Origin of the sequence: Pseudomonas sp. AL03 (assembly GCF_029960815.1) — a bacterium.
In the GTDB taxonomy this organism is placed as follows: Bacteria; Pseudomonadota; Gammaproteobacteria; order Pseudomonadales; family Pseudomonadaceae; genus Aquipseudomonas.
This window is the reverse complement of record NZ_JASBRE010000008.1, coordinates 115,344-171,360: the sequence shown is the minus strand read 5'-3', so window position 1 is coordinate 171,360 and position 56,017 is coordinate 115,344. Positions and strand designations below refer to the sequence as shown.

The following is a 56,017-nucleotide window of genomic DNA, read 5'->3' as shown; positions in this document are numbered from 1 at the left end:
CCGAGCTTGCGCCCGGTGTTCTTCAGCGCCTTCATGATCCTTGCGCACATCGCGATCAAGAGCTTCGATCTGGTGGCGGCGATGACGGCGGGCGGTCCCGGTTACTCGTCCGACTTGCCGGCAATGTTCATGTATTCCTTCACCTTCAGCCGTGGCCAGATGGGCATTGGTTCGGCCAGCGCCATGATGATGCTTGGCGCGATCCTGGCGATTCTGGTGCCGTACCTGTACTCCGAATTGCGAGGAAAACGCCATGAGTAATCAACTTGGCAAACCGGCCTTGAGCTTCAGCCGCATCGCCATCTACGCCACCTTGCTGCTGGCCGCCGCGATCTACCTGATCCCGTTGGTGGTGATGCTGCTGACCAGTTTCAAATCCCCGGAAGACATCCGCACCGGCAACCTGCTGAGCTGGCCGCAAGTGATTGACGGCATTGGCTGGATCAAGGCCTGGGACAGCGTGGGCAGCTACTTCTGGAACTCGGTGAAAATCACCGTGCCGGCGGTTCTGATCTCCACCTTCATCGGTGCAATGAATGGCTACGTGCTGTCGATGTGGCGCTTCCGCGGTTCGCAACTGTTCTTCGGCCTGCTGCTGTTCGGCTGCTTCCTGCCGTTCCAGACCGTGCTGCTGCCAGCCTCGTTTACCCTCGGCAAGATCGGCCTGGCGAACACCACCACCGGTCTGGTGCTGGTGCACGTGGTCTACGGCCTGGCGTTCACCACGCTGTTCTTCCGCAACTACTACGTGAGCATTCCGGATGCGCTGGTCAAGGCTGCACGGCTTGATGGCGCAGGCTTCTTCACGATTTTCTGGAAGATCCTGCTACCGATGTCGATCCCGATCGTGATGGTCTGCCTGATCTGGCAGTTCACGCAAATCTGGAATGACTTCCTGTTCGGCGTGGTCTTCGCCAGTGGCGATGCCCAGCCAATTACCGTGGCCCTGAACAACCTGGTCAACACCAGCACCGGGGCCAAGGAATACAACGTAGATATGGCCGCCGCGATGATCGCCGGGCTGCCGACACTGCTGGTCTACATATTCGCTGGCAAGTATTTCCTGCGTGGGCTGACGTCCGGCGCGGTCAAGGGGTAGAACATGGCAACTCTCGAATTACGCAACGTCAACAAAACCTACGGCGCCGGTTTGCCGGACACCCTGAAAAACATCGAACTGAAGATCGATGACGGTGAGTTCCTGATCCTCGTCGGCCCGTCGGGCTGCGGCAAATCCACTTTGATGAACTGCATCGCCGGTCTGGAAAACATCAGCGGCGGCGCCATCCTGGTGGACGACGCTGACATCAGCGGCATGAGTCCGAAAGATCGCGACATTGCCATGGTGTTCCAGTCCTATGCGCTGTACCCGACCATGAGCGTGCGGGACAACATCGCGTTCGGCCTGAAGATTCGCAAAATGCCGGCCGCCGAAATCGACGAAGAAGTCGCTCGCGTCGCCAAGCTGTTGCAGATCGAACATCTGCTCAGCCGCAAACCCGGCCAGCTCTCCGGTGGTCAGCAACAGCGCGTGGCGATGGGTCGTGCTCTGGCGCGACGGCCGAAGATTTACCTGTTCGACGAGCCGCTGTCCAACCTCGACGCCAAGCTGCGCGTCGAGATGCGCACCGAAATGAAACTGATGCATCAGCGCCTGAAAACCACCACGGTTTACGTGACTCACGACCAGATCGAAGCCATGACCCTGGGCGACAAGGTTGCGGTGATGAAGGACGGAATCATTCAGCAATTTGGCACGCCGAAAGACATCTACAACAACCCGGCCAACCTGTTCGTGGCGAGCTTCATCGGTTCGCCGCCGATGAACTTCATCCCGCTGCGTTTGCAGCGCAAGGACGGTCGTCTGGTGGCGCTGCTCGACAGCGGACAGGCGCGCTGCGAATTGTCTTTGGGCATGCAAGACGCCGGTCTTGAAGACCGCGAAGTGATCCTCGGCATGCGCCCGGAGCAGATCGTGCTGGCGGGCAACGAGCCGAACGGTTTGCCGACCATTCGCGCCGAAGTCCAGGTCACCGAGCCGACCGGTCCCGACACCCTGGTGTTCGTCAATCTCAACGACACCAAAGTCTGCTGCCGTCTGGCGCCGGACGTCGCGCCGGCCGTGGGCGAGACCCTGACCCTGCAATTCGACCCATCGAAAGTGCTGCTGTTCGATGCCAAGACCGGTGAACGCCTGGGGGTGGCCGGTCAGTCTGAAACCAAGGCCCACAGTGCCAATGTCGCCCAATTCAAAGGCCGCTGAAGAGCAAGTGTGGGAGCGAGCAAGCTCGCTCTCACTGGGGATGTAAACCGCGTTATATAAAAACAGTTAATAACAATAAAACGAGGATGTAGGGATGAAGAAGAACAACAACGCTCAGCTTATCTGCCAGTTGTCAGCCATTGCGGCAATGATGCTGGCCGGTAGTGTGCACGCAGCTGACGCGTTCAGCGCCGATTCCGAATGGATGACCGGTGATTGGGGCGGCGAGCGGACCAGGCTGATCGAGCAGGGTATCGACATCAAGATGGACTATGTCGGTGAAGTGGGCGCCAACCTCCACGGCGGCTACAACAACGACAAGACGGCGCGTTACGCTGACCAGTTTGGCCTGGGCGTGGCACTGGACCTGCAAAAATTGTGGGGCTGGGATAACACCCAGGCCAAGATCCAGTTCACCAACCGTAACGGTCAGAACATCTCCAATGACCGTGTCGGCGACCCGCGTGCCGGCACCTTGAGTTCCTCCCAGGAAGTCTACGGCCGTGGCCATATGGTCCGTCTGACCCAGTTGTGGATCAAGCACCAGTTCCTCGACGGAAAACTGGACGTCAAAGCCGGTTACTTCGGCGAAGGCGAAGACTTCAACACCTTCCCATGCGAGTTCCAGAACCTGGCATTCTGCGGCTCCCAAGTGGGTAACTGGGCGACCAACATCTGGTACAACTGGCCAGTCAGCCAGGCCGCTGTCCGCGTGAAGTACAACATCTCGCCTGAGTTCTACGCGCAGATCGGCGCGTACAACCAGAACCCGTCGCAACTGGAGCACGGTAACGGCTTCAAGCTCAGCGGCAGTGGTACCAAAGGCACCGTCTTGCCGGTCGAACTGGTCTGGTTGCCTAACCCTAACAACCTGCCGGGCGAATACCGTGTCGGTTACTACAAAAGTACGGCCAAGGCCGATGACGTTCGTAAAGACGACAACGGCAATGATGCGGCAACCAGCGGCAACGCCTATCGCAGCCACAGCAGCAAGTCCGGTTACTGGTTCGTGGCGCAGCAACAGTTGACCGACCACAACGGTGACAAGAGCCGTGGTCTGAACATTGCAGCCAACGCCACGTTCCACGACAAGGACACCAATGTTGTCGACAACTATCAGTCGCTGATGTTTGTGTACAAGGGCCCGTTCGATGCACGTCCAAAAGATGACATGGGTATCGGTTTCGCCCGTATTCATGTCAACGATGACGTGAAGAAAAACGCCGAGTTGGTCAACGCCTCCAATGGTGTCACCGACTACGAGGATCCGCTGTTCTCGCCACTGCGTACCACCGAGTACAACTACGAGATCAACTACGGCTTCCACGTTACCAACTGGCTGACTGTGCGTCCTAACCTGCAATACATCACTCACCCGGGCGGTGTGGATGAAGTCGACAACGCGCTGGTCGCCGGCCTGAAAATTCAGTCGGTGTTCTAACGCTGTTGCGATAAGCTCCTCTCTATGTGCGCATTTTTGCGGACAGCCTTGGCTGTCCGCTTTTTTTTGGGGCGGCGCACCCCGGGTGATTTTCAGGACCGTGGCACATGCATGAGCATCCGCTACAACGCTTCTTCAAATCCTTGCGCGAACGTCCGGTGTTTGCGTGGGAGCGCTATCAGAAGCGCGACGTGCTGGTGATCGACCATCCGCTGTGTCACGCGGTGTTCAGTCGGCAGGGTGCGCAGTTGTTGCACTTTCAGCCAAAGGGCCAGAAACCCTGGCTCTGGTGCGCGGCGAAGTGGCCGCAGGTCGGTGCGATTCGTGGCGGCGTTCCGGTGTGCTGGCCGTGGTATGGCCGTCATCCGAGCGAAAACGCCTGGCCTTCCCATGGTTGGGCACGGCTGATCGACTGGAAGCTTCTGGACAGCAGCACTGATGACGATGGCGTGCGCCTGCACTGGCAACTTCAGTTGTGCGACTGGCAAGTGGACTTGCATGCGCACTTGGGTGAACGCATGGATCTACGCCTGAGTACCGAGCATCAGGACAGCCTGCCGTGCCAATTGAGTCAGGCGTTGCACGCGTATTGGCGTATTGGCGACGTCGGCGAGGTAGCGCTGTCTGGACTCGATGGAGCGCAAGGTTACGACCAGTTGAACCGTCAGATTTGTCATCAGGAAGGCGAGTTGCGGGTAGAGGGTGGCTGCCAGCGAGTGTTCCAGCATGACGGCGAATTACAGCTCAAGGACCATGCCTGGCGGCGGGAGTTGTGCATCGATACCGGTGACGATGCGGACACGGTGGTCTGGCATCCGGGCTCGCGGCCGTTGTTGGGGGTGAGCTGGAATGAGATGTCGGAGTTTGTGTGTGTGGAGGCGGCGAGCGGTGGGACGGACAGCCTGAGTTTGGCGCCGGGGGAGAGGGCGCATTTGAGTTTGCAGGCTCGGGTTGGGGCGTGATGATCGTTCCCACGCTCTGCGTGAGAATGCAGCCCGTGACGCTCCGCGTCACTGGACGCGGAGCGTCCCTAGAGGCATTACCACGCGGAGCGTGGGAACGATCGGCGTGGGGTCAGTTGAACTCATCCCCAATCGGATACCGACTGGCATTCAAGCTTTCCTTGATCTTGCGCAAATGCGGCTGGAAATCCACGCCCCGACGCAAGGTCATGCCGGTCGCCAGCACATCCAGCACCGTCAGCTGAATGATCCGCGACGTCATCGGCATATAAATGTCGGTGTCTTCCGGCAGCGGAATGTTCAGGCTCAAGGTGCTGGCCTTGGCCAGTGGTGAACCCTCGGCCGTCAGACCCAGCACCGAAGCACCGTTCTCCCGGGCGATACGCGCCACTTCCACCAGTTCGCGGGTACGGCCGGTGTAGGAAATGATCACGAACAACTCGCCGGTATGTGCCACCGACGCAATCATGCGCTGCATCAGCACATCGGCATGGGCGGTGACGGCCAAATTGAAGCGGAAGAACTTGTGCTGAGCGTCCAGGGCCACCGGGGCCGAGGCGCCGAGGCCGAAGAAGTGGATCTGCCGGGCCTGGATCAACAGGTCGACGGCGCGGCTGATCAGGTTCGGGTCAAGCGCCTGCAACGCACTGTCCAACGAGGCGATGGCGCTGCCGAAAATCTTTTTGGTATACGCTTCCGGATTGTCGTCGGCCTCAACCGCCCGGCTGACATACGCCGCGCCGCTGGCCAGGCTCTGGGCCAACTGAAGCTTGAGCTCCGGGTAGCCGCTGACACCGAACGAACGGCAGAAACGGTTGACCGTCGGCTCGCTGACCTTTGAGGCCTGGGCGAGGGCGGCGATGCTGAATCGGGTGGCCTGCTGTGGGTTGAGCAGGATCACCTCGGCGACTTTGCGTTCTGCCTTGTTCAGGTCTTCAAGGCGATTCTGGATCTGTTCCAGTAAATTTCGCACGCGGTCCATATGGTTTCCTTGGTTCACCTACGAAAAGGAGCTCTGCTATGCAAATAAGCGTTCGGCTATGCAAATTGGGCCTTTGATGCGGTCCCAAACGGTGGCCTATCCTACTGATGGCTCCGACCGTCCACCACTCGGAATCTGTATTTTGCGAAAATGTTGTGGTTATTACTACATTTTCCCTTGAGTGATGCCTTGAAAAAAGGTATTTGTAGCTTAACTTGATAAAAGAACAAACATCATGCCTTCGATTACGGTTGAACCGTGCACCTTTGCCTTGTTCGGCGCCCTCGGCGATCTGGCCCTGCGCAAGCTGTTTCCTGCCCTTTATCAACTCGATGGCGCAGGCCTCTTGCACGAGGACACGCGAATTATTGCGCTGGCCCGTGAGCCTGGCAGCGAGCAGCAGCATTTGGCATTCATCGCCTCCGAGCTGCGCCGCTACGTCGTCGCCAAAGAGCTGGACGAAGCCGTGGTCGAACGCTTTCTGGCCCGCCTGAGTTACCTGCACGTCGACTTCCTCAAGGCTGACGATTACGTCGCCCTGGCCGAAATGGCTGGCAGCGCCCAGCGAATGATTGCCTACTTCGCGACACCGGCCGCCGTTTACGGCGCGATCTGCGAGAACCTGTCGAAGGTCGGTTTGACCGAAAACACCCGCGTGGTGCTGGAAAAACCCATTGGTTCGGACCTGGAATCCTCGCGCAAGGTTAACGACGCCGTGGCGCAGTTCTTCCCGGAGAACCGCACCTACCGCATCGACCACTACCTGGGCAAAGAAACCGTCCAGAACCTGATCGCCCTGCGTTTCGCCAACAGCCTGTTCGAAACCCAGTGGAACCAGAATTATATATCCCACGTGGAAATCACCGTGGCCGAGAAGGTCGGGATCGAAGGTCGCTGGGGTTACTTCGACAAGGCCGGTCAGCTGCGGGACATGATCCAGAATCACCTCCTGCAACTGCTCTGCCTGATCGCCATGGACCCGCCGGCCGACCTGTCCGCCGACAGCATCCGTGACGAGAAAGTCAAAGTGCTCAAGGCGCTGGCGCCGATCAGCCCGGAAGGCCTGACCACTCAGGTCGTGCGCGGTCAGTACATCGCTGGTTATAGCGAAGGCAAATCGGTGCCGGGCTATTTGGAGGAACCTAACTCCAACACCCAGAGCGACACCGAAACCTTCGTTGCGCTGCGTGCCGATATCCGCAACTGGCGTTGGGCCGGCGTGCCGTTTTACCTGCGTACCGGCAAGCGCATGCCGCAGAAGCTGTCGCAGATCGTCATCCACTTCAAGGAACCGTCCCACTACATCTTCGCTCCCGAGCAGCGCCTGCAAATCAGCAACAAGCTGATTATCCGCCTGCAACCGGACGAAGGCATTTCCTTGCGCGTGATGACCAAAGAACAAGGCCTGGACAAGGGCATGCAGCTGCGCAGCGGTCCGTTGCAGCTGAATTTTTCCGACACTTATCGCAGCGCACGGATTCCCGATGCCTACGAGCGGTTGTTGCTGGAAGTGATGCGCGGCAATCAGAACCTGTTTGTCCGTAAAGATGAAATCGAAGCCGCGTGGAAGTGGTGTGACCAGTTGATCGCCGGGTGGAAAAAATCCGGTGATGCGCCCAAGCCGTACGCGGCCGGGTCCTGGGGACCGATGAGCTCCATTGCACTGATCACGCGGGATGGGAGGTCGTGGTATGGCGATATCTAATTTGCAACTGCCTCAGGGCGTCAGCGCCCATGAGTTCAAGAGCCCGGTGCTGCTGGCCGATGGTTTAGCGCTGAATGTGGCCAAGCAGCTGAGTGACGCGATCGACGCGCGCGGTACCGCGACGCTGGTGGTGTCCGGTGGACGCAGCCCGGTGGCGTTTTTCCAAAACCTGGCCAAGCAGAAACTGGACTGGTCCAAGGTCGTCGTGACCCTGGCCGACGAGCGCTGGGTGCCGGTCGAGCACGCCGACAGCAATGCCGGTCTGCTCAAACGTTATCTGCTGCAAGGCCCGGCGGCCAAGGCTCAGTTTCTGAGCCTGTACAGCGCCACCGCGAACCTTGAGCTGGCAGCCGAGCAGGCCGACCGTTTGCTCGCCGAGTTGCCGCCGATCGACGTGCTGATACTCGGCATGGGCGACGACGGTCACACCGCCTCGCTGTTCCCCAACAGCCCGAACCTGGCCGATGCCTTGAAAGTCGACGGCAGCCGTCGCTGCTGGCCGATGCTGGCGCCGACCGTGCCGCATCAGCGCCTGACCATGAGCCGCGCGCTGCTGGCCTCTGCCCAGTTCACCGTTCTATCGATTTCCGGTCAGTCCAAGCTGACCACCTTGAGTGCCGCATTGGCCGGTGACGATGTCGCCGCCATGCCGATTCGCGCGTTTTTGCAACCTACGTTAGAGATTTACTGGTGCCCATGAGCCAAGGATCAGCCGCTATGACAATCACATCCCCGACCGTTTCCATGGCGGACAAAGTTGCCCTGATCGACAGCCTGTGCGCCAGGGCGCGGATTCTGCCGGTGATCACTATTGCTCGCGAGCAGGACATCCTGCCGCTGGCCGACGCCCTCGCGGCCGGTGGCCTGACAGCCCTGGAAGTGACCCTGCGTTCACAGTTCGGCCTCAAGGCTATCCAGATTCTGCGCGAGCAACGCCCGGAACTGGTGACCGGTGCCGGTACTGTGCTGGATCGCAACATGCTGGCGGCTGCCGAAGCGGCCGGTTCGCAGTTCATCGTCACGCCGGGCATCACCCGTGACCTGCTGGAAGCCAGCGTCAACAGTCCGATTCCGCTGTTGCCGGGCATCAGCAACGCCTCCGGCATCATGGAAGGTTATGGCCTGGGGTATCGCCGCTTCAAACTGTTCCCGGCGGAAGTCAGCGGCGGTGTCGCGGCTATCAAAGCCTTGGGCGGCCCGTTCGGCGAAGTGAAATTCTGCCCGACTGGCGGCGTCAGCCCGGCCAACATCAAGAGCTACATGGCGTTGAAAAACGTGATGTGCGTGGGCGGTAGCTGGATGCTTGATCCTGAGTGGATCAAAAACGGCGACTGGGCCCGCATTCAGGAATGCACCGCCGAGGCACTGGCGCTGCTGGACTGATCAGCTTTACCAAACACTTCGTTGTGTGTTCTACGGCTTTACGGTGCGCTTGGTCGGTGCACCGTTTTTTTTTGCCTGATGAAAACCTCGCTCCTACAAAAAGATCATGCGATACATAGTTACCGCACATCGAGCCTGGCCCCGTCCTAACCTGCGTTCATCTTATGGAAGAGAGAACGTCATGGACGACAACACCTCGGTTACACCCTCGACACCGGTTTACCAACTGACACCTGAACAGATAGCCGGCCCGTATTTTCGAAATCCGAAATTGATCAGGCGAAACATCAGCGAAGGCTTGGATGGCATCCCTTTGGTGCTGCGACTGACGATTATCGATGCGATGACCGGTCAGCCGGTCACGGGCGCGGTGGTCGATATCTGGCATTGCAATGCGCGAGGCGCTTATTCGGGCTGGAGCAAGATTGATCCGGACAAGAAAGTCGATGTCGGAGCCATTGGCGCGATCCCGCGCACTGACGACGATACCTATCTGCGCGGCGGGCAATTCACGGACAAGAAGGGCATCGTGCGGTTTACCACGATCTATCCCGGATTTTATGCCGGCCGGGCCCTGCACATTCATGTCGCGGTGCGCATCACGGCCGGTAACAACTATCTGGAAGAGCGCCATGTCGCCTGGGTTGGTCAGCTTTACTTCCCGGAGGTCGCGTCGAGGTCGGTGCTCAACGCCAGGGAGTACAGTGGCCGGACAGTTTCGGCGCTGACCAACGATGAAGACTTTCACTATAAAAACCGTGGAGGCGAGGCCTCAACCTTAAACATCCATACCCTCGGTCGAGACTCGAATGAAGACGGCTTTTTCGGGCACATGACCATCGCTATCGACACGTTTACGGTTTCATCGCAGATCAAAGCGGAGGACTTCGACAGGTACACCGTGTGACGTCAGCGCAGCTCGTTCAGCGCCTTGCTCAGCACGTCGATATCCGCGGCGGTGGTGGTGAGCCCCGGCGTTATGCGAATGCACGGACCACTCGCGGCACCACTTCGCGCCACGGTAAACAGGTTGTAGTCCTTGAGCAGTCGCTCGACCATCGACTGTTGATCGGCATGCCGGGTAAAGCGCATCGAAGTGATGCCGCAATACAGTCGCGGGTCGTCCGGGGTCATGACTTCGATCCCCGGCAGTTCGCGCACCGCGCTCACCCACCGGTTGCGCAGGTAATTGAGTCGAGCGCCTTTGGCGGCGGAACCGCCCATGGCCCGATGTTCCTCGAACACCAGCGGCAGGGTCAGCAACGCCGGGATGTTGGGTGTGCTGTACGGCGTGCGGGCGCGAATATCTGTGATCGGGAAATGCATCTCGCCCATGTCCGGGTCGATGTCGGTCAGGCGCTCGGGGGCGATGTAAATGAAGCCCAGGGTCAGCGGCGCACCGATCCATTTGTGCAGGTTGTAGCCAGCAAAGGCGATGCCCAATTTATCGAGATTGAATTCGAACTGGCCGAGTGCATGGGCACCGTCGAGGATCACGTCGATGCCGAGCTCTTTGGCGGCCGCAGCGATCGCCAGGACTGGCATGACCAACCCGGTGCGATGGGTAACGTGGGTCAGGGCCATCAGTTTGAGTCGCGGATAACGCACGAAGGCTTCGCGGTAAGTGGCCAGCAAACTGTCGAAACTGGCGGGGTGCGGGTGCTCGATCTCGATCACCTCGACGCCGCGATTACGCGCCAGCCAGCGCATGGCCCCTTTGACCGTGTCGTATTCCAGATCACACATCAGCACTTGATCGCCCGGTGTCAGACGGTTGTAGTTGCGGATCAGCGATTGCAAACCGTCGGAAGCATTGCGGGTGAGGGCGATGGTTTCGGCTGGAACGCCAACCAGCTCGGCAAGCTGCGCGCGGATCTGCAGGCTTTCGCCCTGTTCGAAGCGTTGGCGCACGTGCACCGAATTGCTGCGGTTGATGAGTTCGATGTTGCGCTGATACTCCTCGACCACCGTTCGGGACATACGCCCGAAGTAACCGTTTTCCAGGTTAACCGGGCCGGGTTCAACCGAGTATCGGTCGGCAAAGGTGTGCCAGAAGGCTTCATCACGGGCGCGGCGGGTGTTATCGGGCATGGGTCTACTCAATCAGGGGCCTGGTTTCGGTTTTGCAATTTCAGTGGCGCGGGGCAGGTTTGCCATGTTTGGCGCGTAGCGGCTCGAGCAACTCCGACAGGCCGTTGTGATCGATTTCCTGCATCAGGGCCAGCAAGCCGCCGAGTTCGCCATGGGGGAAACCTTCACGAGCGAACCAGTTCAGGTATTGGCCGGGGAGGTCGGCAATGATCCGGCCCTTGTACTTGCCGAAGGGCATTTCACGAGTGACTAGCAGTTCGAGCTTTTCAGGGTTCATCAATCAGTCGTCTTGATTCAAACAGTCTGGAAAATACAGGCATTTTGCATGCAGGCCAAATGACAGATCATGCAAATAAAGCGGATACAGATTTTGCGTTGAACGATAAGTGATTGAAATATAAGCAATTGATTATCAATTCAAAGCTGGCATGCAGGGTGCAATAGCTATTGCATCTTCCATCAACCCGTGAGGAATTGAAAATGACCGACATGAATAAAGAAGCCATCTCTGTACTCAACGACCTGATTGAAACCAGTAAAGACGGTCAGGAAGGGTTCAAGACGTGCGCTGAAGACATCAAACACCCTGAACTCAAAAACGTGTTCGTGCAACGCTCGGCTGACTGTGCAACCGCTGCTTCTGAGTTGCAGGCCGCCGTGCGTTCGATGGGCGGTGATCCGGAAACGTCCACCAGTGTCAGTGGTGACTTGCATCGTCGCTGGGTCGACGTGAAAGCGATGTTCACCGGCAAGGATGAAGAAGCCGTGCTGAACGAAGCCGAACGTGGTGAAGACCATGCACTGAAGGCTTACAAAGAAGCCATCGAAAAAATCAACAAACACAACCTGGTGGGCATTCGTGACCTGGTTGAGCGTCAGTACCACGGCGTCCAACGCAACCACGATCAGGTGAAAGCCCTGCGTAACCAGGCTCGCGCTCGCTCGTAAGCGTTCGTTGCCTGTCAAAAACGCCAGCCAGTCTGGCGTTTTTTTGTGTCCGGGAATTAGCACTGGACGGATGATAGTTAGCTAGCTAATAATTTGTTTTTGAAGTGACTGAACTGAACCCGACTATCGTTAAATCGTCTTTCCAAGAGTCCATTACGTGCCTATCACTTTGCAGGCTTTGTTAGCGCCTGACCGCCGCGCCTTACAGTTCGCGATCAAGACCTTGATCGGTGGAGGCCTGGCACTGTGGCTGGCATTGCGCTGGGGCCTGGAGCAACCGGCATGGGCGTTGATGACGGCGTTCATCGTCGCCCAGCCCTTGTCCGGGATGGTGGTACAGAAGGGCTTGGCGCGATTGCTGGGTACGTTGGTCGGGACGATCATGTCAGTGGTGTTCATGGGGTTGTTCGCCCAGACGCCTTGGCTGTTTTTGTTGGCATTGGCGTTGTGGTTGGGGCTGTGTACGGCGAGTTCGACCTTGCTGCGCAGCGCCTGGTCTTATTCATTCGTGCTGGCGGGTTATACGGTGGCGATCATCGCGTTGCCGGCCATCACCCATCCGCTGACCGTGTTCGATCAAGCCGTGGCTCGCTGCACGGAAATCTGCCTGGGCATACTTTGCGCCACCGCCGCCAGTGCGTTGCTCTGGCCGATGCGGGTCGAACGGCAACTGGCGGATCAGGCGCGGGCAGCCTGGCAAAGCGGCATGAGCGCTGCGCGTGCGACGCTGACCGGTGACGGTCAGGCGCGTAAAGGCTTGCTGGAAATCCTCGGGAAAATCGTCGCCGTCGATGCCCAGCGCGAGCATGCCTGGTTTGAAGGAAGCCTGGGGCGGCAACGAGCACGCGCGATCAGCGGCTTGAGCCAAAAGCTGTTGATGCTGCTGCGCATCGCCCGTTCGGCGCGCCGTCAATGGAAGCAATTGGAACCCCAGGAAGCCGAGCAACTGTTGCCTTGGATGACCAAGGTCCAAGAGGCGCTCAACAACCCGGATACCGCGACCCTGCAAGCGCTGCGTCCGAGCTTGCTCGACGCTTCCCACGCCCGGCACATCAGCTCCGCACAGAGTTACTGCCTGGCTCGTTTCACCTTGTTGCTCGATACCGCCATGGCGGCCGGCGCCGCGTTGAACGCCGTCGAGGAGGGCAAGGAAACGGTCGACCCGCCACGAACCCTGACACCGCACCGCGACCTGTCATTGGCGCTGGTGTTTGGTGCCCGCAGTGCATTGGCGTTTCTGGTGGTCTCGTGCTTCTGGTTGGCGACCGCCTGGCCCGCTGCCTCCGGCGCGCTGCTGTTGACGTGCGTGGTGTGTAGCCTGTTTGCCAGCCGCGAGAACGGCGCTCAGATCGGCATGAGTTTTATGCGCGGGATCTTCCTGGCAATTCCGGCCGCGTTTATCGTCGGGCAGATTCTGCTGCCGCAATGGAGTGGTTTTGCATTGCTTTGCATGGGCATGGGCGTGCCGTTGTTCCTCGGCGCACTGGGCATGGCCAAACCGCAGATCGGTGCGACAGCTACCTCATTTTGTCTGCACTTCATCGTGCTGGTCTCGCCGCTCAACGCGATGAAATTCGATGTCGCGACGTTCCTCAACAGTGCCCAATCCATCGTGATCGGTGTTGGCGCCGCCGTGCTGGCGTTTCATTTGTTGATCCTGCGCAACCCGGCATGGCATGGCCGACGTTTGCTGGCGGCGACCCTCCACGATCTGGTGCGCCTGACCCGGCGCAATCTGCGCGGTGCCGAGAGCTGGTTTGGCGGGCGCATGGCCGACCGCCTGCTGCAACTGGCGCGGCACTATCCCGAGTTGCCGGAACCGGCGCGCAGCCGCTGGGACGATGGCTTGCTCGGCCTGGATATCGGCGACGAGTTGCTGCATTTACGTTTGAGCCTGGCGGTGGCGCAGTTGCCGGTCAGTGCGCCTCAGCGGCGTTATCTCGAACAGCTGGAAAAAATCCTCATAAAAGGCCCGGCCGGCAATCGCGCCGAAGCGTTGGCTCCCCCGAGTGAAGAATTCTTGAAGACCTTGTATGCGTTGCCCCCCAGCGATGCGGTGAAACTGGCCCAAGGCGCGGTGCTGCAATTGCAAAGCAGCTGGCGCGCCTGGTGCCGTCAACAGGAGCAAAGCCATGGGCTTGCGTGAGTGGTCGGTGGGCGGCGTGCTGCTCAGTCCATTTCTGATTTATGTGTTGCTGGCGCTGCTCGTGACCGGGGCCTTGCGCATGCTCTTGCGCCTGACGCCGGTGGGCCGTTGGATCTGGCACGAAGCATTGTTTGATTGCGCCTTGTACGTCTGTGTATTGACCCTGATCACCGTCGTCCTCGGACCTTTATAAGGAGTTGAAAATGCGTACACCCCTACGTGTCGCGGTGACCCTGGGCCTGGTGGTAGCGGCGATCTTTGCCGGCTTCCATTTGTGGCAGTACTACATGCTTACCCCATGGACCCGGGACGCGCGGATCCGTGCCGACGTGGTGGTGATCGCCCCGGACGTCTCGGGTTGGGTGCGTGAACTCAAGGCTTTTGATAACCAGCAGGTCAAGGCTGGCGATTTATTGCTGAGCATCGACCGCGATCGTTTCGACGCCGCGCTGGAGAAAGCCCACGCGGTGGTTCAGACCCGGCAACAACAACTCAACCTGCGTGAACGCGAAGCCAGCCGCCGTGCCAGCCTCGGGCCGCAAGCGATCAGTGCCGAGCTGCGCGAGAACGCACAGATCAACGCCGGCATCGCCCGCGGCGAACTGCGCGAAGCTCAGGCCGAAGCCAAGGTCGCCGAACTCAACCTCGCCCGCAGCCAGGTTCACGCGCCCCGCAGCGGCCACATCACCAACCTGCGCCTCGCTGAAGGCAACTACGTAAATGCCGGGCAACCGGTGATGGCGTTGATCGACGATTCGACTTTTTATGTGCAGGCGTATTTCGAAGAAACCAAACTGCCGCGGATCCGCGTCGGCGATCCGGTGAAGGTTTGGTTGATGAGCGCGGGGGAAGGGTTGCAGGGGCATGTCGAAAGCATCAGTCGAGGGATTACTGATCGCAACACCACGCCGGATGGGCAGTTGTTGGCGGAGGTGGAACCGACGTTTAACTGGGTTAGGCTGGCGCAGCGAATTCCGGTAAAAATCAAGATTGATAAGTTGCCGGAGGGGATTAATTTGAGTTCGGGGATGACGGCGAGTGTGCAGGTGCAGGAGGGTTCAAAGTGATCGTTCCCACGCTCCGCGTGGGAATGCAGCCCGGGACGCTCCGCGTCCCATCAACAGCCGAACGCGGAGCGTCCGTTGAGGCATTCCTTTGCTGCGCGTGGGAACGATCAGTGTCAGGTATCAGCCGATGCTGATTGCCGGCAGCTTAGGCAACGACACAGTCTGCTGCTTGCGCGGCGCCAGAATCTCCGCCTCACCATCCACCACCAACTCATCACGCTGGTTAAACACGCGAGTGGCAATCCGCACACGAAACTTCGGCAGCTTCTCGAGAATCTCCAGACGCACGGTCAGCGTGTCGCCAATCTTCACCGGCTTCTGAAAGCTCATCTGCTGACCGATATAAATAGTCCCCGGCCCAGGCAATTCGCAGGCAACGGCAGCGCTGATCAGCGCACCGCTGAACATGCCGTGAGCGATGCGCTCCTTGAACATGGTACCGGCGGCGAACTCAGCGTCCAGGTGCACCGGGTTGTGATCGCCGGACATCGCAGCGAACAACTGAATGTCGCGCTCTTCGACCGTCTTGCTGTAGCTGGCGGTCTGGCCGACTTCAAGGGCTTCGTAAGGGGTGTTGGTAACCTGGGTCATCTGTTTCAATCCTGTGACGAAAAAAAATCCACAAAAAAACTATTCCGATCTGGGTGGCCGGCGATGGCTCAGCGCTTGGGCGATCCAGTTCAACACGTCATTGATCACTTCATCGCGGTTGCTCTCGTTGAACAGTTCATGCCGTGCCTGCGGGTAAATTGTCAGTTGCAGGCTCTGGCTGCCAGCCGCGCGTAGCGCATGGGCCAGAACTTTCAGACGTTTGCCTTCGCTCACCGGATCACATTCACCGCCAATGACCAGCAACGGCAGACCCGGATCAATCTGAGCGAGATTGGACGCTTTGCTGATTTGCTGCAACCCACCGAGCAAATCGATCCATAGCTGATTGGTGCAGCGAAAGCCGCAGAGTGGGTCGTTGGCGTACAGATCGACTTCCGCCGGATCGCGACTGAGCCAGTCGAACCGCGTGCGCACCGGTTTGAATTTTTTGTTGAACGAGCCGAACGACAGCCATTCAATCAGCGCGCTGCGACCTTTCGGGCCTTGGCGCAAACGTTCTAACCGCGCAATCTGCCGCGCCGCGCGATAGAGCGCCACCGGTTGGAAGTTCGAACCGCTGAGGACGGCTCCGTGCAGACTGGCGCTGTGATGCAGCAGATAGGCCTGGGCGATGTAGCTGCCCATGCTGTGGCCGAGCAGCACGATCGGCACGCCGGAATGTTGTTGGCCGATGTGCTGATTGAGGCAAGCCAGGTCACCCACCACTTTGCCCCAGCCATCGTTGTCGGCGAAATGGCCGAGTGTCCCGTTTTCGGCAGTTTTGCCATGTCCACGCTGATCCGGTGCATAGACGCCGTAACCCTGATCGCAGAGTTTTTCCGCCAGACGGGCGTAGCGACCACTGTGTTCCGCCATGCCGTGGGCCAGCAGGATCACTGCCTTGAGTGGAGCTGTTGGCAGCCACTGGTTAACGAAGAGGCGGCTGCGGTCACTCGCGGTCAGCCAAAAAGTGTCGTGGATCATGGCGATTCCTTTGCATAGGGCTGCATGTGGCATGGACGTCGTTGCATTGTATAGCGCATCCATAGCGTGCCGTCTGATCAGGCCACGCCACGGCACCAAGATTCACACGGTCAATGAGGCCCGTGCGCATATTTGCCTGATTCGCCATAGCTGCTAGTGTCCGTGAAGCCCCGCTTTTCGCTTTCTGCTTTTTGAGGGATGAGAGAGGAAGGACAGAAAAGCGGCCCCGGATAGGTTCAGGTAAAGAGGACAAAAACAATGCAACCTGATTTCTGGAATGACAAACGCCCCGCCGGCGTGCCCCTGGACATCGACCAAGGGGCCTATAAGTCGGTGATCGAGGTGTTCGAGCGTTCCTGCAAGAAATTTGCTGACCGCCCGGCATTCAGCAACATGGGCATAACCCTGACCTACGCCGAACTGGAGCGCTACAGCGCAGCCTTCGCCGGTTACTTGCAAGCCCACACCGACCTGGTGCCGGGGGATCGCATTGCGGTGCAGATGCCCAACGTCCTGCATTACCCGATTGCCGTGTTCGGTGCCCTGCGCGCCGGGCTGATCGTGGTCAACACCAACCCGTTGTACACCGCGCGGGAGATGCGTCATCAGTTCAAGGACTCCGGGGCCCGGGCGCTGGTGTACCTGAACATGTTCGGGCAGAAAGTCCAGGAGGTGCTGCCCGACACCGACATCCAGTACCTGATCGAAGCGAAGATGGGTGACCTGATGCCCGCCGCCAAGGGCTGGCTGGTCAATACCCTGGTGAGCAAGGTCAAGAAGATGGTCCCGGCGTATTCCTTGCCGCAGGCGATTTCCTTCAAGAGCGCGCTGAGTCTGGGTCGAGGCCTGGGGATCAAGCCGCTGAATGCCGGCCTCGGCGACATCGCCGTGCTGCAATACACTGGCGGCACCACCGGGCTGGCCAAGGGGGCGATGCTGACTCACGGCAACCTGGTGGCGAACATGCAGCAGGCGCGCGCGTGCCTGGGTCAGTTCGGCACCGACGGTCAGCCACTGCTGCGCGAAGGGCAGGAGGTGATGATCGCGCCGCTGCCGCTGTACCACATCTATGCCTTCACGGCGAACTGCATGTGCATGATGGTGACCGGTAACCACAACGTACTGATCACCAATCCGCGGGACATCAAGGGTTTCATCAAGGAACTGAAGAACTGGCGTTTCTCGGCGTTGCTGGGGCTCAACACGCTGTTCGTCGCGTTGATGGACCATCCGGACTTCAAGACTCTGGATTTCTCCAGCCTCAAACTCACCAACTCCGGCGGCACCGCGTTGGTCAAGGTCACCGCCGAGCGCTGGGAACAGCTCACCGGTTGTCGCATTACCGAAGGCTACGGCCTGACCGAAACCTCACCCGTGGCCTGCACCAACCCTTACGGCGATAAGTCGCGCATCGGCACAGTCGGCCTGCCGGTGCCGGGCACCACGCTGAAGGTCATCAACGATGAGGGCGTCGAGCAACCCTTGGGCGAGCGCGGCGAACTGTGCATCAAAGGCCCGCAGATCATGAAAGGTTATTGGCAGAAGCCCGAAGCCACCGACGAAGTGCTGGATGCAGAAGGCTGGTTCAAGTCCGGTGACATCGCGGTGATCGACCCGGACGGTTTTGTGCGCATCGTCGATCGCAAAAAAGACATGATCATCGTCTCGGGTTTCAACGTGTACCCGAACGAGATCGAAGACGTGGTGATGGCTCACCCAAAAGTCGCCAGCTGCGCGGTGATCGGTGTGCCGGATGAGCGTTCGGGGGAGGCGGTGAAGCTGTTTGTGGTGGCCCGTGAATCGGGTGTCAGCCTTGAAGAACTGAAGGCGTACTGCAAGGAGAACTTCACGGCGTACAAAGTACCCAAGCACATCGTCTTGCGTGAGTCGTTGCCGATGACGCCGGTGGGCAAGATCTTGCGGCGGGAGTTGCGTGATATCGCCTGAGTGTTGAATGGCCGCGCTTTGCGCGGATCGCGGGCAAGCCCGCTCCCACAGGATCACCGATGACCTTGTGGGAGCGAGCTTGCTCGCGATGCTTTTTGTGGGGCAGAAGGCCCGAATCCAAAGGCTTGCAGGGCGCTATAGAATTTTTGCTCTAAAATGACTACCTGTTAGTCTTTAGTCATTAAAGTGACTGTGGGGCCGGTTTTTGGCTCTAGTAGGCCCTTGGCAAAGCTGCTACTCTCGGCGCGCTTTGTGACTTCTCGGCCTAACTAAAAAGCCAGACTCACCAGCAATCGACACCAATAAAAAACACACACCAATAATAATCGAATCAAATGCGGTGATGAACTCGCGTTGCTGAGGAGTGGGCTTCCATGATCGAAGACTTTTGGAAGGATAAGTACCCTGCCGGGATTGCTGCCGACATCAATCCGGACGAGTATCCGAATATTCAGGCGGTGTTGAAGCAGTCCTGCCAGCGCTTTGCCGACAAACCGGCATTCAGCAACCTGGGCAAGACAATCACCTACGGTGAACTGTACGAATTGTCCGGTGCCTTTGCCGCTTACCTGCAACAGCATACCGACTTGCAGCCAGGCGATCGAATCGCCGTGCAGCTGCCCAACGTGTTGCAGTACCCGGTCGCCGTCTTCGGTGCCATCCGCGCCGGGCTGATCGTGGTCAACACCAACCCGCTGTACACCGCGCGGGAAATGGAACACCAATTCAACGACTCCGGTGCCAAAGCCCTGGTCTGCCTGGCCAACATGGCGCACCTGGCCCAGACCGTCGTGCCGAAAACCGGCGTCAAGCACGTGATCGTCACCGAAGTGGCCGACCTGCTGCCGCCGCTCAAGCGTTTGCTGGTCAACAGCGTCATCAAGTATGTGAAGAAGATGGTCCCGGCGTATCACTTGCCCAAGGCCATCAAGTTCAACGACGTGCTGAGCAAGGGGCATGGCCAGCCAGTGGCTGAAGCCAACCCGGCCAGCAGCGACGTTGCCGTGCTGCAATACACCGGCGGCACCACCGGCGTGGCCAAGGGAGCGATGCTCACCCACCGCAACCTGGTGGCGAACATGCTGCAGTGCAAGGCGCTGATGGGTTCCAACCTTCATGAAGGCTGCGAGATCCTGATCACGCCGCTGCCGCTGTACCACATCTATGCCTTCACCTTTCATTGCATGGCGATGATGCTGATCGGTAACCACAACGTGCTGATCAGCAACCCGCGCGATTTGACGGCGATGATCAAGGAACTGTCGAAGTGGAAGTTCAGCGGTTTCGTCGGGCTCAACACGCTGTTCGTCGCCTTGTGCAACAACGAAGACTTCCGCAAGCTGGACTTCTCGGCGTTGAAAGTCACCCTGTCCGGTGGCATGGCCCTGCAACTGGCTGCCGCCGAACGCTGGAAAGCGGTCACCGGGTGCGCCGTCTGCGAAGGTTACGGCATGACCGAAACCAGCCCGGTGGCCACCGTCAATCCGATCCAGAACATCCAGATCGGCACCATCGGTATTCCGGTTCCGTCGACCCTGTGCAAAATCATCGACGATGCCGGCGTTGAGCAGCCGTTGGGCGCAATCGGCGAGCTGTGTGTGAAAGGTCCGCAAGTCATGAAGGGCTACTGGCAGCGTCAGGACGCCACCGATGAAATCCTCGACAGCGAAGGCTGGTTGAAGACCGGTGACATTGCGCTGATCCAGCCTGATGGTTACATGCGCATCGTCGATCGCAAGAAAGACATGATCCTGGTCTCCGGTTTCAACGTGTACCCGAATGAACTGGAAGACGTGCTTGCGACCCTGCCAGGCGTGCTGCAATGCGCAGCCATCGGCGTGCCGGACGAGAAGTCGGGCGAGGCGATCAAGCTCTTCATCGTCGCCAAACCGGGCGTGACGCTGACCAAGGAACAGGTGATGGAGCACATGCGCGCCAACGTCACCGGTTACAAGGTTCCGCGCTCCGTGGAGTTCCGCGATGCGCTGCCGACCACCAACGTCGGCAAGATCCTGCGCCGCGAGTTGCGCGACGAAGAATTGAAGAAGCTCGGCGTCAAGAAGGTAGGCGCGTAACACAAGAAGCCCCGCAGATGCGGGGCTTCTTGTTTATAGCTGATCGTTACCACGCAGAGCGTGGGAACGATCTCTTTACAGGCGAAACTGCGCGAAGTTCACGTTGGTACCCGCCGGGCGCATGTCCTGGAGGTACGAGTCCTTGTCGGCGCTCAGTTCCAGGCTCAAAGCGGCTTTACGCTTGCCTTCGTTGCGCACCACCAGTCCTTCGAGCTTCTCGCGCAGGAACACCGTCGGCACTTTCAGGTGCAGCAGTTCGTCGGTGTCCGGCGTGTGCATCAGCAGGTGAACCCATTCGTACTGACCAACGGCCAGGCGCGCGACCGGAATATCGAACCACCAAATGTTGCGGTTGCGGTTCAATTCGGTGAAATGGCAGTTATTGACGCCAAGCACAGCACCGCCAAGTTCCTGGTTTCTGCGGGCAATGGCCTGCTTTTTATCGAGTTTCATAACATTCCTACAGGATTGGATCTTCAGCGCCATGGCCTGAATACGTTGCGCATTCTCGGGGGTTGGTCGACAAACATAAAGCCCAACCTGCACTGAACGATGAAATATCGCGGTGAAAATAAATGAAACTCGGCACAAACGCCTCCGGTCAATCTTTGTGTAACAACTTTCCCCGTTGAATTGTTCACAGGAGAAACACCATGAGCAGCACTGGCGATAAAGTAAAAGGCATGGCCAACGAAGCCGCCGGCAACGTCAAGCAAGGCGTCGGCAAGGCCACCGGTAGCGACAAAATGCGCGCCGAAGGCGTCGTGCAGGAAAAGAAAGGCGAAGCCCAGCAAGCGGTCGGTAAAGCCAAGGATGCGATCAAGAAAGGCATCGACAAGGCGTGATCCGGCCTTTAAAGCGTGTCAGAAACGGCCATCCGCGGATGGCCGTTTTTGTGTCAGTCTGAGCATGAGCAAGATCAAAATCGCCAAGTAGGCTACTTTGATGTAGAAAACGGCCCCTGAGTCGCCACGACTTCGACCAAATTTTGCGGCGAAAGGAGACGCTAATGTTTTTCCCACACATGAAAGGTTTACGCCTGCACCGTGTCATGGTTCGCACGGTCACTGAGTTCGTCGCCGACGAGATGTCGACCTATGCCTCGGCGCTGGCCTATCAGATGCTGTTCTCGCTATTTCCCTTCATTCTGTTCCTCATCGCCCTGATCGGTTTCCTGCACCTGCCGGACTTCTTCTCCTGGCTGCGCCTGCAGTCAGAACTGGTGTTGCCACCCCAGGCGTTGGAACAGGTCAACCCGGTCATCGACCAGCTCCAGCAATCCAAAGGTGGCTTGCTGTCGGTCGGTATCGTGATTGCCCTGTGGACCGCGTCCGCCGGTGTGCGGCTGATGATGAGCGCGATGAATGCTGCCTACGACGTGGTCGAGGGCCGTCCGGCGTGGAAGCGTTTTCCGCTGTCGATTATCTACACCGTCGGCATCGCCGGTATGCTGCTGGTCGCTGCCGCGCTGATGGTGCTCGGACCGCAGGTGATGGGCTGGATCGCCGCGCAAGTCGGCCTCGAAGACTTCATCGTGACGCTCTGGACCATCGTGCGCTGGCCGGTGGTCGTGATTCTGTTGATGATGGCGGTGGCGCTGATTTATTACGTCATGCCCGACGTCAAACAAGAGTTTCGTTTCATCACGCCGGGTTCGGTGCTGGCGGTGGTGGTGTGGATCATCGCGTCACTGGGTTTCGGTCTGTACGTCAAGGCGTTCGCCAACTACAACGCCATGTATGGCAGTATCGGCGCGATCATCGTGCTGTTGCTGTATTTCTATATTTCCGCCGCGGTGCTGTTGCTCGGCGCCGAGATGAATGCCGTGATCGAACACATGTCGACCGAGGGCAAGAATGATGGCGAAAAAGTCCCCGGTGAGCACGACCACGAACCCAAACACCACGTGTCGGGACTGGGTCGGGATCACTCGATCAAGCCGACCACTGACGAAGTCATCAAATGATCCGTGAAATTCTGAAAATGGGCGACGAGCGCCTACTGCGCATTGCCCCGCCGGTGCCCGCCGAAATGTTCGACAGCCCCGAGCTGTGGCAACTGATCGACGACATGTTCCAGACCATGGAAAGCGTCGGTGGCGTTGGCCTGGCTGCACCGCAGATCGGCGTCGATCTGCAACTGGTGATCTTCGGTTTCGAGCACAGCGAGCGTTATCCGGATGCCGAGGCCGTGCCGCAGACGATTCTGATCAACCCGCTGATTACGCCCTTGACCCCGACACTGGAAGAGGGTTTCGAAGGCTGCCTCTCGGTGCCCGGCCTGCGCGGCGCGGTGGATCGCTATCAGCACATTCGTTACGAAGGTTTTGATCCCAAGGGGCAGCCGATCATGCGCATCGCCTCGGGGTTTCATGCGCGGGTTGTGCAGCATGAATGCGATCACCTGATCGGGCGGTTGTACCCGTCGCGCATCGGTGACTTCAGCAAGTTCGGGTTTACCGACGTGATGTTTCCGGATCTCGATCCTAATGCAGACGACTGACACACTCCGTGAATCATCCAGACGGTTTCATACCCATGGCGATCATCGGCTTGCTGCGTGCGTAACGGCTCAAGCGTTCGGCCATGGAGTAGGGCAGTGGCGGGTCGAAGGTAAAACCACGACGTTCATAAAACCCGCGCAGGTCCGGATGACAAAACAGCCACACCGGGCCTTCGAGGTCCTTGAGCGCCTCGGCGATCAACGCCGCAGCGATTCCCTGTTCACGGCAGGCTGGATCGACAAACAAACCCGTCAGCCAATGCCCGTCCGCCACCGGTCGCAAACACAGTGCCCCAATGATCTCGTTGCGCCTGGCCACCCAGAGTTGAGCGTCCCGGACCGCTTTCATCGACGATTGGTGAGCGCGATAAAACTTGTTCATCAAGGGCCATAAAGGCTCGGTGAGCAAGGTGTATTGGGTATTGGGCATGGTCTTCGACTGTCGGTGCACAAAGCGGGCGATTATAAAAGAACGCGCACGCAGCGATAGGTGTATACCTGATCTCACATCCCGTATGAGTGGAGTACGTATCATGGCCAAAGGCATGGATTCAAAAAAAGCAGCAAAGAAGAAGCCGGCAAAAACCGCCGATGAAAAACGCGCCGACAAGAAGGCCAAGAAGGTGGATGTGTTCGGTCATTGATCCCGTGACAAGGGAGCCCGGCCCTCGGGCTCCCGCTGCTTCTAACGAAATAACCAAATAATCTGCAAGAAAACCCTGCGCCATTGCACAGAAGGGGACTGGCCCCCGATCTGAGCAACGCCATGCCCCATTACTTCGATATTGCCCACCGAGAAGAAATCGACACCTTGCGCCAAGGCCTGCGCATAGTGCCCGTGACGCCGCGTATCGATCGCGAATTTGCCTTGGTGGTCGCTGCGAACAAGCCACCCTCGGCGGCGGTGCAGGCGCTGATGAGTCTGCTTGCCGAGAAATGACTCAAACCGACGCTGAACCGATTTTGTCCTCGATACTGGCCGACTAGTGGCCTTGCTTACCTGCCTCGCCTGTCTATGCTGACTCGTGACTAACTATGTCGACCAGTATGTGAAGGCCGTCATACACGTTAAGAGCGTGCGCAACCCAAGGCACCGACACTGAACAACATGGAGCTGTCCGGTCAATGGAGCGATTTATCAGAACGTTAAGGCTGGCTCGATCCTGGGCTATCAAGAGAAGGATGTCTTGATAAGAGCGTCGCTGCATGGACTCTCCAATTAAACATCATTGATCACCTGACCCAGTCCTTCCGGTGGAGGGATGCGTGTGCCTGTTCCTTGGAACGTAGTGGTGGAGTCGTTGAAAGACCAAAGAACTTTCATCAAACAAAAGACCGCGCTGAAGGTGATACGACCATGTTTAATCGACGTCACAAGACTGACCTGCTGGAAATCGAACGATTCAGTTGCGCGCTGACCGAGGCTAACGCGAAGTTGGCCGCGGTCAGCCGCTCGATGGCGATGATTGAGTTCACCCCCGAAGGTATCGTGCTCGATGCCAACGACAACTTTTGCAGTGCCATGGGTTATAGCGCCGAAGACGTGCGCGGAAAACATCACCGGATATTCTGCGAAGAAGCGTTTTATCGAAGCGATGCCTATGCCAAGTTGTGGCGTGACCTTGCCCGTGGCGAACCGGTGAGCGGGACCTTCTTGCGCTTGAACAAGAGCGGCAAGGAGATGTGGCTTGAAGCCAGCTATATGCCAGTGTTCGGCGCTGATCGTCAGGTCCGGAGTGTGATCAAGGTCGCCACTGATATCTCAGCCAGGGCCGACAAGGAACACGAAAGCGAGAGCATGCTCGCGGCGATCGGTCGTTCCATGGCCGTGGTCGAATTCACCCCGGATGGCAACGTCATCTCGGCCAACGAAAACTTCTTGAAGACGATGCATTACTCGCTCAACGAAGTGGTTGGACAACACCACAGTCTGTTTTGCCATCGTGGTGAAGCCGAATCGCAGGCCTATAAAGCGTTCTGGGCTTCACTCAATCGCGGCGAATATCACTCGCACCGTTTCGAGCGCAAAGATAAGCAGGGTCATACGGTTTTCCTGGAGGCCTCCTACAACCCGCTGTTTGACACCAAGGGTCGATTGTACAAAGTGGTCAAGTTCGCCAGCGACATCACCGATCAGGTGACCACCCTGCAAACCGCCGCGGAGTCGGCCCACAGTACCTCGGTTCAAAACGACGCCTGTGCGCAGAAAGGTTCTCTGGTGGTACAGCAAACGGTGCAGATCATCCAGGACATTTCCAAAGACTTGAATGAAGCGGCGCTGAGCATTGATGCCGTCAGCAAACAGTCCGACATCATCGGCACCATCGTTCAGACCATTCGCGGAATTGCCGATCAGACCAACCTGCTGGCGCTCAACGCGGCGATTGAAGCAGCCCGCGCCGGGGAGCACGGGCGCGGGTTCGCGGTAGTTGCCGATGAAGTTCGCAGCCTTGCGGCACGAACGAGCCAGGCAACGCTGGAGATCGTTGAAGTGGTACGCAAGAACCATGATTTGTCATTGAGTGCGGTGTCGAGCATGCAGTCGAGTTTGAGTCGAACCGGTCTTGGGGTGGAACTGGCGAACGAGGCGGGAGCAGTGATTCTGGAGATTCAACAAGGATCGCGGCATGTGGTGGATGCGATCAGTCAGTTCAACTCGACCTTGCAGATAAGTTGATCGCGGCAAATTGAAAAGGGTTCCTCGAAGGGACCTTTTTTATTGATTTCCGCACTTTTTAAAGCGAAGCGAGAAACTTGCCGACCACACCCGCATGGATGTGGGTCGGGTAGCGCGGAAGCCGCTCAAGCCAGGCCATTGCAGCCGTGTTTGAGGAATCCCGGGCGTTGTGCCAATCGTTGAAAATACTCGTCGATGGCGGGGTAGTCGGGGCGCTCCATCGGTGTCATCAACCAGCGGTTGACCGACAGCCCGATGACGATGTCCGCCAGCGTGAAGTGTGGCCCGGCGACATACGCTTTGGTGGTCGCGAGCTGATGCTCGAGGATGCCCATCTTCTGATTCCAGCTGCGTACGCCAGCGGTAATGTGATGCGGGTCCTGGAACTCCGGATCTTTGCGCACCAACGCTGTGAACGCGTAGCTCCAGGAGGCATTGAGTTCGGTCGCTTGCCAATCCATCCACTGCTCTACCCGAGCGCGCGCCGCCGGTTCGTGCGGTAACAGATCGGTGTTGTGGTGTTTGCCGGCCAGATAGCGGCAGATGGTGTTGGACTCCCACAACACGCCCGCATCGTCGATGATCACCGGCACCTGAGCATTGGGATTGAACCTGAGAAACTCCGGCGTGTGGGTCGACGCATAACCGCCGCCCCAGTCCTCACGTTCATAGGCAACACCCAGTTCCTCACAGGTCCACAGGACTTTTCGGACGTTGATTGACGAGGCTTTTCCCAGAATCTTCAGTGCGTGTTCCATTGAGCTACTCCGTTAGCGATTCGACGCTTCAGGAATCTAACAGACATTCAGCGTTTTCAAACCGGATCCGGCAGCGCCGACATTGGCAAACCAAACGTGCGATCAAACAACCAGTTGAAGGCGAAGGTGTAGCACGGGATGAAAATGATCAGCGCCGCGTCCAGCAGGAAGGCTTGCACCAGGCTGATGTTCATCCACCAGGCGATCAACGGGATGAGGAACACTATCAAGGTTAGTTGAAAACCCACGGCATGGGCGATGCGCCGTTTAACGGTGCGGGTTCGCGAAGGCTGACGACTTTCCCAGCGCTCGAACAGCGTGGTGTAGATGAAGTTCCAGGTCACCGCAATGGTGGTGATGATCACTGCCAACGGGCCAGTGCTGCCGGGCGAGGTGCCGGACAACAATGCCAGCCCCAAGGCCGAGAATGTCATGCCGATGACCTCGTAAAGGGACACGTAGAGCAGTTTTCGTTTAACGCCTTGCATGGGGGGTTGCCTCTTTCTTGCCAACTTGAAGCCAGGAGCACTGGCGAAGGCGACGAAAGATAGCTTCAATAGGGCTGACAGAAAAAGTCATTAGCTTTCAGTTTTATTGATAGGACGACGGATGAATTTCAACAGCGACAGCATCGAGTTGTTCCTCGCGGTGATCGAACGCGGCTCGTTTTCCGCTGCCGCCCGGGCGCTAGGTAAAGTGCCGTCGGCGGTGAGCATGGGCATCGCCAACCTGGAAGCCGAACTCGGTTATCCACTGTTTGATCGCAGCCATCGCGAGCCGGTGCCGACGGCGATGGCCTGCGCATTGGTGCCGCATGCGCGACTGATTGCCGAGCAGCTCAAACAGCTGCAAGTGCATGCGGTCGAGCTGTCGCTGGGGCTGGAAAGCAAGTTGTCGATCGGGGTGGTGGCGGACATCGACAAGGGCCGCGTGATGGCGGCGATCAAGGTCATCGCCGAGCGTCATCCTCTACTGGAAATCGAAGTGCTCAGCGCGCCGCAGGATGATGTGCTGGCGATGCTCCACAGCGGCCGGGTCAGCGTTTGCCTGGCGTTCGCCGGGCTGAGCATGAGCGTGCTGGAGCGGTTCCAGTTCGTCGGCACCGAACGGATGATCGCCACGCTGGCGGCGGACAATCCGTTGCTTCAAGGCCAGGATTTGTATCTCGAAGATTTGGTCCGCGTACGGCAAATCATCGTCGCCAGCCGCGACCTGCCGATCAGCGAAATCCGGCCACTGGTGGCCGAGTCTTACTGGCGCACCGACACGTTGACGATGGCGCTGGAAATGGTCGAAGCCGGATTGGGCTGGGGCAATTTTCCGCTGTCGGTGGTCCAGCCGTGGCTCGATGCTGGAAGGCTCAAGCGCCTGAGCTTCCGCAACATCGAGAACGGGTTGGTGCTGCCGGTGCATGCGGTGTGGCTCAAGAGCCAGCCGTTGCAGAAAGGGGCGTTGGCGTTTGTGGAGTTGATGGGGCGTTGACGCTGCACACCGATCATTCCCACGTTCTGCGTGGGAACGATCAAACAGTGTCAGGTACTTTCACGCACCTTCAACTCAAACCCCATGTCCTGCACCGGTTTCGCCACCGTGTTGCCGGCCATCAAGGTCAGCATCTGCTCCGCTGCGCGCCGGCCAATCGCCTCGCGCGGGGTGCTGATGCTGCTCAGACGCGGGACCATGTGGGCCGAGGCCGGCAGGTCGTTGAAGCCGAGGATCGCCACTTGTTCGGGGATTTTGATCCCGTAGCGCATGGCTTCGAGCAGTGCGCCCTGGGCCAGGTCGTCGTTGCCGAAGAAGATGGCATCGACATCGGGATGACTGGCGATCAGCTGCAGGAACAGTTCGCCACCGAGGCCGACGGAGGAGGCGCGAGGTGTCAGCACTTCCAGATCAGGGTCATACAAACCGGCCTTTTGCAGGGCTTTGCGGAAACCTTCGCCGCGCAGCAACGTGCGTTGATCCAGCTGCGCACCGATGTAGGCCAGGCGTTTACGACCGCGTGACAGCAAATGCTCGGCCGCTGTCTCGCCGGCAGCGAGTTGCGAAAACCCCACGCAATTGAGGCCGGCGGCGCTGTCCAGCTCCATCATGTACACGCAGGGAATGTTGCTGGCTTCGATCATCCGGCGTGAACTTTCAGTGCGGTCGAAACCGGTCAGCAGCAAACCGCGCGGCTGATACGCCATGTAATTGCGCAGCAGGTTTTCTTCTTCGTCGCGGGAGTAGTGGAAGTTGCCGATCAGCACTTCGAAGCCCTTGGGGCGCAAAATCTGATGAATGGCTTCCAGCGTGTCGATAAACAATAAATTGGACAGTGACGGCACCAACACCACCACCGAATGGCTCTGGGCCGAGGCTAACGCGCGGGCGGCAGGGTTGACCACGTAGTTGAGGTCGAGGGCGGCTTTCTGGACTTTTTCCACCAGTTCGGTGGCCACGGTACTGACCCCGCGCAGGGCGCGAGAGGCGGTGATCGGGCTGACACCGGCCAGGCGCGCGACTTCGTTCAAGGTGGGGCGGCCAGTGGTGCGCGTATTTTTATCGTTTTTAGGAGAGATCATCGGACGGCTTGCCAAACAAAATTCGAGGCACTAAGGTAGCGCTGTCTCGACGCAGCTGCAAATGCGTGAACGGGGTTTGCCTGATCCCCGTTTTTTGGCGTCAGGAACGAACATGCTGCAACCCACAAAAATGACAAGAAGGCGTCGGCAACTTCTGCTTTTGCTCTAGTGCATAACTGGCAAAGGTAGCGCTGTCTGCGCGCTGAGGTGTTACATGAATCATCCCATCACCGCCCTGGTCATCATGGGCGTTGCCGGTTGCGGCAAGACTTGCGTCAGCGAGGCCTTGTGCCAACTCAGCGGCGCGACCGCCATTGAAGGCGACACTTTTCACCCTGCCGCCAATATCAAAAAGATGAGCGCGGGTATCCCCCTGAACGACGAAGACCGTGCTGGTTGGCTCGATAGCCTGTGCGATGAACTGCGCCGCATTGACGCAAAGGGCCAGCGCCCGGTGCTGACCTGCTCGGCGCTCAAACACATTTACCGTGAACGTCTGCGCAGCGCCTTGCCTGGCCTGGGCTTCGTTTTTCTTGAGCTGACCCCCGAAGTCGCCGCCGATCGTGTGTCTCATCGGCCGGGGCACTTCATGCCGTCAACACTGATCGACAGCCAGTTCGCCACCCTCGAATCACCCGTTGGCGAACCGCTGACCCTGGCCCTCGACGCGTCGAACCACAGCGTCGACGAACTGGCCGCTCAAGCACACCGCTGGTGGCTTGAACACGGCCTGAAACTCGCCGTATGAGTTTTTCTCGAAGAGACAGCGCTGTCTTGATGGCTTGCGAATTACTCACTTTAATAACAACAACAACCAGGAGACACCCCTAATGTTTGGCATGTCCCACGAGACGTTCCTGCTGCTAGACGCAGTGGTCACGGTAATCGGACTCATCGTCCTGATCACCAAATTCAAGTTTCACCCCTTCATCGCCCTGATCATCGCCGCAGCCTTTCTCGGGCTGACTTCCGGCATGCCAATTGGCACCATCATCAAGGCGTTCCAGGACGGCTTCGGTGGGGTGCTCGGTTTCGTCGGGATCATTCTGGCGCTGGGCACCATGCTCGGCAAAATGATGGCCGAGTCGGGCGGGGCGGATCAGATCGCCCAAACGCTGATTCGCGCGTTCGGTAAGGACAAGGTGCAGTGGGCCATGATGTTCGCGGCCTTCCTGGTCGGCATTCCGCTGTTCTTCGAAATCGGCTTCGTGCTGCTGATTCCGCTGGTGTTCATCGTTGCCCGGCGTACCGGCGTGTCGATCATCAAGATCGGTATCCCATTGCTGGCCGGTCTTTCGGCCGTGCACGGCCTTGTTCCGCCGCACCCGGGCCCGCTGCTCGCCATCGGCGTGTTCGGTGCCGACATCGGCAAAACCATTCTCTACGGCCTGATCGTTGCGTTGCCGACGGCCATCATCGCCGGCCCGATCTACGGCACCTTCATTGCCAAATACATCCCCGGCCATCCGAATCAGGAACTGGTGGATCAACTGGCGCGTGATAACGATTCTGCCGATCTCCCGAGCTTCGCCATCACCCTGATCACCGTGCTGTCGCCGGTTTTCCTGATGTTGCTCAAGACCTTTGCCGATGTGGTGCTGCCGGACGGCAACTTTTTCCGCACCTTCATGGACCTGATCGGTCACCCGATTTCGGCACTCCTGCTGGCGTTGCTGTTGTCGCTGTACACCTTCGGCTACAAGCAGGGCGTAGGTTCCAGCCAGATTCTCAAATGGCTGGACGCGAGCCTCGCGCCGACCGCCGCGATCATCCTGATCATTGGCGCCGGTGGTGGCTTCAAGCAGATGCTGGTGACCAGCGGCGTTGGTAATGTCATCGGCAACATGGCGGTGGAAGCGCAGATCTCGCCAATCCTTCTGGCGTGGCTGGTGGCGGCGGTGATCCGTATCGCCACCGGTTCGGCGACCGTGGCGACCATTACCGGCGCCGGCATTGTGGTGCCGGTGGTGGGGATGATTCCGGGTGTGAATCGTGAGCTGCTGGTACTGGCGACCGGTGCCGGTTCGTTGATCCTGTCTCACGTCAACGACGCAGGTTTCTGGCTGGTGAAGCAGTACTTCAACATGACCGTGGCGGAAACCTTCAAGACCTGGACCGCGATGGAAACCATCCTGTCCATCGTTGCGCTGGGCTTTATCCTGCTGTTGTCGCTGTTCGTTTAAAGCACATTCGGCAGACACGAAAAAACCGCAGCCATGCGGTTTTTTTGTGGGTGATGATCGTTCCCACGCTCTGCGTGGGAATGCCGCCATGGACGCTCCGCGTCCACTGTGACGCAGAGCGTCACGGAATGCATTTCCACGCGGAGCGTGGGAACGATCAATGTGTCAGGCGTTGGTCTTGGTGACCAACCCATCCGCCCGAAACATCCCGCGAATCCCGCGTACTGCCTGACGAATTCGGTCCTGGTTTTCGATCAGCGCGAAGCGCACGTGATCATCCCCATACTCCCCAAACCCTACGCCCGGCGAGACGCAAACCTTGGCCTCGGCCAGCAGTTTCTTGGCGAACTCCAGGGAGCCCAAGTGCGCATACGCCTCGGGAATCTTCGCCCAGACATACATCGACGCTTTCGGATTCTCGACCATCCAGCCCAGTTCATGCAGGCCTTTGACCAGCACGTTGCGACGCTGCCGATACTGCTCGGCGATGTCCTTGACGCACTGCTGATCGCCTTCCAGCGCCGCAATGGCCGCGACTTGCAGCGGGGTGAACGTGCCGTAGTCGTGGTAGCTCTTGATCCGCGCCAGGGCGTTGACCAGTTCGGCATTACCGACCATGAAACCAATGCGCCAGCCCGCCATGTTGTAGCTCTTGGACAGAGTGAAAAATTCCACCGCAATGTCCTTGGCGCCCGGCACTTGCATGATCGACGGTGCTTTCCAGCCGTCGTAGACGATGTCGGCGTAAGCCAGGTCGTGCACCACCAACACGTCGTACTGTTTGGCGAGGGCGATCACTCGCTCGAAGAAGTCCAGCTCCACGCATTGAGCAGTGGGATTCGACGGGAAGCCGAGGATCATCATTTTCGGTTTCGGAATCGAGCCGCGTATGGCGCTTTCCAACTCGGCGAAGAAGTCCACGCCCGGAATCAACGGCACCGAACGCACCTGGGCGCCGGCAATCACCGCGCCGTAGATGTGAATCGGGTAGCTCGGGTTCGGCACCAGAACGGTGTCGCCCTGGTCTAGGGTGGCCAGCATCAAATGCGCCAGGCCTTCCTTGGAACCGATGGTCACGATGGCTTCGCTTTCCGGGTCGATGTCGACCTCGTAGCGATCCTTGTACCAATTGGAAATCGCCCGGCGCAGACGCGGAATGCCCTTGGACGTCGAGTAGCCGTGAGTGTCTTCGCGCTGGGCGACGGTGACGAGTTTTTCGACGATGTGCGGCGGTGTCGGGCCGTCAGGATTGCCCATGCTGAAGTCGATGATGTCTTCGCCACGACGACGGGCGGCCATCTTCAGCTCGGCAGTGATGTTGAATACGTAAGGGGGGAGTCGATCTATGCGCGCAAAGCGGCGCGGCGAACCTGGGTTGGCCATTGTTGCCTCGGGTAACGTGAGCGCCCGGAACCGTCCGAGCGACGCTGGTCACTGCGGTGACCTGTGGCGGAATGTAAGGGCTGATGTGGCAAACTGTCCAGCGACTATGTAAACAAATTTGCCCGAAGGGTGACAAACTGCTGCGTTATTCCTATATGGCATCGGCGGCGATCTTCTGCTATTTCGCGGTCTACGTGATCCTATCGGGTTATAACGAGTTCGTCGACGCAGGCGCCGTCGAGCAGTTGCACGCACTGTAATTGGGCGAATCGGGTTTGGCTTCTATACTTCCAGCCGAACCCACTTTTTTGTTCCAGGAGTTGAGTCATGGATGAGCAAGCAGACGTCAAACTGGCCGAGCCACGCTTCGAGAGCGGGCATTTTCTGCTCATTGCCGGGCTTGGCGGACGATTTACCGCGGATACGACCAGTGGCATCCCCGATCTCTGGGAGAAATTCATTCCCGAAATTGGCAAAATTCCCGGTCAAAAGAACGAAGTGACCTACGGCGTCTGCTGCAATCCGGATGGCAAGGGTGGTTTCGAATACATCGCCGGCGTTGAAATCAGCAAACTCGACGACCTGCCTGAGAAGTACCGCTGGATTGAGGTCCAGCCTCAGCACTACGCGGTGTTCGAGCACAAGGGCTCGCTGGATACCTTGCCGCAGACTTTTCAATACATCTGGAAAACCTGGTTGCCGCAGTCCGGTAAAGAAGCGGCGGACGCCCCGGAATTCGAACGCTACAGCGACGACTTCAATCCGAAACTCAACACCGGTGTGCTGGAAATCTGGCTGCCGCTCAAATCGGATTGACCCAAGCCCCGGACGGGCACTTCACTGTGCCCGTTCGTGACTGTCGTTGACTCCTCGCATCACCCCCGCACACCGTCCGTTTCGCTCGATCTATACGCCGTCTTAATACCGCTGCCCCCAATCAGTGTCCGTCCTTGATACCCCCTCACTTAACCTGCAAGGCGCCGATGAGAGCGCGAATTCAGTGCGTTTTTTTGCACTGACGCGCTCTGCCGGTACCCGATTGCGGGTGTCCTTTCGTTTTGTCAGGGGGAGCTGTCTTGTTAACACTCGAGTTCATTTACATCGCCAGCGGCCTGTGTGCCGCCCTGTTGTTTGTCTACCTGGGTTACGCCCTTATCCGTGCAGAGAAGTTCTGATGGCCGCAGTCATTGCGGCACAGGCTTTTTTATCAGCCCTCCAGGGCGGTCTTGAGAAAGGAAATCGGCAATGTACGACCTGATCTTTATGGGGGTTAGCGTGGTGTTTTTTGCTGCGACAGCCATGGTCATCGTCGCCATGGGCAAGATTTGAACGGAGCATCGACATGTTGAGCACTATGCTGGAATTTGCGGTGATTCTCGGGTTGATGACCGGACTCGCCGTGTTGATGGGCAAGTGGCTGACCCTGGTATTTACCGGGCGCAACCATGCCTTGGCGGAGCGCGCTACTTATCGTCTGCTGGGGATCGATACGGCCGAAACCATGGGCTGGGCACGTTATGGCTCGGCCCTGCTGCTGTCGAACGCGGCGATGATGTTGCTGGGTTACATCGTGTTGCGCTTGCAAGGTTTCATGCCGCTTAACCCCTTGGGGCTGAACGCGCAAACTCCTGATCTGGCGTTCAATACCGCTGCGTCCTTTATCACCAACACCAACTGGCAGGCTTATTCAGGTGAAACCAGCCTGTCCAATTTCAGCCAGATGGCTGTCATCACCTTCCTGATGTTCGTCGGCGCAACAGCGGGCGTTGTGGCGGCGGCGGGTTTCATTCGCGGCCTCAGTCGGTCGAATTCCGCTGATATCGGAAACTACTGGGTGGACTTCACTCGCACGCTGTACCGGGTGATGTTGCCACTGTGTTTTGGCATGGCGCTGGTTTATGTCTGGCAAGGCATGCCGCAGACCCTGAATTCCCAGGCCCTGGCCACCACACTGGAAGGTGCGCAGCAGCAATTGATCGTCGGCGCGGTGGCGAGCTTTGAGTCAATCAAGCACATCGGCACCAACGGCGGCGGTTTCTTCAGCATGAACGCCGCACATCCGTTTGAGAACCCGACTCCGCTGACAAACATGCTGCATATCCTCAGCATGCTGCTGATCCCGTCGGCGCTGACGTACACCTTTGGCAGCATGCTGATGCGTCGGCGTCAGGGCTGGGTATTCTTTGGCACGTTCCTGGTGATGTTCGTCGGCTTTCTGAGCATCGTTTACACGGCTGAACAAAGTGGCAACCCGCTGCTGACCCGGGTGGGCGCGGACCAGGTGCTGTCGGCAACCCAGAGTGGCGGCAACATGGAAGGCAAGGAGCTGCGCTTCGGGATTGCCGACACCAGCCTGTTCGTGACCACCACCACCGGCGCCACCACCGGCTCGGTGAACGCCATGCATGACTCGCTGACACCCATGGGCGGCTTCGTACCGCTGGCGCAGATGATGCTCAATTGCGTGTTCGGTGGTGACGGCGTGGGCTTTATCAACCTGATCCAGTACGCGCTGCTGACGGTGTTTCTGGTGGGCATGATGATCGGCCGCAGTCCCGAATTCCTCGGCAAGAAGATCGAGGCACGGGAGATCAAGCTGGTCATGCTCTCGGTACTGGCGCACCCCATCTGCATTCTCGGCTTCACCGCCCTGGCGGCACTCTGGCCGGACACCCTGAACAGCCTCAACAACCAGGGGCCCCATGGCTTCAGCGAGGTGCTTTATGCCTACACCTCGGGCACTGCCAACAACGGTTCGGCGTTCGCCGGATTGAATGCCAATACGCCGTTCTTCAACACCACAATCGGTCTTGCCATGTTGCTCGGACGTTTCTTCACCATGCTGCCGATGCTCGCGGTCGCAGGTTCTCTGGCGATGAAAAAGAACATCCCGGCCGGTGCCGGCACCATCCCGACCGCCACACCGCTGTTCATGTTCCTGGTGGTGTTCGTGGTGCTGGTGGTGGGCGGCCTGACGTTCCTGCCGGCGCTCGCGCTCGGCCCGCTGGTCGAGCAACTGCAGTTGCTGACCGGCCAGACCTACAAGTGAGGGCGCTGTGATGACTCAAGTACAAACAAAAACCAAGGTGCAATTTCTGTTTACCGGGCTGTTGCGCCCGGTGCTGATTTCGGCGGCGTTCTTCATGCTGCTGACCGGGGTGGCGTATCCGTTGTTCACCACGCTGGTGGCCAACGTGCTGTTCCCGTTTCAGGCCCAGGGCAGCCTGGTTGAACGGGACGGGCTGGTGATCGGTTCGGCGGTGATCGGCCAGCATTTCACCCGCCCCGAATATTTTCAGGGCCGTGCGAGCATGACCCTCGGCGCAGATCCACTGGACCCGAGCAAGAGCGTGGCGCAGCCGTACAACGCAGGTTCCAGTGGCGCCAGCAACCTTGGCCCTACCAGCCAGAAGTTGATCAACGCCGTGGCCATGCGGGTCGAAGCCTACCGCCGGCAGAACGGCCTGGCGGCAGATGCGCAGGTGCCGGTGGATGCGGTCACCTCGTCGGCTTCAGGCCTGGACCCGCACATTTCGGTGGCCAACGCACAGATTCAGGCGGCGCGCGTCGCACGCCTGCGCCACCTGCCGGAAGCCGATCTGTTGAAGCTGGTGAATACCCACACCGAGCAACGCACCTTCGGCCTGCTCGGCGAGCCCCGGGTCAATGTGCTGCAACTCAACCTCGCGCTGGATGCTCTGGCGCCCGCGCATCAGCCACCCCTTGCGGCCAGTGAGTAAGAGAAACAACTATGAGTAAGCAAGCTCGTTTGCCTTTGTTCGACCGTAAGTTGTTGTTCACGGCGTGCCTGGATGCCTTCAAGAAGTTGTTGCCCCAGTCGCAGTGGAAGAACCCGGTGATGTTTGTGGTGTATCTGGGCAGCATTCTCACCACGCTGTTGTGGTTTCAATCACTGGTCGGCAAGGGTGAAGCCTCCAGTGGCTTCATTCTCAGCATCACGTTGTGGCTATGGTTCACCGTGCTGTTCGCCAACTTCGCCGAAGCCCTGGCCGAGGGCCGCAGCCGGGCCCAGGCGGCCAGCTTGCGCGGGATGAAGCGCCAGACCATGGCCAAGCTGTTGCAACAGCCTCGGCATGGCTCCGCCTGGATGCCAGTGCCTTCCAGCGAACTGCTCAAGGACGCGGTGGTGTTGATCGAAGCCGGCGATCTGGTGCCCCTCGATGGCGTGGTGATTGAAGGCGTGGCGTCGGTGGATGAAAGCGCGATTACCGGCGAATCGGCACCGGTGATTCGCGAAGCGGGCGGCGACTTTTCATCGGTCACCGGCGGGACAAAAGTGCTGTCGGACTGGCTGGTGGTGCGCATCAGCGTCAACCCCGGCGAGTCGTTTCTGGATCGCATGATTTCCATGGTCGAATCCGCGAAGCGCCAGAAGACACCCAACGAGGTGGCGCTGACCATTCTGCTGGTGGGTCTGACCTTTCTGTTTCTGCTGGTGATCGTGACGCTGGGCCCGTACTCGATGTTCGCGGTGGCCATGAGCGGAGGCGACGTGGTCAGCGCAACGGTGCTGGTGGCGCTGCTGGTCTGTCTGATCCCCACGACCATTGGCGGTCTGTTGTCGGCTATTGGTGTGGCGGGCATGAGCCGGATGATGGCGGCCAACGTCATTGCCACCTCCGGGAGAGCAGTGGAAGCGGCGGGCGACATTGACGTCCTGCTGTTGGACAAGACCGGCACCATCACCTTGGGTAACCGCCAGGCCAGCAGTTTCCTGCCGGCGCCCGGGGTCAAGGAATCGGAACTGGCCGACGCCGCGCAACTGGCCTCGCTGGCCGACGAAACGCCGGAAGGGCGCAGCATCGTGGTGCTCGCCAAGCAGAAGTTCGACCTGCGGGCGCGGGACCTCAATGCGCTGCGCGCCAGCTTCGTGCATTTCACCGCGCAAACCCGCATGAGCGGCGTCGATCTGGCGGGCGGCCGGAGCATCCGCAAAGGTGCGGCAGATGCCATTCGACTGCACATCGAGGCGCTGGGCGGCAGCTTCCCGCCCGAGTTGCAGGCCAGGGTCGATGAAGTCTCGCGCCGTGGCAGTACACCGCTGGTTGTGTGCGATGGCCAACAGGCATTGGGCGTAGTCGAGCTCAAGGACGTGGTCAAGGGTGGCATCAAAGAGCGCTTTGCCGAACTGCGGCGCATGGGTATCAAGACCGTCATGATCACCGGCGATAACCGCCTGACGGCGGCAGCGATTGCCGTGGAAGCCGGGGTCGACGACTTTCTTGCCGAGGCTCGGCCGGAAGACAAGCTGCAACTGATCCGCGACTACCAGACCCAAGGCAAGCTGGTGGCAATGACCGGAGACGGCACCAACGATGCGCCGGCACTGGCCCAGGCGGACGTGGCGGTGGCTATGAACAGTGGTACTCAGGCCGCCAAGGAAGCGGGCAACATGGTCGATCTGGACAGCAACCCGACCAAGCTGATCGAGGTGGTGGAGGTCGGCAAACAGATGCTCATGACTCGCGGCGCGTTGACTACTTTCAGCGTGGCCAACGATGTGGCCAAGTATTTTGCTATCGTACCGGCCGCATTCGTCGCGACCTACCCGCAACTGGGCGCCCTGAATGTGATGCACCTGAGCAGCCCGAACTCGGCGATTCTCAGCGCGGTGATCTTCAATGCCCTGATCATCGTGTTTCTGATCCCGCTGGCGCTCAAGGGCGTGACCTATCGAGCCATCGGCGCGGCGGCGTTGCTCAATCGCAACCTGCTGATCTATGGACTGGGTGGCGTGCTGGTGCCGTTCGCGGGGATCAAGGTGATCGACATGCTGTTGGCCGGGCTCGGCCTGGTTTGAAAGGACTGACTGCACGGCGCCCTGTGTGGCGCCGTGCAGTTCAAAAGGATTGCCATGCCCGTTATTGATACGTTCATCGCTTCACGTGATGGCCGCCCAGATCCCGACGCGCTGTTGGAGAAGCTGCAACAGGACGAACAGGCCGCCCTGCGCGGGAAACTGCGCATCTATTTCGGTTCCAACGCAGGGGTGGGGAAAACCTGCGCCATGCTCACCGCGGCCCAACGCGAAGTGAACCAGGGCCGTGACCTGGTGGCTGGCGTGATAGAAACCCATGGCCGACGGGAAACCGCGGAACTGCTCGCCGGCCTGGAACTGCTGCCGCGCTACAACGTGATGCATCGCGAGTGCGCCCTCAGCGAGTTCGATCTAAATGCTGCGTTGGCGCGGCGTCCGGCGGTGCTGCTGGTGGATGAACTGGCCCACAGCAACGTTCCCGGTTCGCGTCACCCCAAGCGCTGGCAGGATGTCGAAGAACTGCTGCGCGCCGGCATCGACGTCTGGACCACCCTCAATGTCCAGCACCTGGAAAGTCTCAACGATATCGTCAGCGGGATCATCGGCATCCGGGTGCGCGAGACCGTGCCCGATCATCTGTTCGACGATGCTCATGAAGTGGTGGTGATCGACCTGCCACCCGATGACCTGCTGCGCCGCCTCAAGGAAGGCAAGGTCTACCTGCCGCCCCAGGCCGAGCGCGCGTCCCGGCATTTCTTCCGCAAGGGCAACTTGCTGGCCTTGCGCGAGCTGGCGCTGCGGCGTACCGCTGATCGCGTCGATGCACAGATGCGCGTCTATCGCCGCGAGCGGTCCATCAACACCCTTTGGCCCGCGCGCGAGCGTTTGCTGGTCGGAGTGGCAGGGCACCCTTCGGATGATCGTCTGGTTCGTGAAGCGGCGCGTCTGGCACAAAAGCTTGAGGCGGACTGGATTGTCGTCCATGTGCCTTCGGTGCAGCGCCGTGGCGCAGATGCGAGCCGCTATGCCGCCGCCATGAAGGCCTTGGCGCTGGCCGCCGAATTCGGTGCCGACACCGCCACGCTGTCCGGCATGGACGTGGCCGAGGCGCTGGTGGCGTTTGCTCGTGAGCACAACGCCAACCGCCTGGTGTTGGGGCATTACCCGCGCAAGGTCTGGCAGTTCTGGCACCCGTCGGTCAGTGACCGCATCAGCCGTCGCCATCCCGAGATCGATCAGATTGTCATCGCTCATGGCCCGTTGCCCATGGTGGTTGCGGTTGCGGTGAATACTGATGCAGCGCTGCCACCCAGCAGGGCACCGGCGTATCTGTGGGCCAGCCTGGCCTGTTTTGCCGCCACGGCGGTGGCTGCCTTGCTGTTGCAGGTGTTTGATCTGGCCAACGTGGTCATGCTGTTTTTGCTCACGGTGGTGCTGGTCGCCCTGCGTTATGGGAGAGGGCCAGGTGTCTGGGCAGCGATGCTGGCGGTGCTGTGTTTTGATTTCTTTTTCGTCCAGCCACGCTGGTCGTTCACGGTCAACGACACCCAGTACTTCTTTACCTTCGCCCTGATGCTGGGTATTGCGTTGATCACCGGGCAGCTCACGGCACGCTTGCGTCATGAAGCCCGCACCGCCGCCGGTCGTGAGCGGCGCGCGACGTCGTTGGCCAGGCTGGCGCGCGACTTGTCGGCGGCGCTGACGGTGGAACAGATCACGGAGGTGGCACTGCGCACCTTCAGCGGCGTGTTTGAAGCGCGGGTCGGGCTGACACTGCCGGACGCCACAGACAGTGTCCACGCTCGTGGCGCCGGAGCATTCCCGATCGATGAAAGCATTGCCCAATGGGTTTACGACCATGGCCAACCTGCCGGTCAGGGCACCGATACGCTGGCCGCCGCTCAGGGCCGCTATTTGCCGTTGAAGGCGCCAATGCGCGTGCGCGGAGTGTTGGTGCTCGAGCTGGCTGAACCCGAGCGATTGAACGAGCCGGAAGAGCAGCGCCTGCTTGAGGCCTGCATGAGCCAACTGGCAATCGCGCTGGAGCGGGTGCATTTCGTCGAGGTGGCGCAAAGCACCCTGGTGCAGATGGAGGGTGAGCGCATGCGCAATACCCTGCTGGCCGCGATTTCTCATGACCTGCGCACGCCGCTGACCACCATTATCGGCGCGGCAGATGCAGCGGCGCCCCATGCGCCGCCCGGACCACTGGTGCAGTTGCTGGGCGGTATCCGCGATCAGGCCAGCTCCATGCAGCGGTTGATCGAAAACCTGTTGGACATGGCCCGGATGCAGGAACGCGGTGTGCGCCTCAACCGGCAATGGCACTCACTGGAGGAAATCGTCGGCAGCGCTTTGCGTCAACTGCGCGAGCCGTTGGCGCGGCATGTGGTGCGTACCGCGCTGTCGCCGCGGTTGCCGTTGGTGGAAGTCGATGCGCTGTTGATCGAGCGTGTTCTGGTCAACCTGCTGGACAACGCCGCCAAGTACACCCCGGCCGGAACGCTGGTACAGGTTGTGGCCCGGCAAGAGGAGGACAGCATGGTGCTGGAGGTGATCGACGCCGGTCCCGGTTGTCCTCAGGGCAGCACGCCTCAGAGCTTGTTCGAACCGTTCACGCGGGGGCAGCAGGAGTCGGCCGTTGCCGGCATCGGCCTTGGGCTGGCGTTGGCAAGACGTATTGTCCAGGCCCATGGCGCAACGATCGAGGCTCAGCCTCAGGCCACCTCGGGCATCCGCTTTGTGATCACTCTACCGGCGGGTCACCCGCCTTCCATGGAATCGCTATGACCAGTGCACGCATCCTCATTGTCGAGGACGAGGCCAACATCCGTCGTTTCGTCGGTATCGCGCTGCAAGACGAAGGTTTTCAGGTGTTCGAGGCCGACAACGTCAAACGCGCCCTGATCCACGCCGCCAGTCGTCAACCGGATCTGGTGATTGTCGATCTGGGCTTGCCCGACGGTGACGGCAAACAATTGATCAGCGAGCTGCGGGGCTGGATGACGGTGCCGATTCTGGTGCTGTCGGCCCGTGATCGTGAAGAGGAGAAAGTGGCCGCACTGGATGCGGGGGCGGACGACTATCTGGTCAAACCCTTCGGCGTGCCCGAGTTGCTCGCGCGTATCCGCGCCCAGTTGCGTCGGCATGTGCAAAACGGGACCACCGCGGTCACCAGCAAGGTGACATTCGGCATGATCGAGGTAGACATGGCCACGCACGAGGTCCGGCGCGAGGACCAACCGGTCCATCTAACGCCCATCGAGTATCGCTTGCTGTGCGCGCTGATTCGCGGACAAAGCCGGGTCATGACCCATCGCCAGCTACTGCTGGAAGTGTGGGGCCTGGATTACGTCGATCGTGCTCACTATCTGCGGGTGCACATGGCGCACTTGCGGCAAAAACTGGAGGCCGATGCGGCCCAGCCGCAGCATTTCATCACCGAATTGCAGGTGGGATATCGCTTGGTGGGGCTGTAAAGCACGGCGGACGCTGGTCGCAGCGCCTGGCCGTGTGTCACTCACTTGTCTTTTTTGATCCGGCGCTCGTGCAGGAAATCGATGTACAGCGTGATGAAACCGAACGAGGTAATGCTGAACAACACGAGTAGGCCGATTTGAGTCGAGCTCATGATCAAAGTCCTGGGGGGGGGACGAGGAGCGCTCAACCTGCCGTGGCAGGGTGTCGTCAATCGTCGAGGACTCAATAGATAATACGAACCCAGGGCCTTGGGTAGCGGTTATATGAAAGCTTTACGGCGCCGTCCTTGAACCCTATGCACTTCATACGAGAGGTGGGTATTGGGCGTTCGAGAGCAAGCAAGTATTGTTAGACTCGGCGAGCGTTATCCTGTCATCTCACTTTGCCCCAAGGTCTGCGCAGCGCCATGAACTCGACGAACCCTGTTATCCGATACGTCCTGCCTGCTGATCTGGACCGCTGCTACGCCATCGAAACCGTGGCCTACGAAGGCGACGAAGCCGCTACGCGCGAAAAGATTGCCACCCGCATCGCCACCTGGCCCGAGGGTTTCATCGTCGCCGAAGTCGATGGCATGGTCGCCGGTTTCATCAATTCCGGTGCGGCGTTTCAGGTGCAAATGTCGGACGAGGCGTTAAAGGAACTGATCGGCCACGACCCGGCCGGCCCGCACGTGGTGATCATGTCGGTGGTGGTGCACCCGGATTACCAGGGTCAAGGTTTGGCGAAACGCTTGATGGGCGAATTCATCGAGCGGATGCGCGCGTTGGGCAAGACCAGCATCAACCTGATGTGCAAGGAGCGGCACATTCCGCTCTATGCCGGGTTCGGGTTTGCCTACATCAAGCCTTCCGCCTCGGACCACGGCGGGATGGCGTGGCATGAGATGGTGTTGGATCTTTGAGAAGAGCAAATGATTTCTTGAGATAAGTTTTTAATGGACTAAATTCAGATCTTGTTGCGTTGGCCATCCTGATCGTTACTGCCCTAACCACCTCAGAAAGTCAGACTCATGCGCCGTTCATACCCGATACGGCCCTTGTAGGCTTCGCCGCGGTCGACCCAGCCGAATTTCGCATAGAGCGCGATGGCGGCCTCGTTGTCCGCATCCACCGATAGCTCCAGCGCTTTGATCTCAGGAAACGCCTGACGCGCCACGTCGGGCAAGGCTTGCAGGCAGGCCTTGCCATAGCCTTTGCCCTGAGCCCGATGATCGACTTGCAGCGCATGCAGGGTGGCGCTGTGTTCATTGGCCCACGCCGGCAATACGGGCGGGCGCTTGAGCAGCAGAAAGGCCACGGGAATTTCCTCGGCCAGCAGCGCAAATCCCTGGACGCCGGGGCCGGGTTTGGACAGCAAGGTGTGCAATGCACCGTGGATGTCGCCGGAAAACTTGATTTGTTCTTTGTGAACTTCAATGGCCTCGACCTGCTGGCGCTGGCGCGCGTTAAGGCTTTCGTAAGGCACGAGTCGGGCTGTCACTGGAGTGTCCTTTTTCCAACATAAATGTGTTTCGGATTCTAACGAGTTTGCGTTCCTGGATTATTTTTATTTGGGCTGTCGATTTGGCTTTTCGCCAGACGACTAGGGGTGTCTTCACCACAAAAACCACGGAGAACCACCATGAACGCTACACACGAGATCCAGACCCTGATCGACATCTATCGTCAGGCGTTCATCGCCAAGGATGTCGAGAAACTCATGTCCCTGTATGCCGACGACATCGTCTCCTACGACGCGGTCAAGGCCCTGCAATTTCGGGGCAAAGCGGCCTACCGCGCGCATTGGCAGGAGTGCTTGGAAATGTGCCAGGGCGCGCACACGTTTGACTTCGACCAAATGAACATCGTGGCGGACGAGCACATCGCCTTCGCCCATTGGCTGGCCCATTGCGGCGGCACTAACGAGAAAGGCGAAACCCAGGCCTGCTGGATGCGCGTGACCGCCTGCTATCGGCGCGACGATGGGCAATGGCGCATCGTCCACGAACACTGGTCCGCCCCGTTCGACATGATGAGCGGCACGGCGCTGTTCAACCTGGAACCGTGAGCGTCGGACTGATTTGTCGGGCTGATCGTCGGGAAACAGCGCTAAAGTCTCAATCAGCAGCCATAGTTGATCAGTTCGATCAGGGCAGAGCCCCAAGAATGGAGAGCTTTCCATGAAGTATTTATGCCTGGTCTACAGCAACGAACGCGAGTTGCACTCGCTGCCCGAAAGCCCGGAGGACGCTGAATGCATGGCCTATGCCGAGTCGATCCAGGGCAGCGGCCGAATGGTCGCCGCCGAGGCGCTGGAGTCGGTGCAGACCGCGACCACCGTGCGCATGCGCAACGGCAAGATGTCGATCACCGACGGCCCATTTGCCGAAACCAAGGAGCAGTTGGCCGGCTTCTACCTGATCGATGCCAAGGACCTCAATGAAGCCATCCAGGTCGCTGGCAACATCCCGGCGGCCCGGGTTGGCTGTGTCGAGGTGCGTCCCGTTCGCCAGTTGAGTCCCTGAGTAACATTCACAAAACAGGAGATCTTAATGAGTCCGCAACCCTATAAAAAACAGCCTGCCGAGTGCGAAATGGACCTGTGGGTCGGCGGCCAGTTTCGCACCCTGATGCGCGCACCGGACGGCACAGAGTACCCGACCATCGGCGTGTTTCTGGAAATCGTTGCCCCTGAACGGCTGGTCTTCACTGACGCTTTCACCCCCGGCTGGATTCCTTCGGGCAAGCCGTTCATGTCTGCCGAAGTGACACTCGAAGACCGCGACGGCAAAACCCTCTACACCGCCCGCACCCTGCACTGGAGCGAGGAAGATCGCCAGGCACACGAGGCCATGGGTTTTCACGACGGTTGGGGACAAAGTCTCGATCGACTGGTGACGTTGGTGACCGAAGGCATGCCCGACTGATGTCTGGCGAATCGGTACGTGCGCAGGTCGAGCAGGTTTACCGCAAAGACTCGCGGCGAATTCTGGCGACCCTGATCCGGTTGCTCGGCGATTTCGACCTTGCCGAAGAGGCCTTGCACGAGGCGTTTTTCATCGCGGTCGAGCGCTGGCAGCGTGACGGGGTGCCGGACAATCCGCGCACCTGGCTTGTGTCCACGGGGCGCTTCAAGGCCATCGATGTGTTGCGTCGACGCGCACGCTTCATCGCGTCGCAACCGATGTTGATCGCTCAACTGGAGGCGCTGGAGCAGGCCGACTGGAGTGACGAAGACGTGGAAGACGATCGCCTGCGCCTGATCTTCACCTGTTGCCACCCGGCACTCGCGGCGGACGCGCAGGTGCCGTTGACGCTGAGGGAAGTCTGCGACCTGACCACGGAGGAAATCGCCCGGGCCTTTCTGTCGGCGCCTGCGACCATCGCCCAGCGCATTGTGCGCGCCAAGGCCAAAATCCGTGACGCGAAAATTCCTTATCAGGTGCCGACCCTGGCGGAATTGCCCGAGCGCCTGGACAGCGTGCTGCGGGTGATTTACCTGGTGTTCAACGAAGGCTATTCCGCGTCAGTCGGCGCCGAACTGACCCGTGAGGATTTGACCCGCGAAGCGATTCGGCTCGGTCGTTTGTTGATGGAACTGCTGCCCGAATCCGAAGTGATGGGGCTGCTGGCACTGATGCTGCTGCATGAGTCCCGACGTCCGGCGCGGACGTCAGCGAGCGGGGAGTTGATCGTGCTGGATGAGCAGGATCGTACGTTGTGGGACGCCGGGATGATTGCTGAAGGCTGCGCACTGGTGGAGCGGGCGCTGACGACCCGGGGTTTCGGGCCATATTGCTTGCAAGCGGCGATTGCGGCGGTGCATGCCGAAGCGTCCACGGCGGCGCAAACGGACTGGCTGGAGATTGTGGGGCTGTATGACGTGTTGTTGCAGGCGGTGCCTTCGCCGGTGATTGAATTGAACCGTGCGGCGGCGATTTCCAAACGGGATGGGCCGTTGGCGGGGCTGACGTTGGTTGAAGGGATTCTGGCGCGGGGTGAGTTGCTGGATTACCACTTGGCGCACTCGGCACGGGCCGAGTTTTGTCGGCAGTTGGGGCGGGTTGAGGAGGCGAGGGCGGCTTATGAGCGGGCGTTGGAGTTGACGCAGCAGGTGCCGGAACGACGGTTTATTGAGGCCCGGATTAAGGCGTTGGATCGGGGAGTGCCATAAATTTTGTGTTCGGGCATAACATGTTGAAGAGGTGCATGTATGCCGACTAAGAAAAAACCGGCCCGTGAGGCCACGCGAGACCTTCCAACCATTCCCAAAGAGCTGATTGATCAGTTCGTAAACGGCCCGATGAGTGCAGAAGCCATTCAGGACGTCTCGATGGCGTTCAAAAAGGCATTGATCGGGCGAGCCCCGCGCTGCTTGAGCTGCCAGTTCAACGCCAGCCCATCCAGATGCGCGCCACACACCACCAATCGCGCTCGGTCATTACGCGCGGCAGCTGTCAGTGCAGGCGCGGCCGAACCTTGCTGGCGTTGCAAGGCGTCCGCCACGCTCAACAAATATTGATCGGTAAATGCCCGGCCAAACAGCGTTATGCCCCAAGGCAAACCATTACCCATGAAACCGCTGGGCACGGCGACGGCGGCGTAATCGAGCAGGTTCATGAAATGGGTGTAATAGCCCAGTTCCGAATTGCGCAGCACCGGTTCGGCGTCCAGTTCCGCCAGCGTGACGGGGCGGCCGAGGGTGGGTGTGAGCACGCAATCGAGGCCGTCCAGCGCCTTGTCGCAAAGAGCCTTCAGCACTTGCAGTCGATACTGGGCGCGGAACGTTTGCACGCCGTTCACCGCTGGAGCCTTGGCCAGCACCGCGCGAATCACCGGCAGCACCGCTTCCGGGTTTTTCTCCATCAACTCGCCTGCCACGCTGTAGCGTTCGGCCACCCACGGGCCTTCATAAAGCAATCGCGTCTTTCTGAGCGGCCTGGGACGAGACGCTCACGAAGGCTGCGAAAGCAGCGGCAAGCAGGGCGGGTAAACGAAGCTGGGACATGGGTGGTTCTCCAGTTGATCAAGGGCGGGCAGGAGTCAACGCGGCACCGTGAACGGTGGCTTGTCTCCCGGGCTTTTATCCCGCCGTGTAACCTCAACTGGAGGTCGCCAACTCTCGGACCAGCCGCTCGCCTTAGCGAGCCGGAACCCTAGTCAGCCATTGCAAATTGTGGAGCCGCGAACCTGTGATGACTCCTGCACGTCTTTGCTAAAGCGAGAGCCGTGCCAAGTTGGTTTGAGCGCTCTGGCTCGGGGGATTACGGGGTCGGCGCGTTGGGACGGGGTGGGGGTGTTGCCTTTTGATGGTGCGTGCTGCACCGCAATGGAACGTGCTGGCCGCTAATCCGTAGGTTTACGTTGCGCCGCAGGGTCCATGGAGGCGCCGTTTTTTATGGGGGAAGGTGAAAAACCTTTCATCGGCGACTTGTTTCAATCTATTTCAGGAACGCACCAGATTTGGAATTCGATGTCTGATCTTTCGACTGTCACCGAATAATTGACTGTCGCCTGCCAGCGTCGCTGGTGTGGCTCACTCGCGGTCCAGGAGGCCGCCATGCTCTGTCGAAAAAAGCTCGGCCAAATTCTTCTGATTGTTTTATTGGGATTGTCTCTTGGTGCATGTGTACCCTATTCCGATGGAGGAGCCAGCTACTACAGTTCCGAGGTCTATACCTCGCCAGCGCCAGCCTATTATTCCGGTGGATCTTACTATTCAGGTGACGGCGGTTATTACACGCAACCACGCCGGTACTACGCACCGCCAGCGCGTTATTACCAGCCAACACCGCGGTATTACCACCAGCCGCGGGTGTATCAACCGGCACCACGCTATTACCAGTCGCAACGAGGCGACTATCGGGCCCATCAGAACCACGGTTGGGACGGCCGTAACCGCGGCGGTCGGGACAACGACTATCGCGGACATGGTGGACGGGACAATCGTGGCGGACGCGGCGATCACAACGGTCGCGGCGATCACGATGGCCGAGGCGGCCACCGTTAAACACTCATAAAAAATGCGGCGCATGAAGCGCCGCTTTTTTATGCCCGGATGTCAGGACTCCTACAGATCAGCCAGCGGATGCCGACCTTCCCAGGCCTTGTGGAAATGCGCTTGCACCACCGCATCCGGCACGTTGTTGATGTCCGGCCAGTGCCAGTGAGGTTTCTGATCCTTGTCGATCAACCGCGCACGCACGCCTTCGCTGAACTCTGGATGACGGCAACAGTTGAGGCTCATGGTGTACTCCATCTGAAAGACTTGAGCCAACGACAGGTGCCGGGCGCGGGCGATCTGTTCCCACACCAGATGAGCGGTCAGGGGCGAGCCTTCGCTCATGGTTTTCGCGGCACGACTGAGGAGCAGATCCGTGTTGTCGCGCAACTGGCTGATCGCCTTCCAGGCGCAGCGCACGTCACTGACATCCAGCAGCTCATCAATCTGCTGGCGTCGTGGCAGCCACTGGGCATCGGGCATTTGCGCGAGCGCTTCCTGCTGCAACGCCTTGAGCAGGCTGTTGAGCTGCATCGCCGTCTGTTCCTGCCAGTTCAATTGCAGCAGGCCTTCGATCAGCTTTTCTTGCTGTTCATCGAGCAGGAAACGATCGGCAAGGTCCAAATCGATCGCATCGCGTCCGTTCATATGGGCGCCGGTCAGGCCGAGGAATAATCCGAGCTTGCCGGGCAGGCGCGACAGAAACCAACTGGCCCCGACATCCGGGTACAAACCGATACTGATTTCCGGCATCGCCAGGCGGCTGCTCGGCGTGACAATCCGGAGGCTCGCCCCTTGCAGCAGCCCCATGCCGCCGCCGAGCACATAGCCATGCCCCCAGCAGATCAGCGGTTTAGGGTACGTGTGCAGATTGAAGTCCAGGCGATATTCCGCCGCAAAAAAGTGCGCGGCCAACGGCGGCACTTCGCCTGGATGGGTGCGACAGGCTTCCACCAGGCTGCGGACTTCACCGCCGGCGCAAAAGGCCTTGGCACCGTTGCCGCGCAACACGACGCAGACGATTTGCGGCTCTTTGGCCCAGGCGTCCAGTTGATCGCGCAAGGCGTTGATCATTGGCAAGGACAGGGCATTGAGGGAATTTTCGGCATCCAGGCTGGCAACGCCGATGCGGGCGCCGTCGGTGCCGGTGAGTTCTTCGAAGTGCAGATTCATCGTGACCTCGATTGGGAATTTGAGCGTTCAGTATGATCGCTATGCAGGAAAGTGCCGGATCTGCGTCAGATCAATTGACAAGCGTGATGGGCTTTCCTAGGGTTCGCTCCATTGTTTTTGCCGGATGTAACCATGACTGCTGACGACCGTATCAAACTCGAACCGAGCTGGAAGGAGGCACTGCGTGCCGAATTCGACCAGCCCTACATGGCAGAGTTGCGCAACTTCCTGCAAGAGGAGCGCGCGGCAGGCAAGGAAATATACCCGCCAGGACCGATGATTTTCAATGCGCTCAATTTGACGCCGCTGGATAAGGTCAAAGTCGTCATTCTCGGCCAGGACCCGTATCACGGTCCGGGACAGGCCCACGGCTTGTGCTTCTCGGTGCAACCGGGCGTACCGGCTCCGCCGTCATTGGTGAACATCTATAAAGAGTTGAAGCGCGACCTGAACATCGACATCCCGGGCCACGGCTGCCTGCAAAGCTGGGCCGACCAGGGCGTGCTGATGATCAACACCACCATGACCGTGGAACGTGCCAACGCCAACGCCCATGCGGGTAAAGGCTGGCAGCACTTTACCGATCGGATTATCGAAGTGGTTAGCGAACACCAGCCACATCTGGTGTTTTTGCTGTGGGGCGCGCATGCCCAGAGCAAGCAGAAACTGATCGACGCCACCAAGCACCTGGTGCTGACCTCAGTGCATCCATCACCGTTGTCCGCTTATCGCGGCTTCCTCGGCTGCGGGCACTTCAGCCGAACCAATAAGTATCTTGAGCAGAATGGCGAGACGCCGATCGAATGGCGGTTGCCGCCAGTCTAAAAAGCATCGCGAGCAAGCTTGCTCCCACATTGATTTTTTGAACACTGAAGATCCAGTGTGGGAGCGAGCTTGCTCCGGGCGGCGTTCCGACGATGGCGTCGACTCGGTCTTTCAGACTGAATCCGGCTTTCGATTCCAATACTGGAACAACGGCTCCGCCAGAAACAATACAAACAACAGCCGCATCACCTGCATCGCCGTCACCAGCGGCACCGACAATTGCAGGGTCTCCGCCGTCAGGCTCATCTCCGCAATCCCGCCGGGCATCATGCCCAAGGTCAGCGAACGCAGATCCAGGTGGGTCAGCGCACTCAACCCCAATGCCGCCAGCGTGGCGATCAACATGGTCAGCACCGTGCCGATCAAGGTCCGGCCCATGAACGACGGGGCGCGACGGAAAAACTGCCGATTGAAGTGACACCCCAACCCGCTGCCAATCAGCCATTGGCCGATCTGGCTGCCGCCGTTGGGCAAACCGATGTGCAGGTCCCAACCAATGCTCACCGCCGCACTCACCAACAACGGCCCGAACAGCCACGGATTGGGTTGACGAAGACGTTCCCAGAGCCACGCCGCCAAGGCCCCCGCCGGGAAGAGAAGAGCGAGCCACCACCCGTTGACGGTGGACGGATGAAAAATCGGTGCATCGCCGCCCAGCAAATACTTGAACGCCGCCGGCACACACAGCACCACCACCAACACCCGCAGACTTTGCCCCGCCGCAACACGGCTGAGCACCGCGCCGTTACGCGCGCCGAGGTTGACCATCTCCCCGGAACCGCCCGGCATGCTGGAAAAGAACGCCGTAGCGCGATCTTCACCGGTACGCCGCATCAACCAGACCCCGACCACGGCCGACAGGCTGGTGACCAACGCACCGAAGAAGATCAGACCGAAGTGGCTCAGGACCTGCTCCATCACCACCGGGGTGAAGTGCAGGCCGATGCCGATACCGACAATCCACTGGCCGCACTTGCGGCCGCCAGGGATTTCCGCCAATTGCCAGGGTGTCAGGCAGCGCACCAGGATGATCGCCAGCAACGAGCCGACCATCCACGGCAGTGGCCAGCCGATCTGACTGGCGAGGTAACCGCCCAGCAGACCGACCAGCGGGGTTCCCCACCAGGCTTTGAAGGGTGTTCGATCAGACATCGGCGATAGCGCGTCGGGCTACCGAACGTTTGCGCCAGATTCGCAGGATCGGCACCAGCAGCATCACGGCGATCAACGCCCAGACACCCATGGTGATCCCGCTCGACCAGAGAATCTCCAGTGAACCGTTGGAGATCGACAAGGCTCGGCGCAGGTTCTGTTCCATCAAGCCTCCGAGGATGAAGCCCAGCAGAACAGGCGATAACGGAAAGTCCAGCTTGCGCAGAATGTAGCCGAAGATGCCGATACCAATCATCAGGAACAGGTCGAAGGTGGTGGCATGCACCGCGAAAACGCCGATGGCGGTAATGATCGCGATCATCGGCACCAGCGCCCAGTTCGGCACGGCGAGGATGCGGGTGAAGATGCGGATCATTGGAATATTGAGGATCACCAACATGATGTTGGCGACAAACAACGAAGCGATCAGACCCCAGACGATGTCGGGTTGCTGTTGGAACAGCAGCGGACCCGGGGTGATGTTGTACAGCGACAGTGCGCCGATCATCACCGCCGTCGTTCCCGAACCGGGAACACCCAGCGTCAACATTGGCACCAGGGCGCCGCAGGCTTCAGCGCCGATGGCGGTTTCCGGAGCGGCGAGACCACGCTTGTCGCCTTGTCCGAATTTTCCGCTTGGACCCGCGATACGTTTCTCGGTCATGTAAGCCACGGCGCTGGCCAGTGTCGCACCGGCACCGGGCAACACACCCATGATGAACCCGAGCACACCGCAACGCATGTTCACCCAGAACACCGAAGCGGCCTCCTTGAAGTTGAACATCATGCGCCCAGTGGCTTGGAACGCTTCCTGGCCACGGTGGGTTTTTTCCAGCAGCAAGAGGATTTCACTGATCGAGAACAGACCCAGCACCAGCACCACGAACTGGATGCCATCGGTGAGGTGGATGTTGTCGCCGGTGAAGCGGTAGACACCGCTGTTGGCATCAATGCCGACCGTCGACAGGAACAGGCCGATCAGCGCCGCAATAAACGTCTTGAGCGGTCGATCGCCAGCCATGCCGCCGAGGCAGACAATCGCGAACACCATCAGCACAAAGTATTCCGCCGGACCGAAGGCAATCGCCCATTTCGCCAGAATCGGTGCGAACACCACCATCCCGCAGGTCGCAATGAAAGCACCGATGAACGAACTCCACGCCGATAGCGACAGCGCAACGCCCGCCATCCCTTGACGAGCCATCGGGTAGCCGTCGAGGGTGGTCATCACGGTGGAGGCTTCGCCCGGAATGTTCAGCAGAATCGAACTGATCCGGCCGCCGTACTCGCAACCCAGATAAACCGCGGCCAGCAGGATCAACGCCGATTCTGGTGGCAGGCCGAGGGCGAAGGCGATCGGGATCAGCAACGCCACGCCGTTGATCGGACCCAGGCCGGGGAGCAGGCCGACGACGGTGCCGATCAGCGTGCCGCTAAGTGCGGTCACCAGGTTGTAAGGGGTCAATGCGACGCCGAAGCCGTGACTCAAATAACCAAGCGTATCCATATCAGTTCTCCAGAACGTCGAGCAGGCCCAGAGGCAGTGGCACGTCCATGACTTTGTCGAACAGCAGGTACAGACCGATACTCATCAGGCTGATGATCACTGCGCTTGGCAACCAGCGTCCGCCGTAGAGGCGCGCCATCGGAATGCCAATCAGCATGCTGCTGAGGATGAAGCCCAGTGGTTCGAACAGCCCGGCAAAGATCAGCAACAACAGCACGCAAAGGCCGATTTTGTTCAGGGTTTCGCGATCCATCGGCGGATCTTCATCGGTGTGTTTGATCGGCGAAGGGCGATACACCATATAAACCAACCCCAGCCCCATTAGCCCCAGCATCAACAGGGGAAAGGCCCGTGGGCCGATCGGTTCGTAAGAAAAAGGCGCCTGGTAGGGCCAAGCCATCAGCACCAGGCTGAGACAGGCCAGCAACAGCACCGAAGCAAAAATGCGTTGTAATAGCATGGGAAACTCCTGTGCCGCGGCCCTGCAGAACGGGGGCCGCAGCCGCTAGACAGAGGCGATCACTGAATCAGGCCGAACTCTTTGGCCAGCACTTTGTAGTCCGCAACCTGCTTCTTCACGTAGGTGTCCAGCTCCGGGCCGGTCATGGCGAACGGGAAGAGCTCACGTTGATCGCGCAGCTTGGCGAAATCGTCGGATGCCAGCAGTTTGTCGAAGGCGTCTTTCCACCAGGCGTAGTCTTCGTCGCTGACTTTTGGCCCGAGGTAGAAGCCGCGAACCACTGGCCAGACGATGTCGTAGCCTTGTTCTTTGGCGGTCGGAATATCTTTCATTTCCGGCTCGTCCAGACGCTTCTCGGAGAACACCGCCAGCAAGCGCATGTCCCCGCTCTGGATGTGCGGCATGGAGTCGGAGATGTCGGTGCTGCCCACCTGGATGTGGCCGCCGAGCAGGGCGGTGGCGATTTCACCGCCACCTTCGAGGGCGACGTATCGCAGGTCGCGCGGATTGATCCCGGCAGCCTTGGCGATCAGGGCGGTTTGCATCCAGTCCTGGCTGCCGACGGTGCCGCCGGAGCCGATCACCACTTTGCTCGGATCTTTCTTCAACGCCTGAACCAGATCGTCCAGCGTCTTGTAAGGCGAATCGCTTTTCACCGCGATGGCGCCATAGCTGGTTCCAACCGCCGCCAGCCAGCGCACGGCGTTTTCATCGAAACGACCGAACTTGCCTTGGGCCAGATTCAGTAGCGAACCACTGGACCACGCCACCAGCGTACCGGCGTCGGCAGGGCGCTGAGCGACCACCGCGTTGTACGCCACTGCGCCGACACCGCCGGGCATGTAGGTCACGCGCATCGGTTTGGTCAGCAGATGCTGATTGATCAGCGCGCTTTGCGCCAGTTTGCAGGTCAGGTCGAAACCGCCACCTGGCGAGGCCGGGGCGATGCATTCCGGGCGCTTCGGCTCGGCCAACAACTGGCCGGCGAACAGCAGGGCGCTGGCGGTGAGAGCAACTTTACGCAGTGACAAATTCATTGGGTTCTCCACAGATTTTTTGTTGTATGGATGTGTAGGAGCTGCCGAAGGCTGCGATCTTTTAGCCTTCGGCGGTTCAATCAATTACCAAAGTGCAACGCTATAGCTCACCAGCAGACGCACTTCATCGGCATCGCGAGCGGAGTAGTTTGAACGGTAGGTGGCATTACGCAGGCGTACGGCGACGTCCTTGAGCGCGCCGCTTTGTACAACATATTTGATCTCGGTGTTGCGTTCCCACTCTTTGCCTTCATCACCGTTCTTGAGCTTGATGTTGTCACCGCTCAGGTAACGGCTCATGAACGTCAGGCCGGGGATGCCGAGTTTGGCGAAGTCATAGTCGTAGCGCGCCTGCCAGGAATGTTCTTCGGCGCCGGCAAAGTCGTTGATCTGCACGAAGTTGACCAGGTACGGGTCGCTGCCATCGACATACGGGAAGGCACTGTCGCCGGACATGTGCTGATAACCGGCGCTGAACTTATGCCCGCTCAAGGCATAACTCACCAGGCCGTTGAGGGATTTGTTGTCGATCTTGCCGCCACGGGCCGCGCCCTGGTCGTCACTGATGGCCAGTCGCAGGTCGGTGCCGAACGTGCCAGGGCCGAACGGATGCGAGGCGACGACGCCGAGGAAGTGTTGGTTATAAACTTCATCGAGTTGCGCGAAGTGGTAGCTGCCGGTGATTTTGTCGGTGAGCCTGTAGTCCACGCCGCCAAAGTCGAAGTGCTTGCCCGCGGCCGTGCCAGCGAAGCGGCCGTTCTTGTTGTTGAGGGCGATGTCCTCGAAATCGGTGCTGTCGCGGTCCTTGGCTTTATCCAGTCGCCCGCCAGTGAAGGTCAGGTTCTTGATCTCTTTGGAGGTCAGCAGGCCGCCCTCAAAGGTCTGCGGCAAGATGCGCCCATCGTTGGGCTTGAGGATCGGCAGTTCCGGGATCAGGCTGCCGATTTTCAGTTCGGTGGCGGAGATCTTCACTTTGCCGGTCAGGCCGAGTTTGGAGTACTCATCGGCCGCGCGGCCATCATCGTGGGTTGGCAACAGGCCGGTGCCGGTACGGTCGGGACTCGAATCGAGTTTAACGCCGAGCATGCCCAGCGCATCGACACCAAACCCCACGGTGCCGTCGGTGTAACCCGATTGCAGATTGAGCATGAAGCCCTGGGCCCATTCGTCACGCTTGGATTGTTGGGCGCTGGTGCCGCTGCGAAAGTCGCGGTTGAAATACATGTTGCGGGTTTCAAGCGTTGCCGTACTGTCTTCGAAGAAGGCAGCCTGGCTCAACGGCGAAAAGCCAGCGAAGGCGGCGGCACTGGCAAGGGCGGTCTGGCTGAGGCGGGAAAAACGAACAGGCGGGCGAGCCTGAGGCTGCATGGACAGCATCGTGAAGTACTCCGTTATTGTTCTTATTGGCGAAAACGCTTCGTGGCGTTTTTCGTATCGCTAGTGCGCTAGCGCCGGGCAGTCGAAACTGCCCGTGGCTGGACTTTAACGGTCGAACCTTTCACTAACCTTTCAGCTGGCTTTCACGGATTTTCAGGCTTCACAGTGGCGGATGCCGCTGTAAACTCCGCGCCAAAGAATGGCGTCGACCATCCCTGAATGAGGTAAAGATCCATGCGTGTTCTGCTCGTCGAAGACCATCTGCAGCTCGCCGAAAGTGTCGCCCAGGTGCTAAAGAGCACCGGGCTGACCGTGGATGTGCTGCACGACGGTGTAGCGGCCGACCTGGCGTTGAGCAGCGAGGAATACGCCATGGCGATCCTCGACGTCGGTCTGCCGCGCATGGATGGTTTCGAAGTGCTGGCGCGCCTGCGGGCGCGGGGCAAGAACCTGCCGGTGTTGATGTTGACCGCCCGCAGCGACGTCAAGGATCGGGTCCACGGCCTGAACCTCGGCGCAGACGATTACCTGGCCAAACCTTTCGAACTGACCGAACTCGAAGCCCGGGTCAAAGCCTTGCTGCGCCGCAGTGT

The 56,017-nt window shown here is 59.3% G+C and carries 55 protein-coding genes, 4 pseudogenes and 1 riboswitch (2 of these 60 only partly in view); of the genes and pseudogenes, 40 read left to right on the top strand and 19 right to left on the bottom strand.

What is annotated here, in order from left to right:
* The 5 genes from QK293_RS10870 to QK293_RS10850 all read left to right on the top strand — a co-directional run.
* Positions 1–261 carry the 3' end of a sugar ABC transporter permease gene (locus QK293_RS10870; protein ID WP_282377280.1) on the top strand. 648 nt of this gene lie to the left of the window's left edge, so only the last 261 of its 909 coding nucleotides appear in the window; the start codon falls outside the window, past its left edge; it ends in the stop codon at positions 259–261.
* A complete protein-coding gene (locus QK293_RS10865) occupies positions 254–1,099 on the top strand; it encodes a carbohydrate ABC transporter permease (protein ID WP_282377279.1) in 846 nt (281 codons plus the stop codon). The genes QK293_RS10870 and QK293_RS10865 overlap by 8 nt, the downstream gene beginning before the upstream one ends.
* A gap of 3 nt (positions 1,100–1,102) precedes the next feature.
* Positions 1,103–2,263 (top strand): ABC transporter ATP-binding protein, encoded by a 1,161-nt coding sequence (locus QK293_RS10860; protein WP_282377277.1) that lies wholly within the window; start codon positions 1,103–1,105, stop codon positions 2,261–2,263.
* 94 nt (positions 2,264–2,357) lie between these two features.
* Positions 2,358–3,704, top strand: a complete 1,347-nt coding sequence (locus QK293_RS10855) for a carbohydrate porin (protein WP_282377276.1) — start codon at positions 2,358–2,360, stop codon at positions 3,702–3,704.
* 107 nt (positions 3,705–3,811) lie between these two features.
* Positions 3,812–4,666, top strand: coding sequence for a D-hexose-6-phosphate mutarotase (locus QK293_RS10850; RefSeq protein WP_282377275.1), 855 nt, complete (start codon positions 3,812–3,814; stop codon positions 4,664–4,666).
* A 112-nt stretch (positions 4,667–4,778) separates the two neighbouring features.
* Here QK293_RS10850 and QK293_RS10845 read toward each other — a convergent pair whose 3' ends face one another.
* On the bottom strand, positions 4,779–5,639 hold the full coding sequence (locus tag QK293_RS10845; protein ID WP_177318169.1) for a MurR/RpiR family transcriptional regulator: 861 nt from the start codon (positions 5,637–5,639) through the stop codon (positions 4,779–4,781).
* 244 nt (positions 5,640–5,883) lie between these two features.
* Between QK293_RS10845 and zwf the strand changes: the two genes are divergently transcribed.
* The 4 genes from zwf (at position 5,884) to QK293_RS10825 (ending at position 9,643) form a co-directional block, all read left to right on the top strand.
* On the top strand, positions 5,884–7,353 hold the full coding sequence (zwf, locus tag QK293_RS10840) for a glucose-6-phosphate dehydrogenase (RefSeq protein WP_150657230.1): 1,470 nt from the start codon (positions 5,884–5,886) through the stop codon (positions 7,351–7,353).
* Positions 7,340–8,053 carry a 6-phosphogluconolactonase gene (gene pgl, locus QK293_RS10835; protein ID WP_282377273.1) on the top strand — a complete coding sequence of 238 codons (714 nt, stop codon included), beginning with the start codon at positions 7,340–7,342 and terminating at the stop codon, positions 8,051–8,053. The genes zwf and pgl overlap by 14 nt, the downstream gene beginning before the upstream one ends.
* A 17-nt stretch (positions 8,054–8,070) precedes the next feature.
* Positions 8,071–8,736: a bifunctional 4-hydroxy-2-oxoglutarate aldolase/2-dehydro-3-deoxy-phosphogluconate aldolase gene (locus QK293_RS10830; RefSeq protein ID WP_282377272.1), complete on the top strand. Its 666-nt coding sequence runs from the start codon at positions 8,071–8,073 to the stop codon at positions 8,734–8,736.
* Positions 8,737–8,917: 181 nt separating this feature from the next.
* A complete protein-coding gene (locus tag QK293_RS10825) occupies positions 8,918–9,643 on the top strand; it encodes an intradiol ring-cleavage dioxygenase (RefSeq protein WP_282377271.1) in 726 nt (241 codons plus the stop codon).
* 2 nt (positions 9,644–9,645) lie between these two features.
* Here QK293_RS10825 and QK293_RS10820 read toward each other — a convergent pair whose 3' ends face one another.
* Positions 9,646–10,827, bottom strand: a complete 1,182-nt coding sequence (locus QK293_RS10820; RefSeq protein WP_282377270.1) for an aminotransferase class V-fold PLP-dependent enzyme — start codon at positions 10,825–10,827, stop codon at positions 9,646–9,648.
* A 40-nt stretch (positions 10,828–10,867) separates the two neighbouring features.
* Entirely contained in the window at positions 10,868–11,104 is a 237-nt protein-coding gene (locus tag QK293_RS10815) for a DUF3820 family protein (RefSeq protein WP_128870220.1), read from the bottom strand.
* A 203-nt stretch (positions 11,105–11,307) separates the two neighbouring features.
* Here QK293_RS10815 and QK293_RS10810 point away from each other — a divergent pair, with 203 nt between their 5' ends.
* The 4 genes from QK293_RS10810 to QK293_RS10795 all read left to right on the top strand — a co-directional run bounded on the left by QK293_RS10810 (position 11,308) and on the right by QK293_RS10795 (position 14,988).
* On the top strand, positions 11,308–11,775 hold the full coding sequence (locus tag QK293_RS10810; protein ID WP_282377269.1) for a PA2169 family four-helix-bundle protein: 468 nt from the start codon (positions 11,308–11,310) through the stop codon (positions 11,773–11,775).
* Positions 11,776–11,932: 157 nt separating this feature from the next.
* Entirely contained in the window at positions 11,933–13,921 is a 1,989-nt protein-coding gene (locus QK293_RS10805) for an FUSC family protein (RefSeq protein WP_282377268.1), read from the top strand.
* Positions 13,908–14,114: a DUF1656 domain-containing protein gene (locus QK293_RS10800; protein ID WP_008151119.1), complete on the top strand. Its 207-nt coding sequence runs from the start codon at positions 13,908–13,910 to the stop codon at positions 14,112–14,114. Before QK293_RS10805 ends, QK293_RS10800 begins: the two co-directional genes overlap by 14 nt.
* A gap of 10 nt (positions 14,115–14,124) precedes the next feature.
* Complete coding sequence (locus tag QK293_RS10795; protein WP_282377267.1) at positions 14,125–14,988, top strand: HlyD family secretion protein; 864 nt, start codon at positions 14,125–14,127, stop codon at positions 14,986–14,988.
* Between the two features lie 120 nt (positions 14,989–15,108).
* On the opposite strand, the gene QK293_RS10790 is transcribed toward QK293_RS10795, so the two are convergent.
* Together QK293_RS10790 and QK293_RS10785 are read right to left on the bottom strand one after the other, a co-directional pair.
* The gene (locus QK293_RS10790) at positions 15,109–15,579 is read right to left on the bottom strand and encodes a MaoC family dehydratase (protein ID WP_282377266.1); all 471 of its coding nucleotides are present in this window, start codon (positions 15,577–15,579) and stop codon (positions 15,109–15,111) included.
* Between the two features lie 39 nt (positions 15,580–15,618).
* Positions 15,619–16,563 (bottom strand): alpha/beta hydrolase, encoded by a 945-nt coding sequence (locus QK293_RS10785; protein WP_282377265.1) that lies wholly within the window; start codon positions 16,561–16,563, stop codon positions 15,619–15,621.
* 258 nt (positions 16,564–16,821) lie between these two features.
* On the opposite strand from QK293_RS10785, the gene fadD2 reads away from it, so the two are divergent.
* Both fadD2 and fadD1 read left to right on the top strand, forming a co-directional pair.
* Complete coding sequence (fadD2, locus tag QK293_RS10780; protein WP_282377264.1) at positions 16,822–18,510, top strand: long-chain-fatty-acid--CoA ligase FadD2; 1,689 nt, start codon at positions 16,822–16,824, stop codon at positions 18,508–18,510.
* Positions 18,511–18,884: 374 nt separating this feature from the next.
* Positions 18,885–20,585, top strand: a complete 1,701-nt coding sequence (fadD1, locus tag QK293_RS10775) for a long-chain-fatty-acid--CoA ligase FadD1 (RefSeq protein ID WP_282377263.1) — start codon at positions 18,885–18,887, stop codon at positions 20,583–20,585.
* 75 nt (positions 20,586–20,660) lie between these two features.
* On the opposite strand, the gene QK293_RS10770 is transcribed toward fadD1, so the two are convergent.
* On the bottom strand, positions 20,661–21,038 hold the full coding sequence (locus QK293_RS10770) for a hypothetical protein (RefSeq protein ID WP_282377262.1): 378 nt from the start codon (positions 21,036–21,038) through the stop codon (positions 20,661–20,663).
* Positions 21,039–21,238: 200 nt separating this feature from the next.
* On the opposite strand from QK293_RS10770, the gene QK293_RS10765 reads away from it, so the two are divergent.
* From QK293_RS10765 to def, 3 genes are all read left to right on the top strand, one after another.
* The gene (locus QK293_RS10765; RefSeq protein WP_282377261.1) at positions 21,239–21,430 is read left to right on the top strand and encodes a CsbD family protein; all 192 of its coding nucleotides are present in this window, start codon (positions 21,239–21,241) and stop codon (positions 21,428–21,430) included.
* A 164-nt stretch (positions 21,431–21,594) separates the two neighbouring features.
* Positions 21,595–22,551, top strand: a complete 957-nt coding sequence (locus QK293_RS10760; protein ID WP_282377260.1) for a YihY/virulence factor BrkB family protein — start codon at positions 21,595–21,597, stop codon at positions 22,549–22,551.
* Entirely contained in the window at positions 22,548–23,087 is a 540-nt protein-coding gene (gene def / locus QK293_RS10755) for a peptide deformylase (RefSeq protein ID WP_282377259.1), read from the top strand. The genes QK293_RS10760 and def overlap by 4 nt, the downstream gene beginning before the upstream one ends.
* A gap of 13 nt (positions 23,088–23,100) precedes the next feature.
* On the opposite strand, the gene QK293_RS10750 is transcribed toward def, so the two are convergent.
* Positions 23,101–23,517: a GNAT family N-acetyltransferase gene (locus QK293_RS10750; protein ID WP_282377258.1), complete on the bottom strand. Its 417-nt coding sequence runs from the start codon at positions 23,515–23,517 to the stop codon at positions 23,101–23,103.
* Positions 23,518–23,904: 387 nt separating this feature from the next.
* On the opposite strand from QK293_RS10750, the pseudogene QK293_RS10745 reads away from it, so the two are divergent.
* Both QK293_RS10745 and QK293_RS10740 read left to right on the top strand, forming a co-directional pair.
* Positions 23,905–24,027: pseudogene (locus QK293_RS10745) on the top strand (LysR family transcriptional regulator); the annotation flags it as partial.
* A 417-nt stretch (positions 24,028–24,444) separates the two neighbouring features.
* Positions 24,445–25,764, top strand: a complete 1,320-nt coding sequence (locus QK293_RS10740; RefSeq protein WP_282377257.1) for a PAS domain-containing methyl-accepting chemotaxis protein — start codon at positions 24,445–24,447, stop codon at positions 25,762–25,764.
* Positions 25,765–25,889: 125 nt separating this feature from the next.
* Here QK293_RS10740 and QK293_RS10735 read toward each other — a convergent pair whose 3' ends face one another.
* Both QK293_RS10735 and QK293_RS10730 read right to left on the bottom strand, forming a co-directional pair.
* Positions 25,890–26,522 carry a glutathione S-transferase gene (locus tag QK293_RS10735; RefSeq protein ID WP_282377256.1) on the bottom strand — a complete coding sequence of 211 codons (633 nt, stop codon included), beginning with the start codon at positions 26,520–26,522 and terminating at the stop codon, positions 25,890–25,892.
* Positions 26,523–26,578: 56 nt separating this feature from the next.
* Entirely contained in the window at positions 26,579–27,010 is a 432-nt protein-coding gene (locus QK293_RS10730; RefSeq protein WP_282377255.1) for a PACE efflux transporter, read from the bottom strand.
* 121 nt (positions 27,011–27,131) lie between these two features.
* Between QK293_RS10730 and QK293_RS10725 the strand changes: the two genes are divergently transcribed.
* Positions 27,132–28,004 (top strand): LysR family transcriptional regulator, encoded by an 873-nt coding sequence (locus QK293_RS10725; protein WP_282377254.1) that lies wholly within the window; start codon positions 27,132–27,134, stop codon positions 28,002–28,004.
* A 50-nt stretch (positions 28,005–28,054) separates the two neighbouring features.
* Here the strand turns inward: QK293_RS10725 and QK293_RS10720 are convergent, their stop codons facing one another.
* Positions 28,055–29,086 carry a LacI family DNA-binding transcriptional regulator gene (locus tag QK293_RS10720; RefSeq protein WP_282377253.1) on the bottom strand — a complete coding sequence of 344 codons (1,032 nt, stop codon included), beginning with the start codon at positions 29,084–29,086 and terminating at the stop codon, positions 28,055–28,057.
* Positions 29,087–29,300: 214 nt separating this feature from the next.
* Here QK293_RS10720 and QK293_RS10715 point away from each other — a divergent pair, with 214 nt between their 5' ends.
* Both QK293_RS10715 and QK293_RS10710 read left to right on the top strand, forming a co-directional pair.
* The gene (locus QK293_RS10715) at positions 29,301–29,834 is read left to right on the top strand and encodes a gluconokinase (RefSeq protein WP_282377251.1); all 534 of its coding nucleotides are present in this window, start codon (positions 29,301–29,303) and stop codon (positions 29,832–29,834) included.
* An 82-nt stretch (positions 29,835–29,916) separates the two neighbouring features.
* Positions 29,917–31,269, top strand: coding sequence for a GntP family permease (locus QK293_RS10710; protein ID WP_282377250.1), 1,353 nt, complete (start codon positions 29,917–29,919; stop codon positions 31,267–31,269).
* A gap of 165 nt (positions 31,270–31,434) precedes the next feature.
* Here QK293_RS10710 and alaC read toward each other — a convergent pair whose 3' ends face one another.
* On the bottom strand, positions 31,435–32,652 hold the full coding sequence (alaC, locus tag QK293_RS10705; RefSeq protein ID WP_282377249.1) for an alanine transaminase: 1,218 nt from the start codon (positions 32,650–32,652) through the stop codon (positions 31,435–31,437).
* A 128-nt stretch (positions 32,653–32,780) separates the two neighbouring features.
* Between alaC and QK293_RS10700 the strand changes: the two are divergent.
* From QK293_RS10700 to QK293_RS10660, 9 genes and pseudogenes are all read left to right on the top strand, one after another.
* Positions 32,781–32,912, top strand: a pseudogene (locus QK293_RS10700) (LysE family translocator); the annotation flags it as partial.
* Positions 32,913–32,979: 67 nt separating this feature from the next.
* Positions 32,980–33,468, top strand: coding sequence for a GyrI-like domain-containing protein (locus QK293_RS10695; protein ID WP_282377248.1), 489 nt, complete (start codon positions 32,980–32,982; stop codon positions 33,466–33,468).
* Between the two features lie 260 nt (positions 33,469–33,728).
* Positions 33,729–33,827 carry a K(+)-transporting ATPase subunit F gene (gene kdpF, locus QK293_RS10690; protein ID WP_282377247.1) on the top strand — a complete coding sequence of 33 codons (99 nt, stop codon included), beginning with the start codon at positions 33,729–33,731 and terminating at the stop codon, positions 33,825–33,827.
* Between the two features lie 167 nt (positions 33,828–33,994).
* Entirely contained in the window at positions 33,995–35,701 is a 1,707-nt protein-coding gene (kdpA, locus tag QK293_RS10685) for a potassium-transporting ATPase subunit KdpA (protein WP_282377246.1), read from the top strand.
* Positions 35,702–35,711: 10 nt separating this feature from the next.
* Positions 35,712–36,392 (top strand): K(+)-transporting ATPase subunit C, encoded by a 681-nt coding sequence (gene kdpC, locus QK293_RS10680; protein WP_282377245.1) that lies wholly within the window; start codon positions 35,712–35,714, stop codon positions 36,390–36,392.
* Positions 36,393–36,403: 11 nt separating this feature from the next.
* On the top strand, positions 36,404–38,473 hold the full coding sequence (kdpB, locus tag QK293_RS10675; RefSeq protein ID WP_282377244.1) for a potassium-transporting ATPase subunit KdpB: 2,070 nt from the start codon (positions 36,404–36,406) through the stop codon (positions 38,471–38,473).
* 54 nt (positions 38,474–38,527) lie between these two features.
* Entirely contained in the window at positions 38,528–41,221 is a 2,694-nt protein-coding gene (locus QK293_RS10670; RefSeq protein WP_282377243.1) for a sensor histidine kinase KdpD, read from the top strand.
* Positions 41,218–41,910, top strand: a complete 693-nt coding sequence (locus QK293_RS10665) for a response regulator (protein WP_282377242.1) — start codon at positions 41,218–41,220, stop codon at positions 41,908–41,910. Before QK293_RS10670 ends, QK293_RS10665 begins: the two co-directional genes overlap by 4 nt.
* A gap of 407 nt (positions 41,911–42,317) precedes the next feature.
* Complete coding sequence (locus QK293_RS10660; protein WP_282377241.1) at positions 42,318–42,815, top strand: GNAT family N-acetyltransferase; 498 nt, start codon at positions 42,318–42,320, stop codon at positions 42,813–42,815.
* A 92-nt stretch (positions 42,816–42,907) separates the two neighbouring features.
* On the opposite strand, the gene QK293_RS10655 is transcribed toward QK293_RS10660, so the two are convergent.
* Positions 42,908–43,393, bottom strand: a complete 486-nt coding sequence (locus QK293_RS10655) for a GNAT family N-acetyltransferase (protein ID WP_282377239.1) — start codon at positions 43,391–43,393, stop codon at positions 42,908–42,910.
* Between the two features lie 141 nt (positions 43,394–43,534).
* Between QK293_RS10655 and QK293_RS10650 the strand changes: the two genes are divergently transcribed.
* The 5 genes and pseudogenes from QK293_RS10650 to QK293_RS10630 form a co-directional block, all read left to right on the top strand.
* The gene (locus QK293_RS10650; protein ID WP_282377238.1) at positions 43,535–43,960 is read left to right on the top strand and encodes an SgcJ/EcaC family oxidoreductase; all 426 of its coding nucleotides are present in this window, start codon (positions 43,535–43,537) and stop codon (positions 43,958–43,960) included.
* Between the two features lie 112 nt (positions 43,961–44,072).
* Positions 44,073–44,417, top strand: coding sequence for a YciI family protein (locus QK293_RS10645; protein WP_282377237.1), 345 nt, complete (start codon positions 44,073–44,075; stop codon positions 44,415–44,417).
* 27 nt (positions 44,418–44,444) lie between these two features.
* Positions 44,445–44,819, top strand: coding sequence for an SRPBCC domain-containing protein (locus tag QK293_RS10640; RefSeq protein ID WP_282377236.1), 375 nt, complete (start codon positions 44,445–44,447; stop codon positions 44,817–44,819).
* Entirely contained in the window at positions 44,819–46,066 is a 1,248-nt protein-coding gene (locus QK293_RS10635) for an RNA polymerase sigma factor (RefSeq protein WP_282377234.1), read from the top strand. Before QK293_RS10640 ends, QK293_RS10635 begins: the two co-directional genes overlap by 1 nt.
* Before the next feature lie 39 nt (positions 46,067–46,105).
* Positions 46,106–46,258: pseudogene (locus QK293_RS10630) on the top strand (IS256 family transposase); the annotation flags it as partial.
* Here the strand turns inward: QK293_RS10630 and QK293_RS10625 are convergent.
* Positions 46,252–46,815: pseudogene (locus QK293_RS10625) on the bottom strand (amidase family protein); the annotation flags it as partial. The pseudogenes QK293_RS10630 and QK293_RS10625 overlap by 7 nt on opposite strands.
* A gap of 147 nt (positions 46,816–46,962) precedes the next feature.
* Positions 46,963–47,063, bottom strand: a riboswitch (guanidine-I (ykkC/yxkD leader).
* 389 nt (positions 47,064–47,452) lie between these two features.
* Here QK293_RS10625 and QK293_RS10620 point away from each other — a divergent pair.
* Complete coding sequence (locus tag QK293_RS10620; protein ID WP_282377233.1) at positions 47,453–47,902, top strand: hypothetical protein; 450 nt, start codon at positions 47,453–47,455, stop codon at positions 47,900–47,902.
* Positions 47,903–47,962: 60 nt separating this feature from the next.
* On the opposite strand, the gene QK293_RS10615 is transcribed toward QK293_RS10620, so the two are convergent.
* Positions 47,963–49,066, bottom strand: a complete 1,104-nt coding sequence (locus tag QK293_RS10615) for an enoyl-CoA hydratase/isomerase family protein (RefSeq protein ID WP_282377232.1) — start codon at positions 49,064–49,066, stop codon at positions 47,963–47,965.
* Between the two features lie 132 nt (positions 49,067–49,198).
* On the opposite strand from QK293_RS10615, the gene ung reads away from it, so the two are divergent.
* A complete protein-coding gene (ung, locus tag QK293_RS10610) occupies positions 49,199–49,891 on the top strand; it encodes a uracil-DNA glycosylase (protein ID WP_282377231.1) in 693 nt (230 codons plus the stop codon).
* 111 nt (positions 49,892–50,002) lie between these two features.
* On the opposite strand, the gene QK293_RS10605 is transcribed toward ung, so the two are convergent.
* The 5 genes from QK293_RS10605 to QK293_RS10585 all read right to left on the bottom strand — a co-directional run bounded on the left by QK293_RS10605 (position 50,003) and on the right by QK293_RS10585 (position 55,424).
* Positions 50,003–51,043, bottom strand: coding sequence for an AbrB family transcriptional regulator (locus QK293_RS10605; RefSeq protein ID WP_282377230.1), 1,041 nt, complete (start codon positions 51,041–51,043; stop codon positions 50,003–50,005).
* Positions 51,036–52,550 (bottom strand): tripartite tricarboxylate transporter permease, encoded by a 1,515-nt coding sequence (locus tag QK293_RS10600; protein WP_253437722.1) that lies wholly within the window; start codon positions 52,548–52,550, stop codon positions 51,036–51,038. The genes QK293_RS10605 and QK293_RS10600 overlap by 8 nt, the downstream gene beginning before the upstream one ends.
* 1 nt (position 52,551) lies before the next feature.
* On the bottom strand, positions 52,552–53,010 hold the full coding sequence (locus tag QK293_RS10595; protein WP_282377227.1) for a tripartite tricarboxylate transporter TctB family protein: 459 nt from the start codon (positions 53,008–53,010) through the stop codon (positions 52,552–52,554).
* A gap of 59 nt (positions 53,011–53,069) precedes the next feature.
* Entirely contained in the window at positions 53,070–54,047 is a 978-nt protein-coding gene (locus tag QK293_RS10590; RefSeq protein WP_282377226.1) for a tripartite tricarboxylate transporter substrate binding protein, read from the bottom strand.
* Between the two features lie 84 nt (positions 54,048–54,131).
* Positions 54,132–55,424: an OprD family porin gene (locus QK293_RS10585; RefSeq protein ID WP_282377225.1), complete on the bottom strand. Its 1,293-nt coding sequence runs from the start codon at positions 55,422–55,424 to the stop codon at positions 54,132–54,134.
* 234 nt (positions 55,425–55,658) lie between these two features.
* Between QK293_RS10585 and QK293_RS10580 the strand changes: the two genes are divergently transcribed.
* On the top strand, positions 55,659–56,017 hold the 5' portion of the coding sequence (locus QK293_RS10580; RefSeq protein WP_282377224.1) for a response regulator. It continues 313 nt past the right edge of the window; the window shows 359 of its 672 coding nt (coding positions 1–359); it begins with the start codon at positions 55,659–55,661; its stop codon lies off the right edge, out of view.

Excerpts from the sequence above, each read along its gene's own strand:
- QK293_RS10635 (WP_282377234.1), top strand. The coding sequence starts at position 44,819 with ATGTCTGGCGAATCGGTACGTGCGCAGGTCGAGCAGGTTTACCGCAAA.
- QK293_RS10860 (WP_282377277.1), top strand. The coding sequence starts at position 1,103 with ATGGCAACTCTCGAATTACGCAACGTCAACAAAACCTACGGCGCCGGT.
- QK293_RS10605 (WP_282377230.1), bottom strand. The coding sequence starts at position 51,043 with ATGTCTGATCGAACACCCTTCAAAGCCTGGTGGGGAACCCCGCTGGTC.
- fadD2 (WP_282377264.1), top strand. The coding sequence starts at position 16,822 with ATGCAACCTGATTTCTGGAATGACAAACGCCCCGCCGGCGTGCCCCTG.
- QK293_RS10815 (WP_128870220.1), bottom strand. The coding sequence starts at position 11,104 with ATGAACCCTGAAAAGCTCGAACTGCTAGTCACTCGTGAAATGCCCTTC.
- QK293_RS10785 (WP_282377265.1), bottom strand. The coding sequence starts at position 16,563 with ATGATCCACGACACTTTTTGGCTGACCGCGAGTGACCGCAGCCGCCTC.
- QK293_RS10825 (WP_282377271.1), top strand. The coding sequence starts at position 8,918 with ATGGACGACAACACCTCGGTTACACCCTCGACACCGGTTTACCAACTG.
- QK293_RS10820 (WP_282377270.1), bottom strand. The coding sequence starts at position 10,827 with ATGCCCGATAACACCCGCCGCGCCCGTGATGAAGCCTTCTGGCACACC.
- QK293_RS10670 (WP_282377243.1), top strand. The coding sequence starts at position 38,528 with ATGCCCGTTATTGATACGTTCATCGCTTCACGTGATGGCCGCCCAGAT.
- kdpC (WP_282377245.1), top strand. The coding sequence starts at position 35,712 with ATGACTCAAGTACAAACAAAAACCAAGGTGCAATTTCTGTTTACCGGG.
- QK293_RS10590 (WP_282377226.1), bottom strand. The coding sequence starts at position 54,047 with ATGAATTTGTCACTGCGTAAAGTTGCTCTCACCGCCAGCGCCCTGCTG.
- QK293_RS10660 (WP_282377241.1), top strand. The coding sequence starts at position 42,318 with ATGAACTCGACGAACCCTGTTATCCGATACGTCCTGCCTGCTGATCTG.
- QK293_RS10830 (WP_282377272.1), top strand. The coding sequence starts at position 8,071 with ATGACAATCACATCCCCGACCGTTTCCATGGCGGACAAAGTTGCCCTG.
- QK293_RS10760 (WP_282377260.1), top strand. The coding sequence starts at position 21,595 with ATGTTTTTCCCACACATGAAAGGTTTACGCCTGCACCGTGTCATGGTT.
- QK293_RS10810 (WP_282377269.1), top strand. The coding sequence starts at position 11,308 with ATGACCGACATGAATAAAGAAGCCATCTCTGTACTCAACGACCTGATT.
- alaC (WP_282377249.1), bottom strand. The coding sequence starts at position 32,652 with ATGGCCAACCCAGGTTCGCCGCGCCGCTTTGCGCGCATAGATCGACTC.
- QK293_RS10855 (WP_282377276.1), top strand. The coding sequence starts at position 2,358 with ATGAAGAAGAACAACAACGCTCAGCTTATCTGCCAGTTGTCAGCCATT.
- QK293_RS10600 (WP_253437722.1), bottom strand. The coding sequence starts at position 52,550 with ATGGATACGCTTGGTTATTTGAGTCACGGCTTCGGCGTCGCATTGACC.
- QK293_RS10800 (WP_008151119.1), top strand. The coding sequence starts at position 13,908 with ATGGGCTTGCGTGAGTGGTCGGTGGGCGGCGTGCTGCTCAGTCCATTT.
- QK293_RS10770 (WP_282377262.1), bottom strand. The coding sequence starts at position 21,038 with ATGAAACTCGATAAAAAGCAGGCCATTGCCCGCAGAAACCAGGAACTT.
- zwf (WP_150657230.1), top strand. The coding sequence starts at position 5,884 with ATGCCTTCGATTACGGTTGAACCGTGCACCTTTGCCTTGTTCGGCGCC.
- QK293_RS10730 (WP_282377255.1), bottom strand. The coding sequence starts at position 27,010 with ATGCAAGGCGTTAAACGAAAACTGCTCTACGTGTCCCTTTACGAGGTC.
- QK293_RS10710 (WP_282377250.1), top strand. The coding sequence starts at position 29,917 with ATGTTTGGCATGTCCCACGAGACGTTCCTGCTGCTAGACGCAGTGGTC.
- QK293_RS10620 (WP_282377233.1), top strand. The coding sequence starts at position 47,453 with ATGCTCTGTCGAAAAAAGCTCGGCCAAATTCTTCTGATTGTTTTATTG.
- QK293_RS10585 (WP_282377225.1), bottom strand. The coding sequence starts at position 55,424 with ATGCTGTCCATGCAGCCTCAGGCTCGCCCGCCTGTTCGTTTTTCCCGC.
- QK293_RS10715 (WP_282377251.1), top strand. The coding sequence starts at position 29,301 with ATGAATCATCCCATCACCGCCCTGGTCATCATGGGCGTTGCCGGTTGC.
- pgl (WP_282377273.1), top strand. The coding sequence starts at position 7,340 with ATGGCGATATCTAATTTGCAACTGCCTCAGGGCGTCAGCGCCCATGAG.
- QK293_RS10650 (WP_282377238.1), top strand. The coding sequence starts at position 43,535 with ATGAACGCTACACACGAGATCCAGACCCTGATCGACATCTATCGTCAG.
- kdpB (WP_282377244.1), top strand. The coding sequence starts at position 36,404 with ATGAGTAAGCAAGCTCGTTTGCCTTTGTTCGACCGTAAGTTGTTGTTC.
- QK293_RS10665 (WP_282377242.1), top strand. The coding sequence starts at position 41,218 with ATGACCAGTGCACGCATCCTCATTGTCGAGGACGAGGCCAACATCCGT.
- QK293_RS10645 (WP_282377237.1), top strand. The coding sequence starts at position 44,073 with ATGAAGTATTTATGCCTGGTCTACAGCAACGAACGCGAGTTGCACTCG.
- QK293_RS10615 (WP_282377232.1), bottom strand. The coding sequence starts at position 49,066 with ATGAATCTGCACTTCGAAGAACTCACCGGCACCGACGGCGCCCGCATC.
- QK293_RS10720 (WP_282377253.1), bottom strand. The coding sequence starts at position 29,086 with ATGATCTCTCCTAAAAACGATAAAAATACGCGCACCACTGGCCGCCCC.
- QK293_RS10790 (WP_282377266.1), bottom strand. The coding sequence starts at position 15,579 with ATGACCCAGGTTACCAACACCCCTTACGAAGCCCTTGAAGTCGGCCAG.
- QK293_RS10850 (WP_282377275.1), top strand. The coding sequence starts at position 3,812 with ATGCATGAGCATCCGCTACAACGCTTCTTCAAATCCTTGCGCGAACGT.
- QK293_RS10740 (WP_282377257.1), top strand. The coding sequence starts at position 24,445 with ATGTTTAATCGACGTCACAAGACTGACCTGCTGGAAATCGAACGATTC.
- QK293_RS10750 (WP_282377258.1), bottom strand. The coding sequence starts at position 23,517 with ATGCCCAATACCCAATACACCTTGCTCACCGAGCCTTTATGGCCCTTG.
- QK293_RS10640 (WP_282377236.1), top strand. The coding sequence starts at position 44,445 with ATGAGTCCGCAACCCTATAAAAAACAGCCTGCCGAGTGCGAAATGGAC.
- QK293_RS10865 (WP_282377279.1), top strand. The coding sequence starts at position 254 with ATGAGTAATCAACTTGGCAAACCGGCCTTGAGCTTCAGCCGCATCGCC.
- fadD1 (WP_282377263.1), top strand. The coding sequence starts at position 18,885 with ATGATCGAAGACTTTTGGAAGGATAAGTACCCTGCCGGGATTGCTGCC.
- QK293_RS10725 (WP_282377254.1), top strand. The coding sequence starts at position 27,132 with ATGAATTTCAACAGCGACAGCATCGAGTTGTTCCTCGCGGTGATCGAA.
- QK293_RS10765 (WP_282377261.1), top strand. The coding sequence starts at position 21,239 with ATGAGCAGCACTGGCGATAAAGTAAAAGGCATGGCCAACGAAGCCGCC.
- ung (WP_282377231.1), top strand. The coding sequence starts at position 49,199 with ATGACTGCTGACGACCGTATCAAACTCGAACCGAGCTGGAAGGAGGCA.
- QK293_RS10795 (WP_282377267.1), top strand. The coding sequence starts at position 14,125 with ATGCGTACACCCCTACGTGTCGCGGTGACCCTGGGCCTGGTGGTAGCG.
- def (WP_282377259.1), top strand. The coding sequence starts at position 22,548 with ATGATCCGTGAAATTCTGAAAATGGGCGACGAGCGCCTACTGCGCATT.
- QK293_RS10695 (WP_282377248.1), top strand. The coding sequence starts at position 32,980 with ATGGATGAGCAAGCAGACGTCAAACTGGCCGAGCCACGCTTCGAGAGC.
- kdpA (WP_282377246.1), top strand. The coding sequence starts at position 33,995 with ATGTTGAGCACTATGCTGGAATTTGCGGTGATTCTCGGGTTGATGACC.
- QK293_RS10595 (WP_282377227.1), bottom strand. The coding sequence starts at position 53,010 with ATGCTATTACAACGCATTTTTGCTTCGGTGCTGTTGCTGGCCTGTCTC.
- QK293_RS10735 (WP_282377256.1), bottom strand. The coding sequence starts at position 26,522 with ATGGAACACGCACTGAAGATTCTGGGAAAAGCCTCGTCAATCAACGTC.